The sequence below is a fragment of the Streptomyces luteosporeus genome (assembly GCF_039532865.1).
Lineage (GTDB): Bacteria > Actinomycetota > Actinomycetes > Streptomycetales > Streptomycetaceae > Streptomyces > Streptomyces luteosporeus.
Map to the genome: position 1 here is coordinate 55,688 of NZ_BAAASL010000023.1, position 57,671 is coordinate 113,358.

42 protein-coding genes and 1 pseudogene (2 of these 43 running past the window's edge) are annotated in these 57,671 nt (G+C 73.7%); 13 read left to right on the forward strand and 30 right to left on the reverse strand.

Going from position 1 to position 57,671, the window contains the following annotated elements; genetic code table 11:
- The 6 genes from ABD361_RS25595 to ABD361_RS25620 form a co-directional block, all read right to left on the reverse strand.
- Nucleotides 1-78, reverse strand: partial view of an ATP-binding protein gene (locus ABD361_RS25595; RefSeq protein ID WP_344438422.1) — the 5' end (the start) only. The gene continues 363 nt to the left of window position 1, outside the view; the window shows 78 of its 441 coding nt (coding positions 1-78); the start codon lies at nucleotides 76-78; the stop codon falls past the left edge of the window.
- 260 nt (nucleotides 79-338) lie between these two features.
- Nucleotides 339-1,331 (reverse strand): porphobilinogen synthase, encoded by a 993-nt coding sequence (hemB, locus tag ABD361_RS25600; RefSeq protein WP_344438425.1) that lies wholly within the window; start codon nucleotides 1,329-1,331, stop codon nucleotides 339-341.
- On the reverse strand, nucleotides 1,328-2,977 hold the full coding sequence (locus ABD361_RS25605) for a bifunctional uroporphyrinogen-III C-methyltransferase/uroporphyrinogen-III synthase (protein WP_344438427.1): 1,650 nt from the start codon (nucleotides 2,975-2,977) through the stop codon (nucleotides 1,328-1,330). The genes hemB and ABD361_RS25605 overlap by 4 nt, the downstream gene beginning before the upstream one ends.
- Entirely contained in the window at nucleotides 2,974-3,948 is a 975-nt protein-coding gene (gene hemC, locus ABD361_RS25610; protein ID WP_344438430.1) for a hydroxymethylbilane synthase, read from the reverse strand. The genes ABD361_RS25605 and hemC overlap by 4 nt, the downstream gene beginning before the upstream one ends.
- Nucleotides 3,945-5,348: a glutamyl-tRNA reductase gene (locus ABD361_RS25615; protein WP_344438432.1), complete on the reverse strand. Its 1,404-nt coding sequence runs from the start codon at nucleotides 5,346-5,348 to the stop codon at nucleotides 3,945-3,947. Before ABD361_RS25615 ends, hemC begins: the two co-directional genes overlap by 4 nt.
- Nucleotides 5,345-6,130 carry a redox-sensing transcriptional repressor Rex gene (locus tag ABD361_RS25620; RefSeq protein ID WP_344438434.1) on the reverse strand — a complete coding sequence of 262 codons (786 nt, stop codon included), beginning with the start codon at nucleotides 6,128-6,130 and terminating at the stop codon, nucleotides 5,345-5,347. Before ABD361_RS25620 ends, ABD361_RS25615 begins: the two co-directional genes overlap by 4 nt.
- Before the next feature lie 357 nt (nucleotides 6,131-6,487).
- Here ABD361_RS25620 and ABD361_RS25625 point away from each other — a divergent pair, with 357 nt between their 5' ends.
- The 4 genes from ABD361_RS25625 (at nucleotide 6,488) to ABD361_RS25640 (ending at nucleotide 10,516) form a co-directional block, all read left to right on the forward strand.
- On the forward strand, nucleotides 6,488-6,766 hold the full coding sequence (locus ABD361_RS25625) for a glutaredoxin family protein (protein WP_344438436.1): 279 nt from the start codon (nucleotides 6,488-6,490) through the stop codon (nucleotides 6,764-6,766).
- 107 nt (nucleotides 6,767-6,873) lie between these two features.
- Entirely contained in the window at nucleotides 6,874-7,821 is a 948-nt protein-coding gene (locus tag ABD361_RS25630) for an HAD family hydrolase (protein ID WP_344438438.1), read from the forward strand.
- 453 nt (nucleotides 7,822-8,274) lie between these two features.
- Entirely contained in the window at nucleotides 8,275-9,069 is a 795-nt protein-coding gene (locus ABD361_RS25635) for an ECF subfamily RNA polymerase sigma factor, BldN family (RefSeq protein WP_344438440.1), read from the forward strand.
- A 271-nt stretch (nucleotides 9,070-9,340) separates the two neighbouring features.
- The gene (locus ABD361_RS25640; protein ID WP_344438442.1) at nucleotides 9,341-10,516 is read left to right on the forward strand and encodes a DUF5667 domain-containing protein; all 1,176 of its coding nucleotides are present in this window, start codon (nucleotides 9,341-9,343) and stop codon (nucleotides 10,514-10,516) included.
- 72 nt (nucleotides 10,517-10,588) lie between these two features.
- On the opposite strand, the gene ABD361_RS25645 is transcribed toward ABD361_RS25640, so the two are convergent.
- The 10 genes and pseudogenes from ABD361_RS25645 to ABD361_RS25690 form a co-directional block, all read right to left on the reverse strand.
- Nucleotides 10,589-11,680, reverse strand: coding sequence for a lysophospholipid acyltransferase family protein (locus ABD361_RS25645; RefSeq protein ID WP_344438444.1), 1,092 nt, complete (start codon nucleotides 11,678-11,680; stop codon nucleotides 10,589-10,591).
- A gap of 14 nt (nucleotides 11,681-11,694) precedes the next feature.
- Nucleotides 11,695-12,741, reverse strand: coding sequence for an NAD-dependent epimerase/dehydratase family protein (locus ABD361_RS25650; RefSeq protein ID WP_344438445.1), 1,047 nt, complete (start codon nucleotides 12,739-12,741; stop codon nucleotides 11,695-11,697).
- A 270-nt stretch (nucleotides 12,742-13,011) separates the two neighbouring features.
- Nucleotides 13,012-13,110 (reverse strand): 30S ribosomal protein bS22, encoded by a 99-nt coding sequence (locus tag ABD361_RS25655; RefSeq protein WP_003948845.1) that lies wholly within the window; start codon nucleotides 13,108-13,110, stop codon nucleotides 13,012-13,014.
- Between the two features lie 110 nt (nucleotides 13,111-13,220).
- On the reverse strand, nucleotides 13,221-13,430 hold the full coding sequence (locus ABD361_RS25660; protein WP_154080489.1) for a helix-turn-helix domain-containing protein: 210 nt from the start codon (nucleotides 13,428-13,430) through the stop codon (nucleotides 13,221-13,223).
- Nucleotides 13,431-13,558: 128 nt separating this feature from the next.
- Nucleotides 13,559-14,377: a phosphatase gene (locus tag ABD361_RS25665; RefSeq protein WP_344438447.1), complete on the reverse strand. Its 819-nt coding sequence runs from the start codon at nucleotides 14,375-14,377 to the stop codon at nucleotides 13,559-13,561.
- 319 nt (nucleotides 14,378-14,696) lie between these two features.
- Nucleotides 14,697-15,925, reverse strand: a pseudogene (locus tag ABD361_RS25670) (acetoin utilization protein AcuC).
- 62 nt (nucleotides 15,926-15,987) lie between these two features.
- Entirely contained in the window at nucleotides 15,988-16,980 is a 993-nt protein-coding gene (locus ABD361_RS25675) for a hypothetical protein (RefSeq protein ID WP_344438449.1), read from the reverse strand.
- A 244-nt stretch (nucleotides 16,981-17,224) separates the two neighbouring features.
- Complete coding sequence (gene prfB, locus ABD361_RS25680) at nucleotides 17,225-18,343, reverse strand: peptide chain release factor 2 (RefSeq protein WP_344438451.1); 1,119 nt, start codon at nucleotides 18,341-18,343, stop codon at nucleotides 17,225-17,227.
- 102 nt (nucleotides 18,344-18,445) lie between these two features.
- Nucleotides 18,446-19,792, reverse strand: a complete 1,347-nt coding sequence (locus tag ABD361_RS25685; protein WP_344438453.1) for a serine/threonine-protein kinase — start codon at nucleotides 19,790-19,792, stop codon at nucleotides 18,446-18,448.
- 200 nt (nucleotides 19,793-19,992) lie between these two features.
- Nucleotides 19,993-21,789 (reverse strand): serine/threonine-protein kinase, encoded by a 1,797-nt coding sequence (locus tag ABD361_RS25690; RefSeq protein ID WP_344438455.1) that lies wholly within the window; start codon nucleotides 21,787-21,789, stop codon nucleotides 19,993-19,995.
- Nucleotides 21,790-22,274: 485 nt separating this feature from the next.
- Here ABD361_RS25690 and ABD361_RS25695 point away from each other — a divergent pair, with 485 nt between their 5' ends.
- The 4 genes from ABD361_RS25695 to ABD361_RS25710 all read left to right on the forward strand — a co-directional run bounded on the left by ABD361_RS25695 (nucleotide 22,275) and on the right by ABD361_RS25710 (nucleotide 29,822).
- Complete coding sequence (locus tag ABD361_RS25695) at nucleotides 22,275-25,616, forward strand: FtsK/SpoIIIE domain-containing protein (protein WP_344438514.1); 3,342 nt, start codon at nucleotides 22,275-22,277, stop codon at nucleotides 25,614-25,616.
- 464 nt (nucleotides 25,617-26,080) lie between these two features.
- Entirely contained in the window at nucleotides 26,081-27,550 is a 1,470-nt protein-coding gene (locus ABD361_RS25700) for an ABC transporter substrate-binding protein (protein ID WP_344438457.1), read from the forward strand.
- Nucleotides 27,551-27,564: 14 nt separating this feature from the next.
- Nucleotides 27,565-28,941, forward strand: a complete 1,377-nt coding sequence (locus ABD361_RS25705; protein WP_344438459.1) for an ABC transporter permease — start codon at nucleotides 27,565-27,567, stop codon at nucleotides 28,939-28,941.
- Nucleotides 28,938-29,822: a carbohydrate ABC transporter permease gene (locus ABD361_RS25710; RefSeq protein ID WP_344438460.1), complete on the forward strand. Its 885-nt coding sequence runs from the start codon at nucleotides 28,938-28,940 to the stop codon at nucleotides 29,820-29,822. The genes ABD361_RS25705 and ABD361_RS25710 overlap by 4 nt, the downstream gene beginning before the upstream one ends.
- Here the strand turns inward: ABD361_RS25710 and ABD361_RS25715 are convergent.
- Nucleotides 29,815-31,365: a glycosyltransferase family 39 protein gene (locus ABD361_RS25715; RefSeq protein ID WP_344438461.1), complete on the reverse strand. Its 1,551-nt coding sequence runs from the start codon at nucleotides 31,363-31,365 to the stop codon at nucleotides 29,815-29,817. The genes ABD361_RS25710 and ABD361_RS25715 overlap by 8 nt on opposite strands.
- Nucleotides 31,366-31,450: 85 nt before the next feature.
- Between ABD361_RS25715 and ABD361_RS25720 the strand changes: the two genes are divergently transcribed.
- Nucleotides 31,451-33,214 (forward strand): glycosyltransferase, encoded by a 1,764-nt coding sequence (locus ABD361_RS25720; protein WP_344438462.1) that lies wholly within the window; start codon nucleotides 31,451-31,453, stop codon nucleotides 33,212-33,214.
- A 27-nt stretch (nucleotides 33,215-33,241) separates the two neighbouring features.
- Here the strand turns inward: ABD361_RS25720 and ABD361_RS25725 are convergent, their stop codons facing one another.
- Genes ABD361_RS25725 through manB form a run of 6 tightly spaced genes read right to left on the reverse strand, consistent with a single transcriptional unit; the run spans nucleotide 33,242 to nucleotide 42,003 of the window.
- Nucleotides 33,242-34,429 (reverse strand): glycosyltransferase, encoded by a 1,188-nt coding sequence (locus ABD361_RS25725; protein ID WP_344438464.1) that lies wholly within the window; start codon nucleotides 34,427-34,429, stop codon nucleotides 33,242-33,244.
- Nucleotides 34,426-37,239, reverse strand: coding sequence for a bifunctional glycosyltransferase/CDP-glycerol:glycerophosphate glycerophosphotransferase (locus tag ABD361_RS25730; RefSeq protein WP_344438465.1), 2,814 nt, complete (start codon nucleotides 37,237-37,239; stop codon nucleotides 34,426-34,428). Before ABD361_RS25730 ends, ABD361_RS25725 begins: the two co-directional genes overlap by 4 nt.
- An 8-nt stretch (nucleotides 37,240-37,247) precedes the next feature.
- Complete coding sequence (locus tag ABD361_RS25735) at nucleotides 37,248-38,531, reverse strand: glycosyltransferase family 87 protein (RefSeq protein WP_344438467.1); 1,284 nt, start codon at nucleotides 38,529-38,531, stop codon at nucleotides 37,248-37,250.
- Nucleotides 38,528-40,054 (reverse strand): hypothetical protein, encoded by a 1,527-nt coding sequence (locus ABD361_RS25740; RefSeq protein ID WP_344438468.1) that lies wholly within the window; start codon nucleotides 40,052-40,054, stop codon nucleotides 38,528-38,530. The genes ABD361_RS25735 and ABD361_RS25740 overlap by 4 nt, the downstream gene beginning before the upstream one ends.
- Nucleotides 40,055-40,065: 11 nt before the next feature.
- Nucleotides 40,066-40,881 carry a polyprenol monophosphomannose synthase gene (locus ABD361_RS25745; protein ID WP_344438469.1) on the reverse strand — a complete coding sequence of 272 codons (816 nt, stop codon included), beginning with the start codon at nucleotides 40,879-40,881 and terminating at the stop codon, nucleotides 40,066-40,068.
- 42 nt (nucleotides 40,882-40,923) lie between these two features.
- Nucleotides 40,924-42,003, reverse strand: coding sequence for a mannose-1-phosphate guanylyltransferase (gene manB, locus ABD361_RS25750; RefSeq protein WP_344438471.1), 1,080 nt, complete (start codon nucleotides 42,001-42,003; stop codon nucleotides 40,924-40,926).
- A gap of 123 nt (nucleotides 42,004-42,126) precedes the next feature.
- On the opposite strand from manB, the gene ABD361_RS25755 reads away from it, so the two are divergent.
- Entirely contained in the window at nucleotides 42,127-42,669 is a 543-nt protein-coding gene (locus tag ABD361_RS25755; protein ID WP_344438473.1) for a GtrA family protein, read from the forward strand.
- Here the strand turns inward: ABD361_RS25755 and ABD361_RS25760 are convergent.
- From ABD361_RS25760 to ABD361_RS25775, 4 genes are all read right to left on the reverse strand, one after another.
- Nucleotides 42,597-43,757 (reverse strand): hypothetical protein, encoded by a 1,161-nt coding sequence (locus ABD361_RS25760; RefSeq protein ID WP_344438475.1) that lies wholly within the window; start codon nucleotides 43,755-43,757, stop codon nucleotides 42,597-42,599. The two genes, ABD361_RS25755 and ABD361_RS25760, sit on opposite strands and share 73 nt — an antisense overlap.
- Before the next feature lie 117 nt (nucleotides 43,758-43,874).
- Nucleotides 43,875-48,860, reverse strand: coding sequence for an NAD-glutamate dehydrogenase (locus ABD361_RS25765; RefSeq protein ID WP_344438477.1), 4,986 nt, complete (start codon nucleotides 48,858-48,860; stop codon nucleotides 43,875-43,877).
- Nucleotides 48,861-49,205: 345 nt separating this feature from the next.
- Nucleotides 49,206-49,889 carry an HAD family hydrolase gene (locus tag ABD361_RS25770; RefSeq protein ID WP_425583323.1) on the reverse strand — a complete coding sequence of 228 codons (684 nt, stop codon included), beginning with the start codon at nucleotides 49,887-49,889 and terminating at the stop codon, nucleotides 49,206-49,208.
- Between the two features lie 51 nt (nucleotides 49,890-49,940).
- Nucleotides 49,941-50,444, reverse strand: a complete 504-nt coding sequence (locus ABD361_RS25775; protein ID WP_344438479.1) for a DUF6912 family protein — start codon at nucleotides 50,442-50,444, stop codon at nucleotides 49,941-49,943.
- 294 nt (nucleotides 50,445-50,738) lie between these two features.
- On the opposite strand from ABD361_RS25775, the gene ABD361_RS25780 reads away from it, so the two are divergent.
- Entirely contained in the window at nucleotides 50,739-51,191 is a 453-nt protein-coding gene (locus ABD361_RS25780) for an Rv3235 family protein (RefSeq protein WP_344438481.1), read from the forward strand.
- Nucleotides 51,192-51,260: 69 nt separating this feature from the next.
- Here the strand turns inward: ABD361_RS25780 and secA are convergent, their stop codons facing one another.
- Nucleotides 51,261-54,071: a preprotein translocase subunit SecA gene (gene secA / locus ABD361_RS25785; protein ID WP_344438482.1), complete on the reverse strand. Its 2,811-nt coding sequence runs from the start codon at nucleotides 54,069-54,071 to the stop codon at nucleotides 51,261-51,263.
- 228 nt (nucleotides 54,072-54,299) lie between these two features.
- On the opposite strand from secA, the gene ABD361_RS25790 reads away from it, so the two are divergent.
- On the forward strand, nucleotides 54,300-54,893 hold the full coding sequence (locus tag ABD361_RS25790; RefSeq protein ID WP_344438483.1) for a GNAT family N-acetyltransferase: 594 nt from the start codon (nucleotides 54,300-54,302) through the stop codon (nucleotides 54,891-54,893).
- 53 nt (nucleotides 54,894-54,946) lie between these two features.
- Nucleotides 54,947-56,176, forward strand: coding sequence for a winged helix-turn-helix domain-containing protein (locus ABD361_RS25795; protein WP_344438485.1), 1,230 nt, complete (start codon nucleotides 54,947-54,949; stop codon nucleotides 56,174-56,176).
- Between the two features lie 42 nt (nucleotides 56,177-56,218).
- Here ABD361_RS25795 and ABD361_RS25800 read toward each other — a convergent pair whose 3' ends face one another.
- Together ABD361_RS25800 and hpf are read right to left on the reverse strand one after the other, a co-directional pair.
- Nucleotides 56,219-56,959 (reverse strand): response regulator, encoded by a 741-nt coding sequence (locus ABD361_RS25800; RefSeq protein ID WP_344438486.1) that lies wholly within the window; start codon nucleotides 56,957-56,959, stop codon nucleotides 56,219-56,221.
- Between the two features lie 189 nt (nucleotides 56,960-57,148).
- On the reverse strand, nucleotides 57,149-57,671 hold the 3' portion of the coding sequence (gene hpf / locus ABD361_RS25805) for a ribosome hibernation-promoting factor, HPF/YfiA family (protein WP_425583322.1). 161 nt of this gene lie beyond the right edge of the window; only the last 523 of its 684 coding nucleotides appear in the window; its start codon lies beyond the right edge, outside the window; it ends in the stop codon at nucleotides 57,149-57,151.

The window sequence follows — 57,671 nt, forward strand, 5'->3', positions numbered from 1 at the left end:
GATGCACGGCGCCATGGGGTCCGAGGGGACCTGGAGGGTGTACTCCCAGTCGTCCGTGGGTTCGGGGTCATGGCTCATGCACGCCTCCGTGGAGTAAGCGACCTGACACACACGGTAGTCATGGTCGGAGCACATACCCCGCCCCTCGGGGTTTTCAGCAAGAGACGACCTGTGTGGGTGACGATCGTGAACTATGCGCCCACTCTCGCGTGAGCTGCGCAAACGCGATGGGTTCGCACGGGGCGGAATGCGCGCGGCGGCGCCGTGCGGTCCCGGAGGCCGGGATTCCCGCAGGACGCCGCCATTGCGCTGCGTGACGAGGAGGCGGGGAGCGGCGGCTACAGCTGCCGCGCGACCTCCGTCGCCCAGTACGTGAGAATCATGTTCGCCCCGGCGCGCTTGATGCCGGTGAGCGTCTCCATGATGGCCCGGTCGCGGTCGATCCAGCCATTGGCGGCGGCCGCCTCGACCATCGCGTACTCGCCGGAGATCTGGTACGCGGCGACGGGCACGTCGACGGTGTCGGCGATCTTCGCGAGGACGTCGAGGTAGGGCAGGGCCGGCTTGACCATGACCATGTCGGCGCCCTCGTTGAGGTCGAGGGCGAGCTCGCGCAGGGACTCGCGCAGGTTGGCCGGGTCCTGCTGGTAGGTCTTGCGGTCGCCGGTCAGCGAGGAGCCGACGGCCTCCCGGAAGGGGCCGTAGAACGCCGAGGCGTACTTGGCGGTGTAGGCGAGGATCGCCACGTCCTCGTGGCCGGTCTGGTCGAGGGCGTCGCGGATGACGCCGACCTGGCCGTCCATCATGCCGCTGGGGCCCACGATGTGGACGCCGGCGTCGGCCTGCACCTGGGCCATCTCGGCGTAGCGCTCGAGGGTGGCGTCGTTGTCGACGCGGCCGGCGGCGTCGAGGACGCCGCAGTGGCCGTGGTCGGTGAACTCGTCCAGGCACAGGTCGGACATGATCAGCAGCTCGTCGCCGACCTCGGCCTTCACGTCGCGGATGGCGACCTGCAGGATGCCGTCGGGGTCGGTGCCGGCGGTGCCGAGCGCGTCCTTCTTGGCGTCCTCGGGGACGCCGAAGAGCATGATCCCGGCGACGCCCGCCTCCAGGGCCTCGACGGCGGCCTTGCGCAGGGTGTCACGGGTGTGCTGGACGACGCCGGGCATCGCCGAGATCGGCACCGGCTCGCCGATGCCCTCCCGCACGAAGGCGGGAAGGATCAGGTCGGCCGGGTGCAGCCGGTGTTCGGCGACCATGCGGCGCATGGCGGGGGTGGTCCTCAGCCGGCGGGGCCGCGACCCCGGGAAGCTGCCGTACGTGGTGCTCAACTGCGTGCCCTCCTACGTGATCCGGGCCGCCGCTCGCTCGGGCGGGTGACCGCTTCGCCGGCCTCCAGGGCGGCGTCGCGGCGGGCCGCGCCGAAGTCGGCGAGCGCCTCGGCCAGCTTGTGCACCGAGGGCTCGGGCGACAGCACGTCCACCCGCAGGCCGTGCTCCTCCGCGGTCTTCGCGGTGGCCGGGCCGATGCAGGCGATGACGGTGACATTGTGGGGCTTGCCGGCGATGCCGACGAGGTTGCGCACCGTGGAGGAGGAGGTGAAGAGCACGGCGTCGAAGCCGCCGCCCTTGATCGCCTCGCGGGTCTCGGCCGGCGGCGGCGAGGCCCGCACGGTGCGGTAGGCGGTGACGTCGTCGACCTCCCAGCCCAGCTCGATCAGGCCGGCGACCAGGGTCTCGGTGGCGATGTCGGCGCGCGGCAGGAAGACGCGGTCGATCGGGTCGAAGACCGGGTCGTAGGGCGGCCAGTCCTCCAGCAGGCCCGCGGCGGACTGCTCGCCGGAGGGCACGAGGTCGGGCTTGACGCCGAACTCGACCAGGGCGGCGGCGGTCTGCTCGCCGACCGCGGCGACCTTGATGCCGGCGAAGGCGCGGGCGTCGAGCCCGTACTCCTCGAACTTCTCCCGCACCGCCTTGACGGCGTTGACGGAGGTGAAGGCGATCCACTCGTAGCGGCCGGTGACCAGGCCCTTGACCGCGCGCTCCATCTGCTGGGGGGTGCGCGGGGGCTCCACGGCGATGGTGGGCACCTCGTGCGGCACCGCGCCGTAGGAGCGGAGCTGGTCGGAGAGGGAGGCGGCCTGCTCCTTGGTGCGCGGCACGAGCACGTTCCAGCCGAAGAGCGGCTTGGACTCGAACCACGACAGCTGCTCGCGCCGGTCGGCGGCACTGCGCTCGCCGACCACGGCTATGACGGGCTGGGCGCCGTCGGCCGAGGGCAGCACCTTGGCGGCCTTGAGCACCTGCTGGAGCGTGCCGAGGGTGGCGGTCCAGGTGCGCTGGCGGGTGGTGGTGCCGGCCACGGTGACGCTCAGGGGGGTGTCGGGCCCCCGCCCGGCGGCGACCAGCTGCGCGGCGGTGGCGACGACACAGTCCAGCGTGGTGGAGACGACCGCGGTCACCTCGCTGGCGCCGACCTCGGCCCAGCAGGTGGCGTCCGCGGTGCGGGCGTCGACGAAGCGGACGTCGCCGCCGTTGCCGTCGCGCAGCGGGACGCCGGCGTAGGCGGGCACGCCGACGGCGGTGGCGATGCCGGGGACGACCTCGAAGGTGATGCCCTCGGCGGCGCAGGCCAGCATCTCCTCGGCGGCGTCGCCGTCGAGCCCGGGGTCGCCGTGCACGGCACGCACGACCCGCTTGCCGGCGCGCGCGGACGCCATGACAAGATTGGCGGTGTCCCGAAGGACGGGCACGTCCGCGGCCTTTGATGCCTCGTCAGTAACCGTGTGGAGGGGCACGTCCACGGTGCTGCGGGCGTGCGTGCGCACCACGTCGAGCACCTGCGGATCGGCGATCAGGACGTCCGCTGCCGCCAGTGCCTCCACGGCACGCAGCGTCAGCAGGCCCGGGTCACCGGGGCCTGCGCCGAGGAAGGTGACGTGTCCGTGCGCGGAGTGGTTCGGGGCGGTGGGGTTCAATGTGCTCGCTCCCCCATAAGACCGGCCGCACCCTTGTCGAGCATCTCGGCGGCGAGTTCGCGGCCGAGGGCAAGGGCGTCCTGTTCGGACGCGGGTACGGGACCGGTGGTGGACAGCTGCACCAGCGTCGAGCCGTCGGTGGTGCCGACGACGCCGCGCAGGCGCATTTCGGTGACAGCCTGCTCCTCGACCAACAGGTCGGCCAACGCGCCCACGGGCGCGCTGCAGCCGGCCTCCAGGGCGGCGAGCAGGGAACGCTCGGCGGTCACGGCGGCCCGGGTCAGCGGGTCGTCGAGCACGGCGAGCGAAGCGGCGAGCGGTGCGTTGGTCGCGACGCACTCGATCGCCAGGGCCCCCTGGCCGGGGGCGGGCAGGATCCGGTCGGCCGGCAGGTACTGGGTGACCTCGTCCAGCCGGCCCAGGCGGGTCAGGCCCGCCGCGGCCAGCACCACGGCGTCCAGTTCGCCCTTGGCGACGAAGCCGAGCCGGGTGTCGACGTTGCCGCGCACGGGCACGGTCTCGATGCGCCGGCCCGCCTCGCGGGCCCAGGCGTTGAGCTGGGCCATCCGCCGGGGCGAACCGGTGCCGATGCGCGCCCCGTCGGGGAGCTGCTCGAAGGTGAGCCCGTCGCGGGCGACGAGCACGTCGCGCGGGTCCTCGCGCTTCGGGACGGCGGCCAGCAGCAGCCCGTCGGGCTGCCCGGTCGGCAGGTCCTTCAGCGAGTGGACGGCGAAGTCGATCTCGCCGGCGAGCAGCGCGTCGCGCAGCGCCGAGACGAACACGCCGGTGCCGCCGATCTGCGCCAGCGCCTCGCGCGAGACGTCGCCGTAGGTGGTGATCTCCACCAGTTCCACCGGATGTCCGGTGGCCTTGCGGACCGCCTCGGCCACCTGGCCGGACTGAGCCATCGCGAGCTTGCTGCGGCGGGTGCCCAACCGCAGGGTGCGCCGCGTCGAAGAGGTGTCGTTCATGCCGGCTCCCGTGCCGTGGTGTGCCTGTCGGCACGCGTGTCGGCCCTGCTGACGGCGGCGACCGCCTGCGGGTCGAGGTCGAAGAGTTCGCGCAGCGCGTCGGCGTAGCCGGCGCCGCCCGGGGTGGCGGCCAGCTCCTTCACGCGCACGGTGGGGGCGTGCAGGAGCTTGTCGACGACACGGCGCACGGTCTGGGTGATCTCCGCACGCTGCTTGTCGTCCAGGTCCGGCAGCCGCCCGTTGAGGCGGGACATCTCGCTCGCCACCACGTCGGCAGCCATGGTGCGCAGCGCCACCACGGTCGGCGTGATGTGCGCGGCGCGCTGGGCGGCGCCGAAGGCGGCGACCTCGTCGGAGACGATGGTGCGCACCTGGTCGACGTCGGCGGCCATGGGCGCGTCCGCGGAGGCCTCGGCGAGGGACTCGATGTCCACGAGCCGGGCGCCGGGCAGCCGGTGCACGGCGGCGTCGACGTCGCGGGGCATGGCCAGGTCCAGCAGGGCCAGGGCCGCTCCGGCGCCGCTCGTACGGCCGGCGAGGGCGGCCCGTACGGCGTCGGCGGTCAGGACGAGGCCGGTGGCGCCGGTGCAGGAGACGACGACGTCGGCGAGCGCCAGCTCGCCGGGGACGGCGTCCATGGGCACGGCCGAGGCGGTGAAGCCGCTCGCGCCGGGCCCGCCGGGCTCGGTGAGGCCCCTGTCGAATTGCTCTGCGAGCGTGTCCGCGAGCCGCTCGGCCCGCTCCAGGGTGCGGTTGGCGACGGCCACGTGGGCGACGCCGGCCCGCGCGAGGGTGGCGGCGGCCAGCGAGGACATCGAGCCCGCGCCGATGACCAGGGCCCGCCGGCCCGCCGCCCAGTCGGCGACGGGGGTGCCGGCGGCCAGCTGCTCCAGGCCGAAGGTGACCAGGGACTGGCCGGCCTTGTCGATGCCGGTCTCGCTGTGGGCGCGCTTGCCGACCCGCAGGGCCTGCTGGAACAGGTCGTTCAGCAGCCGGCCGGCGGTGTGCAGCTCCTGGCCGAGGGCGAGGGCGTCCTTGATCTGGCCGAGGATCTGGCCCTCGCCGACGACCATCGAGTCCAGGCCGCAGGCCACCGAGAACAGGTGGTGGACGGCGCGGTCCTCGTAGTGCACGTACAGGTAGGGGGTGAGCTCCTCCAGCGCCACGCCCGAGTGGCGGGCGAGCAGCGTGGAGAGCTCGGCGACGCCCGCGTGGAACTTGTCCACGTCGGCGTACACCTCGATGCGGTTGCAGGTGGCGAGCACCGCCGCCTCGGTGGCGGGCTCGGCGGCCAGCACGTCGTGCGCGAGGCGGGCCCGGCTCTCGCGGGTGAGCGCGGCCCGCTCCAGCACGCTGACCGGGGCGCTGCGGTGGCTGAGGCCGACGACGAGGAGGCTCATGCCGGCATCACGGCGGGGACGTCCCCCTCCGGTCCCTTCCTGCTGCCCGGAGCCGGACGGCCCGGGGCCTGCGGGGCGCCGGCGGCGGCGGTCACGGCCGCGGGGCCCTGGCCGGGCTCCTCGCCGGCCTTGCGCTGCTCGTGGAAGGCCAGGATCTGCAGCTCGATGGACAGGTCGACCTTGCGCACGTCGACGCCGTCGGGCACGGCGAGCACGGTCGGCGCGAAGTTCAGGATCGAGGTGACGCCGGCGGTCACGAGGCGGTCGCAGACCTGCTGGGCGGCGCCGGCGGGGGTGGCGATGACGCCGATGGACACCCCGTTGTCACGGATGATCGACTCGAGTTCGTCGGTGTGCCGCACGGGCAGGCCCGCGACCGGCCGGCCGGTCATGGCGGGGTCGGCGTCGATGAGGGCCGCGACGCGGAAGCCGCGGGAGGCGAAGCCGCCGTAGTTGGCCAGGGCGGCGCCGAGGTTGCCGATGCCGACGATGACGACGGGCCAGTCCTGGGTGAGGCCCAGCTCGCGGGAGATCTGGTACACGAGGTACTCGACGTCGTAGCCGACGCCGCGGGTGCCGTAGGAGCCCAGGTAGCTGAAGTCCTTGCGCAGCTTGGCGGAGTTCACGCCGGCCGCACTGGCCAGCTCCTCGGAGGAGACGGTGGGGACCGAGCGCTCGGAGAGCGCGGTCAGCGCGCGCAGATACAGCGGTAGCCGGGCGACGGTGGCCTCGGGGATCCCTCGGCTTCGGGTCGCCGGTCGGTGAGTTCGGCCAGTTGCCACGGTGCTCCTGCGGGTAGAGCGGGGCTGCGGGCAGCGCCTTGTCCCAGAACCGCCCTGTTGAACGCAGGCTATGCCTTTGTGAACGCGTGCACAAAGATGGTGTCCGATTTGCCCGGCCAACGTGATGGGTGTCACGCGGCGATTCGGCCCGTTCCGGGAACCGTTCGACCGGGGCCCTCGACGACCGGCCGGACACCCCGGCCGTCCACCACACCTGCCACAGGAGTACCACGCGCAGACCCACCGGGACACGGGCGCTCACTCCTTGCGGACTCGAACAAAACGCCCACGATGGTAGTCGACTCAGGCACCCAATCGGGCGTCGCGAACGGGAGCGAACGGGGCACAATGGCCGCCATGAGCCCGCTCCTGCGCCGCAGCGCCCGCAAGAACCCCGCCGACAGCGTCGTCACCCTCGTCGGCAAGCCCGGCTGCCACCTGTGCGACGACGCCGAAGCGGTGATCGCGCAGGTCTGCGCGGAGCTCGGGGCCCGCTGGGAGAAGAAGGACATCACCCAGGACGAGGAGCTGCACCGCAAGTACTGGGAGCAGATCCCGGTCGTCCTCGTCGACGGGGCGCAGCACGACTTCTGGCGGGTGAACCCCGACCGCCTGCGCAAGGCCCTGGGAGCCTGAAGGCCGGGCCGTACGGGCCCCTGAGTAACCGCACCGACGCGCAGAGTTCACGCCATCGCACCACTCGGGGCTCCGGTTACCCCGAACAAACTGGCTATGCTCGCGGCATGGCCGCACTCGGATGGCTCACCCCGCGCAGGCGCTCCGCCACGGCACGCAGCGTGCTGGCCGGCGAAGCGGCGGCGGAGGCAGCCCGCAAGTCCGCGCAGGAGAACGCCCAGGAGCAGGAGGCGTCGCCGGCGTCCGCCCAGGCGCCGGGCGAGCCGGAATTCCCGGTCGCGGGCGACGAGCGGGCGGCCGCGTTCTTCGACCTGGACAACACCGTCATGCAGGGCGCGGCCATCTTCCATTTCGGCCGCGGGCTGTACAAGCGGCACTTCTTCGGCAAGCGGGAGCTCGCGCGCTTCGCCTGGCAGCAGGCGTGGTTCCGGCTGGCCGGCATCGAGGACCCCGAGCACATGCAGGACGCCCGCGACAGCGTCCTGTCGATCGTCAAGGGCCACCGCGTCTCCGAGCTGATGACCATCGGCGAGGAGATCTACGACGAGTACATGGCCGAGCGCATCTGGCCCGGCACCCGCGCCCTGGCCCAGGCCCACCTGGACGCCGGGCAGAAGGTCTGGCTGGTCACCGCCGCCCCGGTGGAGACGGCGACGATCATCGCCCGCCGGCTGGGGCTGACCGGCGCGCTGGGCACCGTCGCCGAGTCGGTCGGCGGGGTCTACACCGGCAAGCTGGTCGGCGAGCTGCTGCACGGCCCGGCCAAGGCCGAGGCCGTACGGGCGCTGGCCGCAGCCGAGGGCCTGGACCTGGCGCGCTGCGCGGCGTACAGCGACTCCGCCAACGACATCCCGATGCTCTCGCTCGTCGGGCACCCCTACGCGATCAACCCCGACGGCCGGCTGCGCAAGCACGCGCGCGAGCACGGCTGGCGGCTGCGCGACTACCGCACGGGCCGCAAGGCCGCCAAGATCGGCATTCCCGCCGCGGCCGGCCTGGGCGCGCTCGCCGGCGGCGCCGCCGCGGGCATCGCACTGCACCGCCGCCGCCGCTGAAGGCCCCGGCCGCGGGCCCGCCCGTGGCCGTTTCCGTCGGGCGCTCACCGACCGTGCCGTCCACCGCGCCGTCCACCTGCCGTCCATCACCGGAACGGGCGACGCCGCGGCGCGCCTCCTCGCCACGCGCCGTAATCGGACTGACCGAACAGGCAATCTTTTTGTCGTACCCATCTGAGGGGTTCGACACTCCTTACGTGTCCGGATTGCCACAACACGCTGCCCAATCGGCCACACCATCGCCAATTCCTGTCAACTTCCGTTCGTAGTTCGATATTTGAACGGGCATGAACCGGGCTCAGAACGAACGGAAACGATGATTTAGGCAACTCGGTGTAGCGCTGCCTGTACGAAGGGTTATTCTCCTCAAACGCAAGCCGGTACCCGCTTGTCCCTACGACGAGTGAACGGTCCCGCGCTGCACGTGATGGAAGCTCTGCCTCTGGGAGTCCCGTGTACCCACACGTCGGGGTTGACGCCTCGGGCCTGGCTACGCTGCGCGCAGCGGTCCTCGACCGTCTGCGCGGCTTCGTCCCCACCGCGTACGCCGTCCCCGCCTTCGCCACGCCCGCCCTCGCGGGGGTGGGCGGCCCTGCCGGCCCCTGCTACGCCCTCGCCGAGAGCAGCGCGGCCGTCGGCAGACGCACCCGCCGGGCGGCCGGCGCCGCCACGACGACCCGCCGTCCGAGCGCGGACAGCGACAGCGCCCGCATGCTCGACCTCGTCGAACGCGCCCAGGCCGGCGAGGCCGAGGCCTTCGGCCGGCTCTACGACCAGTACGCCGACACCGTCTACCGCTACATCTACTACCGCGTCGGCGGCCGGGCCACGGCCGAGGACCTGACCAGTGAGACGTTCCTGCGCGCCCTGCGCCGCATCGGCACCTTCACCTGGCAGGGCCGCGACTTCGGCGCCTGGCTGGTGACCATCGCCCGCAACCTGGTGGCCGACCACTTCAAGTCGTCCCGCTTCCGGCTGGAGGTCACCACCGGCGAGATGCTCGACGCCAACGAGGTCGAGCGCAGCCCCGAGGACTCCGTCCTCGAATCCCTCTCCAACGCCGCCCTGTTGGAGGCGGTGCGCAAGCTCAACCCCCAGCAGCAGGAGTGCGTCACCCTGCGCTTCCTCCAGGGCCTGTCGGTCGCCGAGACCGCCCGCGTCATGGGGAAGAACGAGGGCGCCATCAAGACCCTGCAGTACCGGGCCGTGCGCACCCTCGCCCGGCTCCTGCCGGACGACGCCCGCTGAGCGTGCCCGGCCCCGCCCGGCCCCCGCGGCCGAGCATCCTTCCGACCCCCGAACCCCCGATTTTCGATGTGATGTCCGCAATCACTCACCGGCGGCCACCTCACCGCGGCCGCGTAACCCGACTGCCGCGCCGCTCGTTGTCCGGGGTGCAGACTTCCCGATGCCACGTCATGCCGGTATTCACTCACTCGATCGAGTGGATGCTCCCCAGGCATGCAACCCTTCATGTGCCCAGGGGAGTCGACCGTCATGACGAGAGGAGGTGCCGCCTGTGATCGCGAATGTATCGGCGCACCGGCGGGCGAACGCCTTCGCCCAGGCCCTGGACCAGGATGCCCAGGGTGCTGCGGCCGCACAGTCCGGCCCGTCGGTGGAAGACACCGAGCAGGCAAAGCTGTTGGCCCTGGCGGGCGGGCTCGGCGCACTGCCGGGCCCCGAGCTGGACCCCGAGGTCAAAACCGTGCAGCGGGCGCAGCTGATCGCCGCCATGGAGGCGCAGTTCGCCGGTGGCATTCCCGCACAGCGCCCGGGCCGCGGAGCGCACCGGGCCGGCCGGCTCTCCCGGCTGCGCCCCCGCTCCCGCTGGTCCAAGGGGCTCGCCGCCGGCGGGCTCACCGTGGGCGTGGCGGCGGGCGCGTTCGGCGGTGTGGCGGCCGCGAGTACCAATGCCCTGCCCGGCGACACGCTCTACGGCCTCAAGCGCGGCATGGAGGACCTCAAGCTCGGCATGGCGGACGGTGACGCCGCACGCGGCGGCCTGTTCCTCGACCAGGCGTCGACGCGCATGCAGGAGGCCCGCCGGCTGATGGAGCGCGGCCGGGCCGGCGCGCTGGACCACGAGTCGCTCGGCGAGATCCGCCGCACCCTCGCGGGCATGCAGCACGACGTCGCCGAGGGCCACCGGCTGCTGCACGGCGTCTACCAGCGGGACGGCTCGCTCGGCGCCATCCAGCGGCTGTCCTCGTTCGCCTCGTCCCACCGCGAGAGCTGGAGCCAGCTGCGCGAGAAGCTGCCCGTCCAGCTCACCGACGTCAGCAACGGGGTCACCTCGGTCTTCGCCGCCATAGACGAAGAGGTCGAGCCGCTGCGGTCGCTGCTGCACAACAACCAGGGCAAGCACGGCGCGCCCACGGGCGGCACCGCCTCGCACCACGGCACGCCCGGCAACGCCGGCAGCCAGTCCTCGCCGTCCGCGAAGGCCTCCTCGTCGGCCGACGGCAAGCGCTCCGGCGGCAAGCCCGCCCAGTCCTCGCCGAGCGGCCCGGAGGAGCACGAGGGGCTCCTCGGCGGTACGGGGCTGCTGCAGCCCCCGTCCGAGGGCGCCGGTGCCGAGCGGCAGGCGCACGGCAAGGACGGCAGGCCGTCCAAGCAGCCGGACGTCACCATCCCGCCGCTGCTGCCCAACATCCTCCCGGGCCTGGGCATCCACGGCGAGGACGAGAAGTAGGGCGCCCGGCGCCGGGTGGCGCCGGCCCGGCGGTCGGTGTTCGGCGGTCGGTGTTCTTCTGAAGAACGTTCGTCAGAAGAACACCGACCGCCGTTGCACGAGCAGCTTGTAGAGCGTGTGCTGGATCGTCTCGCGCACCTGGTCGGTCAGGTTGAACATCAGCATCGGGTCGTCCGCCGCCTCGGGCGAATAGCCGTCGGTCGGGATCGGCTCACCGAACTGGATCGTCCACTTCGTCGGCAGCGGCACCAGCCCCAGCGGCCCGAGCCAGGGGAACGTCGGGGTCACCGGGAAGTACGGGATGCCCAGCAGCCGCGCCACCGTCCTGGAGTTGCCGAGCATCGGATAGATCTCCTCGGCCCCCACGATCGAGCACGGCACGATCGGCGCCCCGGCACGCAGTGCCGTCTGCACGAAGCCGCCCCGCCCGAAGCGCTGCAGCTTGTACCGCTCGGAGAAGGGCTTCCCGATCCCCTTGAAGCCCTCCGGCATCACCCCCACCAGCTCCCCGCGCTCCAGCAGCATCTGTGCGTCCTCCGCACAGGCGAGGGTGTGCCCGAGCTTGCGCGACAGCTCGTTGATCAGCGGCAGCACGAAGACCAGGTCCGCCGCGAGCATCCGCACGTTGCGCCCGGCCGGGTGGTGGTCGTGCACCGCCACCTGCAGCATCAGGCCGTCCACGGGCAGCGTGCCGGAGTGGTTGGCGACGATGAGCGCCGAGCCCTTCTCCGGGATGTTCTCGATGCCCTTCACCTCGACCCGGAAGTACTTCTCCTTGAACGGCCGCAGCACCGACATGATCAGCTGATCGGTGAGCTCCTGGTCGTAGCCGAAGTCGTCGACCTCGTACTCGCCCGTGATCCGCCGGCGCAGGAAGTTCAGCCCGTGGGCCACCTTCCGCTCCCAGCCGTCCGCGCCCCGCCGCTCCCCGGCCGCAGCGGCCTCGCCGCCGTCCTTCCCGCCGTCCTTCGCCGCCTCGTCGGCGCCCGCAGCGCCGCCCACGGGGCCCCGCCCGGGCCGGGTGCCCGGGAGGGGCCCGTCGTCCTCGCGCTGGGCCGGTACGGGCGCCAGCGCGGCCCGCTCCGTACGGGCCCGGCCAGCGCGCTTGGGCCGCCGCTTGGACCGCGGCTCCTCGCCGAACGGAATCACCTTCGCATCGGCCATCGTGCGTGCGCTCCTCAGTTCTGGCCGCTGCCCGCAGGCATCAGCGCGGCGATCCGGTCGACGGTACGGGCGAGGGACTCGGGCGGCAGCAGCCCCGGGCCGCGGCTGCGGGCGAAGTCCGCGAAGGCCGCGGGCGTGGAGTAGCGGGGGTGGAATCCCAGCGTGTCGCGCAGCTGCGCGGTGTCCACGACCCGGCCGTGGGTGAGCAGCCGGATCTGCTCGGGCGAGAAGTCCAGCGCCCCGACCGAGCGCAGCGCGGAGCCGACCCAGGTCACCGTCGGCAGGAAGAAGGGGAGCGTGGGGCGCCCGAGGCGCCGCGCGGCCTGCGAGAGCAGCAGCACGCCGTCGCCCGCGACGTTGAAGGTGCCGCTGTTGAGCGTGCCGCGGACCGGCTCGCCGGCCGCGATGCGCAGCACCTCGATCGCGTCGTCCTCGTGGACGAACTGCAGCCGGGGGTCGAAGCCGAGGACGGTGGGCAGCACGGGCAGCGAGAAGTACTCGGCGAGCGGCGAGTCCGCGCAGGGCCCGAGCACGTTCGCGAAGCGCAGGACGCACACGGCCACGTCGGGCCGGCGCCGGGCGAAGCCGCGCACATAGCCCTCGGCCTCCACCACGTCCTTGGCGAAGCCCCCGCTCGGCAGCGACTTCGGCGGCGTGGACTCGGTGAAGACGGCCGGGTCGCGGGGCGCCGAACCGTACACCGTGGTGCTCGACTTGATCACGAGCCGCTTGACGGAGGGCGTCTTCTGGCAGGCGCCGAGCAGCTGCATCGTGCCGATGACGTTGGTCTCCTTGACCGTCGCCCGGCTGCCGCGCTTGCCCAGGGGCGTGCCGTTGACGTCCATGTGGACGACCGTGTCGACGGAGTGCTCCGCGAGGACCCTGCCGATCGTGGGATGGCGGATGTCCGCCCGTATGAAATCGGCCCCGCCCAGGCGGTGCTCGGGTGGCACTGCGTCCACCCCGATGACGCGGTCGACGTCGGGCTCGCGCTGGATGCGGCGGACGAAGCGGCCGCCCAGTTGCCGTGCGACTCCGGTGACGAGCACGACCTTGCCCAAGATCAGCGCCTTCCTTCCCACCGAGCTGAAGCCCTGTCGCGGCCACCGTAGCGGGTCGTTGTTGCACTGTGATGACCACCGGTGGGGTGGAGCGTCATTTCAAGCCGTAGCGACGGTTTCACTTACTGCTACGTAAGTCCGGAGGGTGCGACGGGGCGCGACGGGGACCGCCGGCGGGGTGGCGGCGAGCTGGTGGGGGTGGCGGGGAAAGCACCGCAGCCCTCCCGCCGTGTACGGCGGGAGGGCTGCGGGACGAGCACAGCGGCGTGCTTACTTCTTGTTGCGACGCTGAACGCGCGTGCGCTTGAGCAGCTTGCGGTGCTTCTTCTTGGCCATCCGCTTGCGCCGCTTCTTGATAACAGAGCCCACGACTACCCTCGCTTACATCGATTCACTCGGTGCGGGGCGTCCGAGCCCACACGACCTACATCGGGTCAGCGTACCCGCCACCGGGCGAACAGCGTAATCCGGGGTCCCCGTCAGGCCGTTTCCACCCCCACGAAGGACTCTCGGAGGTACTCGTGCACCGCTTGTTCTGGGACCCGGAACGACCTGCCCACCCGGATCGCCGGCAGATGACCGCTGTGCACCAGCCGGTACACGGTCATCTTGGAGACTCGCATCACCGCGGCGACTTCCGCCACGGTCAGGAACACGACCTCGTTGAGAGGCCTTTCGCCAGCAGCCATGACACACCTGAACCTTCCGCACATGACGCGCACCGGCTTCCCCTCCGGTGACTCCTCGTCGCTGCGCGCTCACTCCCCAGGTTAGGGGCGGGTGATGCGAGTGGGGAAGAGGAGCAGCCATCGGCCGCCTACTGTGACAGACACGCTCGATTGAGTACATAGCGAGTAAGCGGTCGGTAGTAATCAGACCGCACAGTGTCATCAAGCGGAACGGCCACGGACACCCGCCCCTCGGCCTCGCCGACGAACGGCGCGGGGTCGTCCGAGTCCGCCAGGCCGATGGCCTCAATGCCCAGCTGACCTGCTCCGCAGAGCCATCCGTGGTCCCCGACGACCAGGGCCGGCAAGGGCCCGCCACCCTCCGCCGCACCGGCCAGCGCGGCCCGAAGCGGGAGGGGCGAATGCGTATGTGCGCCCGGCTCACTCGCAGACGCTCGCGCGCCGGGTTCGCGCACCATCGCGACTCCTCCGGCGTAGTGAAGGTTGTATGTGCGTACGCCGAACCGGGTCGTCATGTCGACACTTCGACCCTGCGCCGGGGTGAGGACAGCACATCCCGCCGCCGACAGACCGGCGGCCAAACCGGCGTAGAAGCCCAGGAGACGGTGCGGGTGACCCGTTCCGATGAGCACCGGCGCCCCCGTCGCGGCCACCGCCGCGAGCCGGTCCGCGAAGGCATCGAGTGCCACCACCGTCCGGTCCGGATCAATCACATCGTGCCCGGAAGTGTCCCTGGGATCGACCGAAACACCACACCTCTGGCCCATCAGACGCAACAAATCGGCGAAGCGCCAGTCGTATTCCGGCTCCAGACCGATCAGCACCCGGGGGTCCCGCGCGGCGAACCGCCGGTACCGCGCCAGACTGCCCTCCCGGGACGTGGCGACACGGCCCGCGATCCCGGTGGCGAGCAGATGGGCGATCAGGTCGTCACGCGCGCAGGACACGGCCCGATGCTGTCCGAAGCCCGCCGGACCCGGCGACCGAACGCCGACGAATCAACCCATGTGGTGACGACCGCGAGCCGGGGCTGGGGCTGAGGGCAGCGCCCCGAAGGGGCGCGGGACAGTGGGACACGGAAGCGGCTGGGGCAGCGCCCCGTAAGGGGCGCGGGACAGTGGGACACGGAAGCGGCTGGGGCAGCGCCCCGTAAGGGGCGCGGGGAACTGCGCGATCAGCCACCGACGGCCCGCAGCCGACGCACCGCCGGCGGCACCGCGTAAGGGGCGCGGGGAACTGCGCAACGAAGACCCACCCGACAGGGGGCTACGGCAACAGCCCGTGGGACGGGAAGACCGCCCGCCGCGTCGCCAGCACCGCCTGGTCCAGCCGGTCCGCCGGGTCGTACCCCGACTCCCCGAAGTCCCGCCACGCCGGCCGCAGGCCGTCCGTCATCCGCAACGGCCCCAGCTGCTGCGTCCGCCGGAAGACTTCGCGGCGCCAGTCCTCCGGCACCGGCGACTCGGGATCCACCGGCCGCCCGGCGGCGATGCCCACCAGATGCGCCCAGGACCTCGGCACCACGTCCACCACGGCGTACCCACCACCCCCGAGCGCCACCCAGCGCCCGTCGGCGTGACGGTGGGCCAGGTCGTGGCAGGCCTCGGCCACCAGGCGCTGGGCGTCCAGCGAGACCGCCAGATGGGCCAGCGGGTCCTCGAAGTGCGTGTCGGCCCCGTGCTGCGTCACCAGCACCTGCGGCCGGAAGGCCGCCAGGAGCTCCGGTACGACGGCGTGGAAGGCCCGCAGCCACCCGGCATCCCCCGTGCCGGCCGGCAGGGCCACGTTGACCGCGGAACCCTCGGCGCCCGCGAGATCGTCAGGACGCGGGGGTCCTCCCAGAAGGCCGCCTGCACGCCGTCGCCGTGGTGGACGTCCACGTCCACGTACGCCACCCGTTCCGCCCCCAGCTCCAGCAGCCGGGCCACGGCGAGGGCGGCGTCGTTGTAGACGCAGAAACCCGACGCGGACCCCGGCATCGCATGGTGCAGCCCGCCACTGAAGTTGACCGCGTGCACGGCCTCCCCGCGCCACACGGCCTCGGCGGCGGCCACCGACTGCCCCGCGATCAGCGCGGCGGCGTCGTGCATGCCGGCGAAGGCCGGATCGTCCGGGGTACCGAGCCCGTACGCGGTGTCGGCCGACCTCGGATCGGCGGAGGCCCGCCGCACGGCCTCGATGTAGTCGGCGCGGTGCACCAGCCCGAGCGTCGACTCCCCCGCCGCCGGCGCGGCGACCACCCGGGCCGCCTTGTCCAACCCGTAGGCCTCGACCAGGCGCATGGTGAGGAAAAGCCGCACGGGGTCCATGGGATGTCCCGGCCCGAAGTCGTATCCCGTGACCGCCTCGTCCCACATCACCTGCGCCTGACCACCGCTCATGGCCGACACCGTAAACGCAGAGAAGCCCCGTTGGGAACCATGTTCCCAACGGGGCTTCTCTCCAAAGGAGGTCGGCCTCCTTGGTACCGCCGAGGTTGCCGGGGGACATGCCATGGCGTCCCGGGCCCCGGTCGTCGTGCGCCGCGCACCCTGCGCGAGCGGACGAGTGCGTACGGTCAGGCCGCGGCCGCACCCTTGTTGATCAGGCGCGGCAGCATGCGGAAGCCGATGCCGCCGGCGATCATCGTCGCGGCGCCGACCAGCAGGAAGGTGGTCTGACCGGCACCGGTCTCGGCCAGCTGGCCCGAGGCCTGGGCCTTCTCGCCGCTGCCGCTGCCCTGGCCGGCGTCGCCCACCTGGGTCAGCTGCTCCTTGGGCTTGCCCTGCTCGACCGGGCGGGAGCCCGCGCTGTCGGTGCTGGTGTTGTTGCAGTTGCCGTCGGTGTCGACGGGGCAGGTGTGGGCGTCACCGTCGGAGCCCGAGCCGCCGGTGGAGCCGGTACCGCCGGTGGAGCCGGTACCGCCGGTGGCGGAGCCGTGGTCGTGGTCCCCGGAGCCCCCGGTCGTACCGGTGCCGCCGGTGGAGCCCGTGCCGCCCGTGGAACCCGTACCGCCCGTGGAGCCGGTGCCCCCGGTCGAGCCCGTACCGCCGGTGGAGCCGGTGCCGCCGGTCGAGCCCGTACCACCGGTCGAACCGGTGCCACCCGTGGAGCCCGTGCCGCCCGTGGAACCGGTGCCACCGGTCGAGCCTGTGCCACCCGTCGAGGTGTCGGTGCCGCCGGTCGAGCCGGTGCCGCCCGTGGAGCCCGTGCCACCGGTCGAGCCGGTGCCACCGGTGGAGCCGGTGCCGCCCGTCGAGGTGTCGGTGCCGCCGGTCGAACCGGTGCCGCCCGTGGAACCCGTACCGCCGGTGGAGCCGGTGCCGCCGGTGGAGCCGGTGCCGCCGGTCGTGCCCGGGTCGCCCGTGGGCTGCGGGATGGTGGTGGGGCCGGTGGTCGGGCCCGGGTCGTCGGGACCGCCCACACCGGCGGTGGCCGTCACGCCGAAGCCGCCGATCTCGACGTCGAGTCCGGCGGCGGAGGCCGCACCCGCGGCCGTCAGGGAGGCACCCGCTGCGATGACCGCACCAGCGGCTATTCGCGCGACGCGTACACGCGTCCTTCTCGTCATTGCCTGCTACCCCCAGTAGCTGATCTCGTCATTGGAGCAGCTCTGCACGGGGCGGTGGCGCTCCGGGGGTCGGCGTGGTCCCACGGCCCGCGGACGTTTCCTTGTCACGTTCCGAGCCGGGCCGCTCGCCCCCCGCCACACACGCCCCAGTGATCGCATGCCGCACGCCACCCTTCCCAGTTTTTCGGGCAGCGTCAAGGAAGGAAAGGGTGGTGTTGCCCGGCTGTGCGGGGGGTTGTCCTACTTACTTCTCCTGCTGCTGTTCCTGCTGCTTGCGCCAGCGGATGCCCGCCTCCAGGAAGCCGTCGATCTCGCCGTCGAGCACGGCCTGCGGGTTGCCGACCTCGTGCTCGGTGCGCAGGTCCTTGACCATCTGGTACGGGTGCAGGACGTACGAACGCATCTGGTTGCCCCAGGAGTTGCCGCCGTCGCCCTTGAGCGCGTCCATCTTCGCCTGCTCCTCCTGGCGGCGCCGCTCCAGGAGCTTGGCCTGCAGGACGTTCATGGCGGTCGCCTTGTTCTGGATCTGCGAGCGCTCGTTCTGGCAGGAGACGACGATGCCGGTGGGCAGGTGGGTCAGGCGGACCGCGGAGTCCGTGGTGTTGACGCCCTGGCCGCCGGGGCCGGAGGAGCGGTAGACGTCGACGCGCAGGTCGGACTCGTCGATCTCGACGTGGTCGGTCTGCTCGACGACCGGCAGCACCTCGACGCCCGCGAAGGAGGTCTGGCGGCGGCCCTGGTTGTCGAAGGGCGAGATGCGCACCAGGCGGTGCGTGCCCTGCTCGACGGAGAGGGTGCCGTAGGCGTACGGCGCCTGGACGGTGAAGGTGGTCGACTTGATGCCGGCCTCTTCGGCGTACGAGGTCTCGTAGACCTCGGTCTTGTAGCCGTGGCGCTCCGCCCAGCGCAGGTACATGCGCTGCAGGCGCTCGGCGAAGTCGGAGGCGTCCACGCCGCCGGCCTCGGCACGGATGTTGACCAGGGCCTCACGGGCGTCGTACTCGCCGGACAGGAGGGTGCGGACCTCCATCTCGTCCAGCGCCTTGCGCACCGAGACGAGCTCCGCCTCGGCCTCCGCGAAGGTGTCGGCGTCGCCCTCGGCCTCGGCGAGCTCGAAGAGCACCGCGAGGTCGTCGATGCGGCTGCGCAGGGCCTCGGTCTTGCGCAGCTCCGCCTGCAGGTGCGACAGCTGGCTGGTGATCTTCTGCGCGGCCTCGGGGTCGTCCCACAGGGACGGGGCCGCCGCCCGCTCCTCGAGCACGGCGACGTCGGCCCTCATCCTGTCGAGGTCCAGAACGGCCTCGATCGACGCCATGGTCGAGGAGAGGGACTTCAGCTCTTCGGATACATCAACGACTGCCACGCACCCAGCCTAACGGCTGTGCCGGGTTCCCCGGTCCGTCGGTTGCCGCTCGCCGCGGCCGCACCCCCCGGAACCCCGGGGGGTGGTGCGGCCCGGGGCCGCCTACCGCAGGGGCGCCACCGAGGGGTCCGCCGGTGGGACCTGGCGGTGGATTCCCGGGGAGTGCTTGCCGCCCGGCTTCGCGTCCCCCGCGTCCGACCCGCCGCCCGTGGCGAACCAGCCGCCCACGCCCGCGACCGCCGCCAGGGCCACCGCCGCCGCACCCAGCCGGATGCGGCGCCTGCGCACCTCCTCCGCGTGCGTGCGGTGGCGGGCCGAGCCGGCCCGGCGCTGCCCCGGCATCCGGGGCGCCCGGGCCGTGCCGTGGGCGCCGCCGGCGAGCTCCTCGGGGCCGGGCACGCGCATGCTGGTGTGGGTGTCGCGGTTGGAGTCGGGCCTGCCGCCCGGGACGAGCGGCACGGCCCCGCGCCGGCGCGGTTCGGGCACGCCCGCGACCGGGCGGGCGGGAGTGCCCTCCGGGCCGGCGGGACCGGCGCCCGCGGGGGCGTCCTCCGGTTCGTCGATGTCCAGCGGCGGGATGCCCGCCAGCCCGGGCAGCAGCTCGCGCAGCCGGGCGGCGAGCTCGGAGGCCCGCAGCCGGGACGCCGGGGCCTTGGCCAGGCACTGGACGATCAGCTGCCACAGCTCGTCGGGGATGCCGGGCAGGGGCGCCACGGTCTCCGTGACGTGCCGGCGCAGCACCGCGCCGGGGTGGCCGCCGCCGAAGGGCGTGAAGCCGGCCAGCAGCTCGTACAGCACGGTGGCCAGGGCGTAGACGTCGACGGAGGCGCGCGGCGGCAGGCCCTCGATGATCTCGGGGGCGAGGTAGTCGGGCGTGCCGATGACGCTGCGCTGGGCGGGGACGCGGGCGCCGTCCGCGGTGGCGGCGCGCTCGCGGGCCGGCGCCGGGCGCGGCGCGTCGACGAGGCGGGCGATGCCGAAGTCCGTGAGCAGGGCGGGGTGGGCGCCGCCGGGGCCGAGGGGGCCCTGCATGTCGAGGAGGACGTTCTCCGGCTTGACGTCGCGGTGGATGATTCCGGCGGCGTGCGCGGCGGCGAGGCCGTCGGCGACGTCGGCGACGACCGCGACGGCGGCCTCGGGTGCCAGGCGCCGCTCGCGGTCGAGACGGGTGCGCAGGTCGGTGCCGCGGACGAGGTCCATGACCAGGGCGAGGTCGGCGCCGTCGACGACGAGGTCGCGCACGCCGACCACGTGGGGGTGGTCGAGACCGAGGAGGGCGGCGCGCTCCTGGACGAAGCGGCCGACGAGCTCCTGGTCGGAGGCGAGGTCCTCGCGCAGGAGCTTGATGGCGACGGGGCCCTCGGGGCCCTCGCCGAGCCAGACCGTTCCGGCGCTGCCGCGCCCGAGGACCTGGTGGGCGGTGTACCGGCTGCCGATCTTCCGTGCCAAGACTGTTCCCCGACTCCTCCGCCATTCGACGACAGTGCCTCGGCGTGCGGCCGGCAGTGGCCGACCGCGCCGGCGACCAAGCTACGCGGCCGGAGGGGAGTTGGGGACTCCGATTCGGCGCCAACCGTCACTTCTGCGGCAGAAAACACCCTTCGGGTGTCGACATATCGACAGATTCGGGCCGCCGGGGGCCCGGGCGGCTACGGAACGACGCTCTCCGAGCCGCCGGAGCTGCCCGAGCCGCTGGAGACGAGGTCGCCGATCCAGTCCTTGACGCTGGTCACCCAGTCCCACGTGGCGTCCCAGAAGCTCTTGCCGTCCGCGACCCAGTCCTTGAGCGGGGTGAACTCCCACACGAGCCAGGAGCCGACCACCAGCAGGACGATCATGAACAGGCAGCCCTTGAGGCAGCCGAGGCCCGGGATGTGCATGGGGTTGGCGCTGCGCTGCCGCGGCGGGCGCGGCTCCCGGCGCGGCGGCGCGGCGGCCGGCTCGGGCGCCCGCGGGGCGGCGTACGGCTGGGGCGCGTACGCCTGCGGGGGCTGCGGCGTCTGGTACCGCGGCGCGCGCGAGGGCGTGTACGACTGCTGCGGCTGGGGCTGAGGCGGCTGCGGGGCCCGGCGGGGCGGCTGCTGGCCGTACTGCTGCTGCCCGTACTGCTGCTGGTGGCCGTATTGCTGCTGCTGGCCGTACTGCTGCTGCGGGGGCTGCGGCGGCTGGGGCGCCTGACGACGGGTGGGACGGCGGCGCAGCGGGTCCTCGCCGGGGTCGAGGTACTGCGTCTGCTCGTTGCGGTCGCGGGCCGCGCGCAGCTGGGTCTGCCAGGGGTGCGGGTCCTCGCCCGGCTGCTGCGGGGGGCCGGGCGGCACGGGCGGCATGGCGCGCGTGGGGTCGGCGGAGCCCCGCGGACCGGAGCCGGCGGGCAGCACCTGGGTGGGGTCGGCACCGGGGCCGGCCGACGTGCTGGGCAGCACGCTGGTCGCTGCGTCGGGGTCGTACCCGGCGGGCGCGCCGGAGCCGGCGGGCAGCACCTGGGTGGCCTGGGCGTCGGCGGCGGCCGCTCCCGTGCCGGGCACCTCGGTGGGCTGCGGGTCGGGGGCGAGCAGCCCGGCGACGCCGAGGGCGGCCTCGGCCTGGGCCGGGGAGGCGTGCACACCGATGCCGGCGGCGACCACGCGCAGGGCGCGGGCGAGGTTCTCGGCGCTCGGGCGCTCCTCGGGGCGCTTGCGCAGGCAGCGCTCGATGACCGTCCACAGCGGTTCGGGGACGGTCGAGGGGCGGCGCGCCTCGGCGCTCAGGTGCTGGTGGAGCACCTCCAGCGCGGTCGCGCCGGCGAACGGCGGGTGGCCGGTGACCAGCTCGTACAGCAGGATGCCGGCGCCGTAGACGTCGACGGCGGAGGTCTGCGGGCGCCCCTCGGCGGACTCCGGGGCGACGTAGGCGGGGGTGCCGACGAACTCGTGGGTGCGGGTCAGGCCCGGGGAGTCGGCCAGGCGCGCGATGCCGAAGTCGGTCAGCATCGGGTGCATCTGCCCGCCGTCGTTGCGCAGCAGCACGTTGGCGGGCTTCAGGTCGCGGTGGACGATGCCGTCGGCGTGGCTGACGGCCAGGGCGTCGGCGATCTGTGCGGTGAGCAGCGCCGCGGCGACGGGGGTGAAGGGGCCGTTCTCGCGGAGGTAGCGGTGCAGGTCGGGGCCGTCGACGAGGTCCATGACGAGGGCCAGCAGGTCGCCCTCGACGACCAGGTCGCGGGTGCGCACGATGTTGGGGTGCGTCAGGCGCAGCAGGACCGAGCGCTCGCGCAGGAAGCGCATCACGACGTCGGCGTCGTTGGCCAGCTCCTCCTTGAGCACCTTGATGGCGACGGTCTCGCCCGGCTGGCCGGCCACGGCCGCCTCGGCCCCGGCCGTCTCCCTCTGGCGGGCCCGCCACACGGTTCCCGTGGCTCCGCGTCCGAGCGGCTCCTCGAGCAGGTATTTGCTGCCTACCGGCCGCACGTCATGCGCTCCCTGGTCGTCATCGGACTGGTCTCGGCGGCTTTCGCCTTCCGCCCACTGTAGTGCTGCCGCACCGACCGTCGGCCGGACGAATCCGGTGGGGCTCCGGTGGGGCTTTGGGGAAAGACGCGACCCGGCGGCCGAAGGTTGCCGCGCCCGGCCCGCCGCTGTCGGCGACAGCACCAACAACCGCAGGAAAACGATCCCGACCAGACTTTCTTCAAAAGAAACAGGCCAGGTGCCGGCCATGGTCGAAAGGACCGACGCGCCCGTCCGGTCGTTCAAGATCACGAATCGACGCTCGCCGGGCGCGTCGCCGCGTGCAGGTGCGAGGATGCATGCCAGCACGCGCGCCGCCGAAGGGGAGCGGGAGCCCCCCGGGCGACGCGCTGACCTGTACGAGCCGACGCGCCCGTGCCGGGTGCGGGGAGGGGCCTTGCCTTCTGCCCGCCCCGCCCGCCGGGCAGAAGGGACCGTTGACGGCGATGCAGATCCGGCTGACCGTCCTCGGGCCGCTCAGCGGCCACGCCACGTGCGCCTGCGACGTGCTCGTGACCGCCCCCGCCGGCACCGCCCTGGCCGCCGTCACCAGCGGCCTGGCCGCGGCCGTGGCGGCGGCCGGCTCGGACCTCGGCGGCGGCACCGTCGCGGTGCACGCCGGCAGCGAGCGCCTCGACCCCCAGCGCTGCGCCCTGGGCGAGCCGCCGCTGATCGACGGGGCGGTGCTGGCCCTGGGCGCCCCGGCCGGGCCGGAGCACCCGCCCGTCGCCGGCGCGGCCGACGCCCGCCTGCACGTCGTCTCGGGCCCCGACGCGGGCGGTGTGCACCTGCTGCACGGCGGCGAAGTGCGCATCGGCCGGTCGAGCGCCGCCGACATCCCCCTGGACGACCCCGACGTCTCCCGGCTGCACTGCGCCGTGACCGTCGCCGACGACGGCGCGGTCACCCTGTGCGACCTGGGCTCGACCAACGGCACCCGGCTGGACGGCGAGGGCGTCGGCACCGCGCCCGTCCCGCTCGTGCCCGGCGCGCTGGTGCACGTGGGCGAGTCCACGCTGACCCTGGGCGGGACCGGTGCCGGCAGCGCGCCGCCGGTCCTGCCGGCCGCGCCCGACGGCGAGGGGCACCTGCGGGTGCCGCTGCCCGGCGCCGGCGCCCACCCCGCCGGCAGCACCGCCGCGCACGCCGGCTACGCCCACCTGCCCGCGGCGGGCGCCGCACGCGTCCCGGGCCCCCGCGACGGGCAGGCCCGCACCGGGCGTACGGGCGTCCCCGGCCCCCGGCCGGACGACGACACGCGCACCCCGCCCAGCGGCGTGCCCCGGGGCGGGGAGCACGGGCCCGACGCCCGGGCCGCGCGCACGCCGTCCTGGGCGGTGCCCGAGCAGGGCCCGGCCGCGCCCGCCGGGCGCCCGGTGCGGCACACCGGCAGCATCGGCACCCCCGGGCCGGACGCCCCGCCGCCCGGCCCCGGCGGCGTCGGCCGCACCGCCGGCTTCGCCCACCTCGCCGGGGCCGTGCCGGACGGCGACGCGGACCGTGCACCGGAGCCCGCCGAGGGCCGGCGCCGGGCGCGCGGCATAGGGGCCTGGGCCCGCCGCCGGGCGGGCGGCCGCGGCGCCGGGCAGCGCCCGGAGCCCGGGCGGGACGGCGAGGGCGCCCCCGCCGAGGACGGCGCACCGCAGGGCGCCCCCTCCGCCGCGGCCGTGCTGCGCGAGCGGTGGCCGGACCCGGCCGCCGTCCTGCTCACGGCGCTCGGCCCCGGCCCGCGGCTGTGGGAGCGCGGCCCGGACCACCCCGACCTGCTGACCGTGCGCCTGGGCACCGCCGACCGCTACGCGGCCGACGGCGGCGGGCCGCTGCCGTCCGTACCGGTGACCGCGGACCTGCGACGCGCGGGCGCCCTGGGACTGGCGGGCCCGCAGGAGCGGCTGGCGGGGCTGGCCCGGTCCGTCCTGGCCCAGCTGGCCGCGCTGCACGCGCCCGGCGCCCTGGAAGTCGTCCTGATCAGCGCCGACCGGGCGCGCCCCGCCGAGGAACGGGTGGCGCAGTGGTCGTGGCTGGGCTGGCTGCCGCACGTCCGCCCCGTGCACGGGCAGGACTGCCGGCTGCTGCTCGCCTACGACCGCGAGCAGGCCGAGGCCCGCGTGGCCGAGCTCGTGCGGCGGCTGGACGACGGCCCGCTGGGCACCGGCTGGGCCGGCGCCCCGGCCGAGGCGGTGGCCGCCGCCGCCGAGCGGCACCGCGGGCCGTACACCGTGGTGGTCGTCGACGGCGACCCCGGAACGGCCGCGCTGCGCGAGTCCGTCGCGCGGCTGGCGGCCTGCGGCCCCGCCGTGGGCGTCCACCTGCTGTGCCTGGCGCAGGCGCCGGCGGCCACGCCGTCCTCGCCCGTGACGGCCACGCTCGCCACGGCGGCAGCGGTCTCCCCCGCCTTCGACCGGTGCGGCACGGTCGCCCTGCTCAGCGGCGAGGTGGCCACCGTGGTGCAGGTCATCGACCGCACGGGAGCCGAGCCGGGCACGGGCACGACGGCCGTCGCGGGCGTCGCCGCCGTCTCCGCCGCCTGGGCCGAGCGCTTCGCCCGGGCCCTGGCCCCCCTGCGCGTGGCCGAGAACTCCGGCGACCCCGCGCACGCCTCCCCCGTCGCGGTGGCGCTCCCGCGCTCGGCGCGCCTGCTGGACGAGCTGGGCCTGGCCCGGGCCACCCCCGCCTCGCTGACGGCGCGCTGGGCGGCCGCCGCCGACCGGGCCACCCGGCCCGGCGGGCGGGCGGTGGCGGTGCTGGGCGCGGGCCCGCACGGGCCGCTGTGCGTGGACGTCGCGGCGGACGGGCCGCACCTGGTCGTCGAGGGCGGCCCCGGCAGCGGGAAGACGGAGCTGCTGCGCTCGCTCGCCGCCTCGCTGGCGGCCGGCGACCGACCCGACCGGCTCTCGCTGGTCCTGGTCGACGGCGCCGCCGCCGAACGCGGCGAGGGCCTGCGCGTGTGCACCGACCTGCCGCACGTCTCGACGTACCTGGCCGCCGCGGACCCGGTGCGGATGCGCGAGTTCGCCCAGGCGCTCGGCTCGGAGCTCAAGCGCCGCGCCGAGCTGCTGGGCACCCTCGACTTCGCCGGCTGGCACGAGCGCAATCCCGCCCCCGACCCGGGCGTCGGCGCGCCGCGCCGCCCGGCGGACGCCGCCGGCGAGGACCTGGAGACCGCGTCCAGCGGCACGCTCAAGCTGCGCACGCAGCGCGGGGGGCCGGTGCGCACCGCGCAGACGGCGCTGCCGCGGCTCGTCGTCCTCGTCGACGACTACGACGCGCTGGTCGCGCCGGCGCTGGGCAGTACGGGCCGGCCGGCCGCCGGTTCGGTGGTACGGGCGCTGGAGGCGGTGGCCCGCGACGGCGAACGGCTGGGCATCCACCTGATCGCCGCGTCCGGCCGTCCCGAGCGCACCGCCGACACCGCCGCCGTCGAACGGGCCGGCCTGCGGGTGACGCTGGAGATCGCACCGCCCTCGGCGGACGCGCCCGGCGGCGCGGCGGCGGGCCCGGACGGCGCCACCGCCGGCGAACCCGCCCCGGGCCGCGGCCGGCTGCAGCGGCCCGACGACGACGCGACGACGCCGTTCCAGGCGGGGCGCGTGACCGGCCGCATCCCGCGGACGGCGACCCTGCGCCCGACCGTGGTGACGCTGGACTGGGAGCGCATGGGCGACCCGCCCACCCGCCGCCCGGTGCGCGAGCTCGGCAACGGACCGACCGACCTCGCCCTGCTGGCGAGCGCGCTGCAACGCGCGGCGCAGTCCGCGGGCGCGGAGGCGGCACCGGCACTGCTGTAGCGCCCCGTAGGGGCGCGAGGCAGTGCCGATCTGCGGCTCTGCCGGGCGAGCACGGCACCTTGTCTGCGGGCGCGTCGTGGCTTGTCGCGCAGTTCCCCGCGCCCCTTACGGGGCGCTGCGTCGCGGCACCACGGCGCCCCGCAAGGGGCGCGGGGAACTGCGCGATCAGCCACCGACGGCCCGCAGTTGATGTTCCGCCCCGGTGGGGCCGGGCCCCAGCGCGGCAGCACCGCCCCGCGGTGGCGGGTGTGCCGCACGGCGCGGGTGTGAAGCGGCTGCGCCGCAGGTGCCCGGCGCGTGCCGATTCCGCGTCACATCACGGTCACGATGGCCCGGTTGACACCGGAGACGGTATTGCGGCGGCCTGGCCCCGGGCGTAGGACTGTCGCACGGGAGTGCGGCCGCTCACCGGGACGACGGACGGCGCGGCCGCCTGCGGGGAACCGGGCACGGGAGGTACGGCCATGCGCACGGCAACACGCACACCGCTCCGCGCGATACGCGCGGTGCTCGCCGCCCACGGCGCGGGTGCCGGGCGCGGGGCACCGGGCGGGCGCAGAACGCGGGCCGGCCGGCGCGCCCGGGCCGTGGCCGTGGTGGGAGCGCTGGCCCTGGCGGCCGCCGGGTGCAGCGACAGCGGCGACGACAAGGACGCCGGGGCGGCGAAGAGCTCCGCCCCGGCGCCGGGCGCCTCCGACGTCGTACCCCACACCGTGCAACTGCCCAAGCTCGACGGGCAGAAGCTGAAGGTGACCGCCGTGTGGACGGGCGCCGAGCAGAAGAGCTTCACCAAGGTGCTGACCGAGTTCTCCCGGCGCACCGGGGCCCAGGTCGCGTACGTGCCCAGTGGCGACGACATGTCGGCGTTCATCGGTTCGAAGGTGGCCGGCGGCGACCCGCCGGACGTGGCCCTGCTGCAACAGCCGGGGGCGCTGCGGGAGTTCGCCAAGAAGGGGTGGCTCAAGCCGCTGGGGCCCGATGCCGTCGCGCAGCTCAAGAAGAACTTCGCCCAGGGCTGGCAGGACCTCGGCTCGGCCGACGGCAAGCAGTACGGGGTGTACTTCAAGGCCACCAACAAGTCCCTCGTCTGGTACAACACCAAGATCTTCGAGGCGGCGGGGGTCAAGGCGCCGGCGACGTGGGCGGACTTCCTGCGCACGGCCCAGGCCGTCGCCGACTACGGAGTCTCCCCCGTCTCGGTGGGCGGCGCGGACGGCTGGACGCTGACGGACTGGTTCGAGAACGTCTACCTCTCCCAGGCCGGCCGCGAGAAGTACGACCAGCTGGCCCAGCACAAGATCAAGTGGACCGACCCGTCGGTCAAGGACGCCCTGACCACGCTCGCCCAGCTCTTCGGCAAGAGGGAACTGCTGGCAGGCGGCAACGACGGGGCGCTGCAGGTCCAGTTCCCGACGTCGGTGACGCAGACCTTCAGCGGCGGCGAGAAGGCCAAGGCCGCCATGGTCTTCGAGGGCGACTTCGCGGCGGCCAACATCATCGGGGCGAAGGCGAGGATCGGCTCGGACGCCAAGGTCTTCCCCTTCCCGGCGGTCGGCGGCCGCTCCCCGGTGGTCACCGGCGGCGACGTGGGCACCATCCTCAAGGACGGCCCGGCCGCGCAGGCCCTGCTGACCTTCCTGGCCTCCCCGGACGCGGCGGCCGTCTGGGCGAAGGACGGCGGCTTCGTCTCCGCCAACAAGAACCTCGACCCCGCCACCTACCCGGACGACGTGCTGCGCTCGATCGCCAAGGCCGTGGTCGCAGCCGGCGACGACTTCCGCTTCGACATGTCCGACCAGGCACCCGCCGCCTTCGGCGGCAAGCCCGGACAGGGCGAGTGGAAGCAGCTGCAGGACTTCCTGCGCAACCCCTCGGACGTGGCGGGCACCCAGCAGCGGCTGGAGGCCGACGCGGCCAAGGCCTTCGGCAACTGACGGGAGCGGCACGGATGACCACCGCGACCGCGCCTCCGTCCGCACCGCCGCCCCCGAAGGCCGCACCGCCCGTCCCCGCCCCGGGGCCGGGCCGGCGCGGCGGCGTTCGGGGCACCCGCGGCTGGGTGGCGGCCTGCTTCCTGCTGCCCGCCCTGGCCCTGCTGGGCGCACTCGTCCTCTATCCCATCGGCTACTCGGTCTACCGCAGCCTCTTCGACGCCTCCGGCACCTCCTTCGCGGGTGCGGACAACTACCAGGAGGTCTTCACCGACGCCCGCATCCGCACGGCCCTGCGCAACAACATCGTGTGGGTCGTCGTCGCACCGACGGTGGCCACCGCGCTGGGCCTGGTCTTCGCGGTGCTCACCGAACGGGTGCGCTGGGGCACGGCGTTCAAGCTGGTCGTCTTCATGCCGATGGCGATCTCCATGCTCGCCGCGGGCATCATCTTCCGGCTGGTGTACGAGCAGGACCCGGACCGCGGCGTGGCCAACGCCGTCTGGGTCGGCATCCACGACACCTTCGCCGCGCCGGCCCCCTACCCCGGGGCCCGGCCCCGGCCGAACACCGGGCTGAAGGAGGCCGGCGGCGGCGCGTACACGACGTGGGCGGCGGTACGGGCCGGCTCGCCGGTGCTGATGCCGCTGGTGGCCGTCAAGCCGGAGGACGTCGCCGGGGCGAAGGACGCCGCCCCGGCCCGGCCGGCGGCCGGGAAGATCACCGGCACGGTGTGGCTGGACTTCACCCGGGGCGGCGGCGGTGCGCCGGGCGCCATCGACCGGGGCGAGAAGGGGCTCGCCGGCGTGACGGTGGAGGCGGTCCGGGACGGCCGCACGGTCGCCTCGGCCACCACCGCGTCGGACGGCACCTTCACGCTGCCGCCGGCGGCCGACGGGGCCCTGCTGCGGCTGCCCGCCGCGAACTTCGCCACCGCCTACAACGGCGTCGACTGGCTCGGCCCGGCGCTGGTGACGCCGTCCATCATCGGCGCGTACATCTGGATGTGGGCGGGCTTCGCGATGGTCCTCATCGCGGCGGGCCTGGCCGGGGTGCCGCGCGAACTGCTGGAGGCGGCACGGGTCGACGGCGCGAACGAATGGCAGGTCTTCCGCCGGGTGACCGTGCCGCTGCTGGCGCCGGTGCTGGCGGTCGTCGTCGTCACGCTGATGATCAACGTGCTGAAGATCTTCGACCTCGTCTACATCATCGCCCCCGGCTCCAGCCTGGACAACGCCAACGTCCTGGCCCTGCAGCTGTACCAGTCGTCCTTCGGCACCAACGTCAACCAGGGCGTGGGCAGTGCGATCGCCGTCCTCCTGCTGCTGCTCGTCACCCCGGTGATGGTCATGAACCTGCGCCGGATCCGCCGGGAACGGAAGGAGCGGCGATGACCACCACCGCCGGCACGGTCGTACGGGGCAGGCGCTCCCTGGCGGCCCGGATCACCGCCCGGCTCGGCGGGGGCGCCGTGCGGGTCTTCCTCGTCGTGGTCGGCCTGGTGTGGCTGACACCGGCGGTGGGGCTGCTGCTGTCCTCCCTGCGCGACAAGTCCGACATCGCGGCGTCGGGGTGGTGGCAGGTCCTCGCCCACCCGGGGCAGCTGACGACGGCCAGCTACCGCTCGCTGTTCGGCAACGAGCACGTGATGCACTCCCTCCTGACCACCGCGCTGATCACCGTGCCGGCGACGGTGCTGGTCATCGTGATCGGCGCGCTGGCCGGCTACGCCTTCGCCTGGCTGGACTTCCCCGGGCGCGACTGGTGGTTCCTGCTGGTGGTCGGGCTGCTGGTGGTGCCGGTGCAGATCGCGCTGATCCCGGTGGCCAAGCTCTTCAACACCCTGGGGATCTTCGAGACGACCGTGGGCGTGGTGCTCTTCCACACCGCCTTCGGGCTGCCCTTCGCGGTGTTCCTGCTGCGCAACTTCTTCGCGGAGATACCGCGCGAGCTGCTGGAGGCGGCGCGCCTGGACGGAGCGGGCGAACTGCGCCTGTTCACGCGGGTGGTGCTGCCGCTGGGCGGGCCCGCGATCGCCTCGCTGGGCATCTTCCAGTTCCTGTGGGTGTGGAACGACATGCTCGTCGCGCTGATCTTCGCGGACAGCGGCAATCCGCCGATCACGGTGGCGCTGCAGCAGCAGGTGCGGCAGTTCGGGGACAACGTCGACGTCCTGGCATCGGGGGCCTTCCTGTCGATGGTCGTGCCACTGGCCGTCTTCTTCGCCTTCCAGCGGCAGTTCGTCAGCGGGGTGATGGCGGGCGCGGTCAAGTGAGGGGGACGCGGGTGCACAGGGAGACCGCCCCGCCGCGCACGAAGACCGTGGACTCCTCCCGGTACAGCGCGTCGAGCACCGCACGCTTCGCCGTCTCGGCGCGCTGGGCCCGGAACCACGGCGTGCCGACCGTGGTCGTGTCCCACACCACCCACAGCCGCTGCCGGGGCGGGAGCTGCTGCAGGCGGTCCCGCAGCCGTGGGGCGCTCGTCTCCTGCCCGTAGAGGGTGCCGGAGGCGGCGGGCGAGCGGGCGAGCGCGACGTCGCGCAGCCCGGTGAAGGCGCCGGGGTAGGCCAGGGATATGCGCCGCTCGTGCAGCGGGAGGAAGAGGACCGCGTCGCCCGGCCGGGCCTGCTTGCCGACCACCGCGGCGACCCGGGCCAGCTCGTCGCCCCGGCTCGCGGGCAGGCGCTCGCGCTCCTGCTGCGGCAGCTGGACGACGAAGGCCACCGCCACCGCCGCGACCCCGGCCACCGCGGCGAGGCGCCGCCACGGCAGCAGGCCGAGGATGCGCTCGGCGCCCGCCGCCGCGAGCAGCGGGATGCCGGCCAGGCAGAAGAGCAGGTAGCGGTCCAGGAACAGCGGCTGCCAATGGGATGCGGCGTACAACAGCACCGGCGGCACCACGGCCAGCGGCAGGGCGACCTGGGTCGCACCGAGCCGGCCAGTGCGCGGCAGCGGCAGGACGCAGGCGAGGCCGGCCAGCAGCACGGTGACGGTGACGACCGCAGCCTGCGGGCCGGCGAAGGCGTCGAGCAGTGCCCCGGCCTGCTCCGGGCCGGGGGTGCGCAGCCAGGAAACCTGCTCGCTCTGCCCCTGCGAGACGACCACCAGGGGGACGAGGAGCGTGCACGCGGCGGCCGCCGCGCAGCCCCAGCCGCGCCACACCCGCCACGGCACGCGCGAGAGCAGCAGGGTGGCGCCGTGCGCGGCGAGCAGCAGGATCGCGAACTCGTGCAGCAGCGCGGTGACCGCCACCACCGCCGCATAGGCCGCCCAGGGCCCGTACCGGCCCGGCTCCTGGCGCTCCACCGCTTCCAGCAGCAGCCAGGTGGCCAGCGCGGCTCCGGCGGCGACCAGGGCGTACGAGCGACCCTCCTGGGCGTAGTGGCTGACGAACGGCGTCGCCGCGTAGAGCAGGCCGGCCCACAGGCCCGCCCGGGGGCCGGCCAGCCGGCTGCCGATCGCCCCGACGAGCCCGGCGGTGACCGCCGCGGCCACGACGGAGGGCAGGCGCAGCACGGTCTCGTCGGCCCGCAGGGCCAGGAGAGGGTGCATCAGGAGGTAGTACAGGCCATGGACGGCGTCCACGTGGCCCAGCGTCCGCCAGATCTCCGGCAGGCTGCGGCGCGCGATCTGGAAGGTGGCCGCCTCGTCGCGCCACATGGTGCCCCGGTCCAGCCCCCACAGCCCCAGGAAGAGCATCACGGCGGCGGGGACGACCACCGCGACCGGCACCGCGAAGGGCCGGCCCCGGGGCGCCGGCCCCGGCGTGGCGCGTGACGCGCCCCGCGGGGCGGTCAGCTCCGCCACATGTTCCATTTCCGTACCCCTCCCCCTGCGACCGGGCCACACGCGGTCCCAGAATGCCCCGATTAGGCATACTTATTGGATACAACTGAGTGCTATGGCAGTGAACGGGAGCGGAATCCCCGGAGCACAGGTCAGCGTGATCGTCATCGGCTACGACGACGCCGCGCACATCGCCGATGCCGTGCGCTCCGCCCTCGGCCAGGGCCCGGCGGTCGCCGAGGTCATCGCGGTGGACGACGCCTCCACCGATCGGACCGGCCCGCTCCTGGACCGTCTGGCCGCGGGCGAACCGCGCCTGAGGGTCGTTCACCGCCCGGTCAACAGCGGCGGCTGCGGCACCCCGCGCAACGACGGCGTCCGGGCGGCCACCGCGCCGTACGTGATGTTCCTCGACAGCGACGACGTACTCCCCCACGGGGCCGTGCCGGCCCTGCTGGCAGCAGCCCTCGCACACGAGGTGCCGGTCGCTGCGGGGCTGTGCGTGCGCCGCGAGCTCCCCCTCGGCCGCGACACCCCCTGGCAGCCGCAGCTGTACCGGCGGGCCGTCGTCCACGACTCCCCTGAGGACCAACCGGCCCTGGTGCGGGACACCCTGTGCGTCAACAAGCTCTACGCACGCGCCTTCCTCACCCGGCACGGCATCGTCTTCCCCGACGGCCGCTTCCCCTACGAGGATTTCGTCTTCGGCGCACGGCTGCTGGCCGCAGGCCCCCGGCTGGCCCTGGTGCCCGACACCGTCTACATCTGGCACGTGCGGCGCAACGCCGCCCGCGCCTCCCTGTCCCTGGACCGCCGGCGCGTGGAGAACTGGCAGGCGCGCCTGCGGGCGCACCGGCAGGGCGTCGCGGTGCTCGAGGAGGCCGGCAAGGAACCGCTCGCACACGCCGCCCGGGTGAAGTTCCTCGACCACGACCTGCGCATGTACGTCCGGGAGCTGCCCGGGCACGGCCCGGCCTACCGCCGCGCCTGGTGGCGGGTGACCCGCGACTGGCTGGCCGGCTGCGAGGAGGCCGACCTGCGGGCCGCCCGCGCGCCCGCCCGCTGGATCGCCCGGGTGGTCCTCGCCTCCCCCGCCCCGCGCGACCTCGACCGCCTCGCCCAGCTCGCGGCCCGGCCCGCCCGGCTGCTGCCGCCCTACGCCGAGGCCGCGGGCGAACCGGTGTGGGCTGCCGACCTGCCGCAGGCCGCCCTGGACGGGCTCACCGGCCCGGGCGCCAAGCCGGCCCGCCGGCTGCCGGTCACCGTGGACGCCACGCTGCTGCCCGGCCCCGGCCTGCGCGCCAGGCTGCGGCTGCACATCCACGAGATCTACGGCCGGCTGGCCGCCGCGGACCCGCACACCGTGGACGTCGACCTGCGGCTGCGGGACGGTGCGGCCGTCGTCGAGCACTCCGCCCCCCTCACGCGGGACGGCGCCTGCTGGCGGGCCGCCCTCGACCTGGACCTGGCGCAGCTGGCCGTCCGCGGCCACCGCGACGGCCCGGGGCTGCCGCAGGCGTGGGACGTCCGGGTGCGCATCCACTGCACCCACGGCGGGGTGCTGCGCACCGCCACCCGGGCCGTCGCCGTCCGCACGCGCCCGTGCGTCCGCTTCGGGCTGCGCTGCGGCGTGCTGCTGGCCCGGCCCTGCACGACCGGCGCCGGCTCGCTCGCCCTGCGGCTGGCGCCCGGGGTGCGCTGCGCGGCCGGGGTCGTCCTGCGCCGGGTGCGCAGGATGCTCATGCACCGGCTGCCCGCGCGACGGCCTGCCGCTCCGGGGCCGCGCCCGGCCGGGCGGCCCGTGCCGGTCAGGCTCCCCCTGGCCGGACTGCTGCCGGCCGTGCTGCGCACGCCCCGGTCCCGGCACGACGACGCCTAGCGTTGCCATCTCTTGCCCCCCGGTTCCTCATCGGTCGATTTCTTCGAACAGCGCTTCCCAGCGGTCCAGCACTGCCGGCAGGGCCAGGGGCGCGACGTGGGCGCGGGCCGCCCTGCCGTACCGCTCCCGCAACGCACCGTCCGCCATCAGCTCCCCCAGCGCGGCGGCGAACGCCTCGGTGTCGCCGTGCGGCACGAGGGTGCCCGTCCGTCCGTCGGCGACCAGCTCCCGGACCCCGCCCGACAGGTCGAAGCTCACGCACGGCACTCCGGCCGCGGACGCCTCGGCCAGGGCCATCGGCCGGCCCTCCCGTTCGCTGGTCAGGGCGAGCACGGACAGCTCCCGGTAGGCGGCGGCCATGTCGCGCACGCTGCCGCGGAAGCGGACCCGGTCGGCGATGCCCAGGCGGGCGGCCAGGGCGCGCAGCTGCGGCTCCTGCGGGCCGTCGCCGAACAGGTGCAGCTCCCAGCCGGGCCGTACGGCGCTCGCCGTGGCGAAGGCGTCGAGCAGCCGGTCCAGCCGTTTGACCTCCTCCAGCCGGCCGACCGCGCCGATGCGGCGGGTGTCCGGCGCGGACGGCCCGGGCAGGGGATCGAACGGCAGCGGGTTGGGCATCACCGCGGCGTTGGGCAGACGCCGGCGCCGGAACTCGGCGGCGTCGGCCTCGCTGAGGAAGAGCGCCTTCTCCAGTGCCGGGTAGTGCTGCAGGATCAGCTGCAGGTTGGCCGTGGCCCGCGCCTGCAGGAACGACTCGTGGTACTGCCCGACGACCGTGATGCGCCGGTCGCGGGGCACCGACTGCAGCCACACCACCGCCCACGGCGAGCCGGCGATCACGTGGGCGCGCACCCCGTGCGGCACCGCGGCCAGGCGCCGGGCCAGCAGAGCGCGGGCCCGGGCGCGCTCGGCCCGCTCGGCACGGGCCGCGCGCAGGTGCGCGGGGCCGAGCCGTTCGGCGAGGGAGGCGGCCCGCCGGGCCGGTGGGGCGGGGGCGCGGTAGAGCGTGGTGCGCCGGTAGGCGGGGTCGGCGACGAAGGGGTGCGGTTCGGGGCTGGGCCGGATGCCGACGAGGTCGACGGTGTGCCCGCGCCCGGCGAAGCCCTGGGCGAGGGTGTGCAGCACGCGTTGGGAGCCGCCGAGGGAGTCCACGTCGATGCCCACCAGGAACAGGTGCCGGGCCGCTCCCCGCGCCACCTTCGTCTGCGGCTCTGTCATCGCTGTGCCTCTTCGAAGAATGGCCCGAAGAACAGGTCGACCACGGCCTTGCTCGACCGGCCGGTCTCGTGGGGGTTGAACCTCGCCCGGAACTTCGCGTAGGCCCCGGCCCACTGATCGGCCACCGCCGGCAGGTCGCGCAGCACGGCGGCCAGGTCGCCGGTGTCGGTGAGCACGGGCCCCGGGGCGATCTCGGCCAGGTCGTAGTAGGCCCCGCGGGTGGCGCTGCGGTAGTCCTCGTAGTCGTCGGCGTACAGCAGGATGGGGCGCCCGAGGTTGGCGTAGTCGAACATCACCGACGAGTAGTCCGTGAGCAGGGCGTCCGAGGCGAGCATCAGGTCGTTCGGGTCGGTGAACTCCCGGCCGTCGCGCACCGCGTGCCCCAGCTCCCGGGGCACGGTGAAGTGCTCGTAGTAGTGGGGGCGGACCACCACCGTCCACTCCTCGCCGACCCCGCCCGGGCCCGTCAGCAGCCGGGCGAGGTCGACGCGCACGGACTCGCCGCTGCCGCGGGCCCCGTCGCGGAAGGTGGGGGCGTACAGCAGCACCTTCCGGTCCTCAGGGATCTGCAGGCGTTCGCGGGCGGCCAGGGCGCGGTCGCGCTGCTCGGGCTCGTCCTTGCGGACGAGGACGTCGTTGCGGGGCAGCCCGGTGTGCAGCAGCTCGCCGGGGTAGGCGTTGGCGCGCACGAAGGTGCGCTCGAAGTCCTCGCTGGGACAGACGAGGGCGTCCCACCGGGCGACGGCCTCGCGATGCCGCCGCCGCTGCTCGGGGCCCGCCAGGCGCAGTTCGGGGATGTCGAAGCCCATGTGCTTGAAGGCCTGCCCGTGCCAGGTCTGCAGGTAGCGGGTCTGCGGCCGCTTGGCGAGGAGGGCGGGGAAGCCGTGCGAGTCCACCCAGTAGCGGGCCCGGGCGAGCAGGCGGACGTACTCCCAGCTGCCGCGCCGGACCAGCTCCGCGTCCGCCGGGAAGGAGGCGGTGCTCCCGGCGTGGGACCACACGCAGCGCAGCGGCAGCCCGCGGCGGCGCACCTCCTCGTGGATGTAGCGGGGGCTGTCGGCGTAGCCCCGGCCCTCCAGGGCCTCGAAGACGACCAGTTCGCCGTCGACGGGCAGCCGCTGCAGCTCCCGGTGAACCAGGGCCTTGGCCTGCGGGCCCGTCAGTCTTCGGTGCAGCCGGTCCGCCCCGGCGGCGAGGGGCCCGAGGTGCGCCGCCGCGGCCTCGGCGCCGCCGAGGAGGCCGGTGCGCTCCCAGTGCAGCTCCAGCCGTCCGACGCCACGCCCCTCGCACCGGATGCGCACCCGGTGCCCGGCGGTGCGCGCCGAGTGCGGCGGCAGGGCGTGGGGGGCCAGCAGGGGGTCTGCGCGGCCGAGCCCGAGGCGTTCGAGGACGACGACGGGGTGCCGGCTGCCGTGGAACCCCTTGGGACCGAGCGGGACGCGACGCAGGTCGACGTCGAAGTCGGCGGTGTGCTCCCGTGCGCCGGGCCGGGCCGGCGCGTAGGAGAAGGGCACGGTGAGCCCGTCCCCGCCGGCGGCCACGCGCAGTGCGGCCGTGACGGGGACGGCGCCGCCGAGCAGCCGGGCCGGGTCGTAGGTGCGCAGGGTGATCCGCAGCCGGGTTCCGGTGACCCGCAGGCCGGTGATCTCGTGCCGCAGGGGTCCGGTGGCGAAGGGCTGCTCGTCCAGGCGCCAGGAGCCGATGTCCAGTGCCCGGGCGGCCTGTTCGTCGCCGGGAGGGATCCGGCCCCAGTAGGTGCGCCCGGCGGCGTCCCGTACGACGTGCCGCGGAGCGATGCGCGGGCGGTCGAGGGTGCGGGCGCACTCGGTGGCTTCCGCGAGCCGTCCGGTCTGCAGCAAGTACTGGCAGATCTGCTGTTCGCGCGGCATGGCGGCGACGGCTTCGGGGGCGATGCCGGCGAGGTAGGGCGTGACCGTGGCGGCGAACTCCTTCGTCCATCCCGGATCGCGGAAGGGCAGGTCACCGAGGTACAGGCGCAGGTCGTGCCGGAGGAACTTGGTGTCCTTGGCGACTTGGAGGCCGCCGTTGCCGGATTTTGCGAGGAAGTCGTCGATGAGCCGGGCGACGGCGATGCGGTCGGCGACGTTGCCGATCTTGTGCCGGCTCGACGAGATGGACGGCCCGGTGGCCGGATCGGCGGCCAGCCGCCAGGTGTAGACGGGCCAGGGGACGACGGCGAAGGAGTGGGCGAGCACGAAGGCCCGGGCGGAGAAGAGCTGGTCCTCGTAGTGGAGGTCTTCGGGGAAGCGCAGGCCGTGGGCGGCGAGGAAGCCGGCGCGGTAGAGCTTGTTGGTGGACAGGTGGTCCAGGAAGTACTCCGGAGCGGAGGCCAGGCCGGTCACCAGGCGTTCCTCGGCGAAGAGTTCGGGGTACCACAGGGCGGTGGTGCCGCTTTCCTCGAACAGGCGGGTGACCTCGCCGGTGACGAAGTCGGCTCCGGTCCGTTCGGCGGTCAGCAGCAGGGATTTGCAGGCGTGGTAAGGGAGTTCGTCGTCACTGTCGAGGAACATCACATAGGGGGCGCGGGCCGCGTCGATGCCCGCGTTGCGCGGGGCCCCGCATCCGCCGCTGTTCACCGGCAGCCCCAGCACCCTGACCCGCGGGTCGGCGGCGGCCAGCTGCCGGGCCACGTGCGCAGTGGCGTCCGTGGAGCAGTCGTCGACCACGATCAGCTCAAGGTTGTGCAGCGACTGCGCCAGGACCGAGCGGGCGGCGCGCGGCAGGCGCCCGGCGTCGTTGTAGACAATGAGGACGACACTGACGTCGGGGACGGCGGGGACGGCGGACATGGCTCACCTCACTCCGGGGTCGCTCCGGGCTCGACTTCCCTACACAGAGAGTAGTCGCCGTTACGGAGAGTGACAAGTCCTTTCCCCGGTTCCTTCGCACCGGACCGCCCCGCCCGCCGCCCCGCCCGCCGCCGCGCCGCCAGCGCGAGCACCGCCGCCAGCCCGCCGTACATCACCGCGTCCCGGAAGGCGTGCCGCTGTGCGGTGTCGAGGCCGGGCCACGGCACTCCGCCCACCTGCGGCACCAGCGGCATCCAGAACCACACCGAGCGGGCCGCGGCGCCCCGTTCCACCACCGAGGCGGCCAGCGACGGCACCACGACCAGCGCGTAGTTGAGGAAGGCGGGCCGCGAGACGACGAAGGCCGCCAGCATCAGCAACGCAGCGCACTCCACCAGCCGCAGCGCCTCCTCGCCCCCGGCGCGCCAGCGCAGCCGGGCGAAGGAGAGCACCGTCGCCCCGGCCGCCACGGCCAGCACGAGGGCCAGGGTGTGCGGCACTCCGAGCCGGGGCAGCACGCTCGGCCAGGCCGAGTCGTAGGGGCGGGCGTAGGAGTCCTGCCCGTGCAGCAGGAAGGGCAGGGTGCGGGTGAAGAACAGCCCGGGCCGGGGCATGGCCCAGGCCGCCGCCAGGGAGAGCGCGGCCGGCAGGCCGACGGCCCAGCCCAGCGCCCGCCACCGCCGGGCGAGGACGAACAGCAGCAGCACGGGCACCAGCATGGGTTTGAGCGCCACCGCGGCCCCGATCACCATTCCCGCCCCCGACCAGCGGCCGCGCCGCGCGAGCAGCAGGGCGGCCGGGAGGGCCACCACCGACGCCGCCGTCCAGTTGCCCAGGAAGACCAGGCTCTGGAAGGGCACGAACAGCGCCGTCCCCACGAGCGCCGCCACTGCCAGCCGGCTGTCCGCGCGCACGTCGAAGATCCGCAGGGCCAGCATCACCCCCAGCGCCACCAGGGCGCCGGTCACCGGCGGGACGGCGTAGAACAGCACGCGGCGCGGGAGCGGCGTCTGCGGCAGTGCGGCGAAGACCGCGCCCGGCAGATAGAGGAACCGCTTGTCCGCGTACGGGGAGCCGCCCTCCAGCAGCGTGTGCGCGGCCCGCACCACGACGGCGTTGTCGATGCCGGTGCGGTCCTTGGCGTACGCCCGTACCGAACTGAGCGTGTACAGCAGCACCGCCGCCGTCAGCGCGGGCCACGAGGCGCGCTCGCGCAGCCGGTGCACGACGACGTCCTCCCACCCGGGCGTCCGCTCGTGCGGGGGCTCGTGCCCCGCCGTGCTCGCGCTCACCGGGCCACGACCTCCATCAGGGTCAGGCCGCGGGGCCCCTGTGCCACCGGCCGGAGGGCGGGGTCGCCGGGGGCCGGCCCCGTTCCGTCGTTCTTCTGCAGGACCCAGCGCACGCCGTACTCCTTGAGGATGCCGAGCCGCTCGGCCCGGGAGGTCGTGGGGGCGAAGTAGCGCCGGACGGCCCGGTGGCGCCGCTCCTCGTCGGGGAGGAAGAGGTCGGGGTAGGCGGGGGCGACGGTGTACGGGCCGTAGGCCGGCAGCGACCGCAGCGCGTAGTAGTCGGCGGTCAGCACCGTGGCGCCCCGGGGCACCCGGCGCGCCGCCCAGCCGAAGTCCGGCCACAGCGCGATGACCCGCGCGTGCCGCAGCCCCGGGGGGATCGCCTGCCGGTGCAGGACGTACGTCAGTGCGCCCGCCTGGCCCCAGGCCCCTGCCGCCAGCGCGACGGCCGTCACCACGGGCACGGCCCGCCGCAGCCGCGCGCCCGCCGTCGTCCGGGGCTCCTCCAGTGCCCCTGCCGCCTCGGCGGCCAGGGCGATCTGCGGGGGGATCAGGACGGCCGGCAGCACCCGCCCCCACGCGTAGTGCCCGCCGAGCCCGCCCGCCGCGAACACCGCGCTCCCCAGGACGAACATGAGCACCAGGGGGTCGCGGTGATCGCGGCGCCAGCGCATCCCCAGGGCCACCGCTCCCACCGCCAGCAGCCCGAACCGCGTCGGCAGGCCCGCGTACAGATGCCGGTGGACGGCGTTCAGCCGGCCGCCGTCGAGCAGCGCGAGGAACGAGTAGTAAGGCCAGCACAGCGGCAGGACCAGCGCCGCTCCCGCGCCCGCCGCGAGGCGCCTGCGCACCGTGCGGTCCGGCCACGGCCGGGACCCCAGCAGCAGCGCCACCGCGCCCAGCACCGCGACCGCCCCGGTGAACTGATGCACCAGCAGCACCAGCCCCAGCAGCGCCCCCAGGCCCAGGAACCGCCCCAGCCCCCAGCCGTCGCGCACCGCGCGGCGCAGCAGCGCCCACAGGTGCAGCGTGAGCCCCAGGGCCAGCGTGCTGGGGTAGGCGAGCGTCAGGCTCAGCGAGGTCAGCCCCGGCACCCCGCTCCAGGCGAACGGCACGGTGCCGTACAGCAGCAGGAAGCACAGCAGCGCCAGCGGCACGGCCGTACGGGCGCGGGTGAACGTACGGACGAAGGCGGCGATCCCCGTACCCAGCACGGCCAGCCCGGCCAGGCCCGCCAGCCGCAGCACGCCGAACGTCCCCCGGCCCGTCGCGTCGGCGACCAGGGCCAGGGCGACGGTCCACGGCGAGTAGTAGGGGCTGGCGGTGTCGGCGTCGACGAGGGGGTTGCCCGGGTGGATCAGGTCGGTGCGCAGCCGTTCGAGGACGGCCGCGTGCATCCCGAGGTCGCCGGACCACGGCAGCCGCACCACCATGAGCAGCAGCAGGACGGTGAGCAGGACGGCGGCGGCCACGGCCGTCCGGTGCGGCAGGCGGGCCCCGGGGCCGTGTCCGCGCACGCGCACCACGGCCGCCCTCAGCGGGCGCGCCTGCCGCCGCGCGCGGGGTGCCCGAGCGCTCTGGAGCGCAGCCGCCAGGGCATCGCCACCGACTCCAGTTGGACGGCGAGGTCCATCTTGGAGACCCCGGCGGTGCGGTCCTCGAAGTGGATCGGCACCTCCATGACGGTGAAGCCGGCCCGCAGCGCGCGGTATTTGGTCTCGACCTGGAAGCTGTAGCCGGCGCTGTCGACGGTGTCGAGCCGGACGGCGCGCAGCGCGGGCGCGCTCCAGAGGTTGAAGCCGCTGGTGATGTCGCGCACGCGGGTGCCCAGGATGCCGCTGGCGTAGGCGTTGGCCCAGCGGGAGAGCAGCTTGCGGTGGGGCTTCCAGGCGTCGGAGAGGGTGCCGCCGGGCACGTAGCGGCTGCCGACGACGAGGTCCGCGCCGGTGGCCAGGGCGACGCCGAGCATTTCGGCGATCTTGTCGGTGGGGTGGCTGCCGTCGGCGTCCATCTGCAGGACGTAGGCGGCGCCCTCCTCGACCGCCCGGGTCATGCCGGCCGCGTAGGCGCGGCCGAGGCCGTCCTTGGCGGTGCGGTGCAGCACACCCATGCGGGTGCGCCCGGGCTCGTTGTACTTCTCGGAGAGCTGGTCGGCGATGGTGCCGGTGCCGTCGGGGCTGTTGTCGTCGACCACCAGCAGCCGCAGGCCCTCCAGGGGCAGGGCCATGAGGGCCTCGGCCATGGTGGGCAGGTTCTGCGCCTCGTTGTAGGTGGGCATGACCACGGTCAGCGGCGTGCGGCCCCACTCGGCGGGGAGCGGGGCGGCGGCGGGGGTACGGGGAGCGCTCATGGCAGGTTCCTCGATCGATGGCGCGGGGTGCGCGGGGCCGGCTCAGACGGCGGAGAAGCGGATGGCCGCGTCGGGGATGGCGGTGCCGCACCAGATCCGTGCGCCGTCGCGCAGCTCGTTGTCGGCGCCGATCAGCGAGTGGTCGCCGATGACGACCCCGTCGAGCACGGTCCTGGGGCCGACCCGGGCGCCGGTGCCCACCATCGAGGCGTGCACCCGCGCGTCGGCCTCGATGCGGGCGCCGTCCAGGACGACGGAGCCGGCGACCTCGGCGCCCGCGGCGACGTGCGCCCCGGCGCCGACGACCGTACCGCCGGACAGGCGGGCCCCGGCGTCGACGTGCGCGCCGGGCAGGACGAGGAACTCGCCGGGCTCGCCCGGCACGGCCGGCGAGTGGACGATGCCGCGCACCAGGTCGGCGGAGGCCTGGACGAAGGAGGCGGGGCGGCCCAGGTCGAGCCAGTACGAGGAGTCGACCACGCCGTGCAGCACCGCCCGCTCGGCCAGGAGCTGCGGAAAGGTCTCCCGCTCGACGGAGACGGGGCGGTCGGCGGGGATGCCGTCGATGACCTCGCGCCGGAAGACGTAGCCGCCGGCGTTGATCTGGTCGGTGACGATCTCCTCGGGGCGGCTCGGCTTCTCGGTGAAGGCGAGCACGCGGCCGTCGGCGTCGGTGGGCACGAGGCCGAACGCCCGCGGGTCGGCGACGCGGGTCAGGTGCAGGGTGACGTGGGCTTGTGCCCGTTCGTGGCGCTCCAGCAGGGCCCTGATGTCGAGGCCGGTGAGGATGTCGCCGTTGAAGACGAGGACGGGGTCGCCGGGCCCGGCGGTGAGCGCCCGGGCGGCGTGCCGGATGGCGCCGCCGGTGCCCAGCGGTTCCTCCTCATGGACGTATGTCAGCCGCAGGCCGTGTGCGGATCCGTCGCCGAAGTAGGGCTCGAAGACCTCGGCGAGGTAGGAGGTGGCCAGCACGACGTGCTCGACGCCGGCGGCCCGGGCGCGGGCCAGCTGGTGGGCGAGGAAGGGCACCCCGGCGGCCGGGACCATGGGTTTCGGCGTGTTGATGGTCAGCGGCCGCAGCCGCGTGCCCTTTCCTCCGACGAGCAGTACCGCCTCTGTCATGCCAGATCCTCGCCCATTGTGGTCGCACTGTCGCACTACGTCAGTTTTTGCGGCAATTTACACTACAATCGGTTGTCTACGTGAGATGTCCGCTACGCGTGGCGACCGTATCTGGAGAGGCCCTTGCGACCGACGCAATCGAGGGGGAAGCGCAGGGCCGGCGGAGCCGGCCTGCTGGCGCTGGGCAGGGAGTTCGCGAAGTTCGGCACGGTGGGCGGGTTGGGGATCTTCGTCAACCTGGGCGTCTTCAACGTCTGCCGGGGCGCCACCGGTCTGCCCGTGGTGCGCTGCAGCGTGATCGCGACCATGGTCGCGATCACCTTCAACTACCTGGGGCTGCGGTACTACGCCTACCGCGACCGGGACCGCCGGCACCGCAGCAGGGAGGTCGCCCTCTTCGCGGCCTTCAGCATCGTCGGACTGGTGATCGAGAACGGTGTCCTGTACGTGGCGACCTACGGCTTCGGCTGGCGCGGACCGCTGCTGGGCAACCTCTTCAAGTTCCTGGGCATCGCCGCGGCCACCCTCTTCCGCTTCTGGTCCTACCGCGCCTGGGTCTTCCGGGCGCTGCCCGGCCACCTCGCGCCCTCGCGTCACGGCGAGCCCTCGAACAGCACGAGCAATCCGGCCGCGTACCAACCCGAGACCACCGCACCTCCACCGTAGAGACACACCCGCACCCCCAGCGGAACACGGGCGAGCGGCCGGGCCGCCAACAGCAGCAGAACCGGCAGGAACGGCAGCATGAAACGCGGCTTGGAGAAGGGCGAGCCGGGCGTGCCCACCATCAGCACCCAGGCCCCGGCGACCACCACGACCAGCGGCCAGGGCACCCGCCGGTCCAGTGCGAGGGCCAGCACCCCGACGGCCGTCAGCAGCACCACGGCCACCACCGCCGCACGGCGTACGTCGTCCGCCAGATGGAGGTCCCGGTAGAGCAGGATGTGGCGCAGCACCCCGGCCGTGCCCACCCCGAAGTCGAACGACTGGCCCCAGGCCCGCTCCGCCTCGAACCAGCCGTCCCACCGGCCCACCCGGCTGCCCAGGAACAGCCAGCTGACCAGCAGCCCCAGCGGGGCGAGCGCGAGCGCGACCCAGGGCCCCCGGCCGTCGCGGCGGCGCACCGCGGCCCACCCGGCGGCCAGCACCACGCCCGCGACCAGGACGCTCGCGGTGGGGCGCACCGTCCCGGCCAGGGCGCACAGGGCTCCCGCGGCCACCCAGCTGCCACGCACCAGGAACACCAGCGACCACACCAGCAGCGCGCTGAAGAGGGCTTCGGAGTACGGCACCCACAGCGCGAAGGCGTACGGGCAGCAGGCCCACAGCGCCACGCAGGCGTACCCGGCGCCGGCGCTGCCGCCCACCGCGCGCACGAGCCGGTGCACGCCGACGGCCGCGACGGCGGCGGCGCACCACGACAGCAGCACCCCGGCGTACATGTAGGGCAGGCCGGTGACCAGGTGCAGGGCGCGGATGAGGGCGGGGACGAGGGGGAAGAAGGCGAGCCGGTTGTAGTCGGGGGTGCCGTCCGGGCGGTACGGCAGGGAGCGCGGGTAGCCGCGCTCGGCGACGTGCAGGTAGTTGCCGCTGTCCCAGCGGTACAGCAGCCAGCGCACGTCGTGCCCGAGGCGGTGGTTGATCACCAGCAGGACGGTGAAGCCGACGACGGCGACCGACAGCAGGAGGGCCGCCGCGAGGACCGCCTCCCGGCGGGCCGGCCGGGGCGGCGCGAGCCGCGAAACGACTGTCATCCGTCTCTCTTTGCCGTGCGACGAGTGCCGTGCGAAAGGGGCGGGCCCCGGGGGGTTTTCCCCGGGGCCCGCCCCTTTCATGCGGGCACGACGGCGCGGATCACACGACGGCGCGGATCAGCCGTGCGAGCGCAGCAGCGTACGCATCGTCCGCATCGCCACCGAGAGGTTGGCGAGGTCGAAGGCGTCCGAGCCGCGGATCTCGTCGAGCGTGGTGCGCGCCCGGCCGAGGATCGCCGCGTTGTTCTCCTCCCACTCGCGGAAGCGCTGCTCCGGGGTGGAGGCACCGTTGCCCACGGAGAGGACCTCGGCGGTGAGCGCCGCGTGGGCCGCGTAGAGGTCCTCGCGGATGGAGGCGCGGGCCATGGACTGCCAGCGGTCGGTGCGCGGCAGCTCGATGATCCGGTCCATCAGCTGGCTGATGTGCAGACGGTCGGCCAGGTCGTAGTAGACCTCGGCGACGTCGAGGGGCTCCTTGCCGATGCGCTCGGCGGTGGCCACGATGTCCAGCGCCGGGAAGACCGAGGAGAACCCGGCGACCTTCACGGCCAGCTCGTCCGGCACCTCCGCGGCCACGAGCTCGTCGTGGATCGACTGCCACCACTCGATGTCCGCGCCGCGCAGCAGCTTGGGCAGGTCGGCCCAGACCGCGTCCACGCCGTCGCGGAAGAAGTCGATGGTCTCGGCCAGCTGCAGCGGCTGCGGGCGGTTGTTGAGCAGCCAGCGGGTGCCGCGCTCGACCAGCCGGCGCGAGTGCAGCCGGATGCGGGTCTGCACGTCGGCGGCGACCATGTTGTCCAGCGACTCGACGGCGTCCCAGACGGCGTTCAGGCCGAAGATCTCGCGGGCCGCGGTCTGCGCCCGGACGATCTCCTCCAGCGAGGCGCCGGTCTCCTCCCGCAGGCGGTGCAGGAAGGTCGAGCCGCCGGAGTTGACGGTGTCGTTGACCAGGACGGTGGTGACGATCTCGCGGCTCAGGGCGTGGCTGTCGATCTGCTCGCCGAAGTTCTCGCGCAGCGCCGTGGGGAAGTACGCGTACAGCAGGCGCTGCAGGTACGCGTCGTCGGGCAGCTCGGTGGCGAGCAGCTCCTCCGCCGCCGTGATCTTGATGTAGGCGAGGAGGACGGCCAGCTCCGGCTGGGTGAGCCCGCGGCCGGCCGACAGCCGCTCGCGGATCTGCCGGTCGCTCGGCAGGAACTCCAGCGCGCGGTCGAGGTGGCCGTCGCGGGTCAGGCGGCGCATGATCCGCTGGTGGGCGTGGAGCAGGCTGGGGGCCTGGGCCACGGCGTTGGCCAGGGCCACGTTCTGCGCGTAGTTGTTGCGCAGCACCAGCTCGCCGACCTCGTCGGTCATCTCCGCCAGCAGCTTGTTGCGCTGCTTGACGGTCATGTCACCCTCGGTGACCAGGCCGTTGAGCAGGATCTTGATGTTCACCTCGTGGTCGGAGGTGTCCACGCCGGCGCTGTTGTCGATGGCGTCGGTGTTGACCCTGCCGCCGCCCATGGCGAACTCGATGCGGCCGAGCTGGGTCAGGCCCAGGTTGCCGCCCTCGCCGACGACCTTGACCCGCAGGTCCTTGCCGTCGACGCGGATGGCGTCGTTGGCCTTGTCGCCGACGTCTGCGTGCGACTCGGTGGACGCCTTGACGTACGTGCCGATGCCGCCGTTCCACAGCAGGTCCACGGGGGAGCTGAGGATGGCCTTCATCAGCTCGGCGGGGGTCATCTTGGTGATGCCCGGCGCGATGCCGAGGGCCTCGCGCACGTGCGCGTTGACCGGGATCGACTTGGCCGAACGGGGGTGGATGCCACCGCCCGCGGAGAGCAGAGCGGTGTCGTAGTCGGCCCAGGAGGAGCGCGGCAGCTCGAACAGCCGGCGGCGCTCGGCGTAGGAGACGGCCGCGTCCGGGTTGGGGTCGAGGAAGATGTGGCGGTGGTCGAAGGCGGCCACCAGGCGGATGTGCTCCGAGAGCAGCATGCCGTTGCCGAAGACGTCGCCGGACATGTCGCCGACGCCGACGACGGTGAAGTCCTGCGTCTGGGTGTTGTGGCCCAGCTCGCGGAAGTGGCGCTTGACCGACTCCCAGGCGCCGCGGGCGGTGATGCCCATGCCCTTGTGGTCGTAGCCGGCCGAGCCGCCGGAGGCGAAGGCGTCGCCCAGCCAGAAGCCGTAGGACTGGGCGACCTCGTTGGCGATGTCGGAGAAGGTGGCGGTGCCCTTGTCGGCCGCGACGACGAGGTAGGTGTCGTCCTCGTCGTGGCGCACGACGTCCTTGGGCGGCACGACCTCGCCGGCGACCATGTTGTCGGTGATGTCGAGCAGACCGGAGATGAAGGTCTTGTACGAGGCGATGCCCTCGGCCAGCCACGCGTCGCGGTCCACCGCCGGGTCCGGCAGGCGCTTGCCGACGAAGCCGCCCTTGGCACCCACCGGCACGATGACGGTGTTCTTGACCATCTGCGCCTTGACCAGGCCGAGGATCTCGGTGCGGAAGTCCTCGCGCCGGTCGGACCAGCGCAGACCGCCGCGGGCGACCTTGCCGAAGCGCAGGTGCACGCCCTCCACGCGCGGGGAGTAGACCCAGATCTCGAAGGCCGGGCGGGGCGCGGGCAGGTCGGGGATGGCCTGCGGGTCCAGCTTGATCGACAGGTACGGGCGGGGCCTGCCCTGCTCGTCGCGCTGGAAGTGGTTGGTGCGCAGGGTGGCCTTGATGACCGTCAGGAAGGACCGCAGGATGCGGTCCTCGTCCAGGCTCGCCACCTGGTCCAGGGCGCCGTCCAGCTCCTCCAGCAGGCCGTCGATCAGCTCGTTGCCGGCGCGCTGCAGCGCGGGCGACATCCGGGCCTCGAACAGGTTGACCAGCAGGCGGGTGGTGTGGACGTTGTTGCTGAGGGTGTCCTCCATGTAGGCCTGGCTGAAGGTGGAGCCGGCCTGCCGCAAGTACTTGGCGTAGGCCCGCAGCACCATGGCCTGGCGCCAGTCGAGCCCGGCCTTGAGCACCAGCATGTTGAAGTTGTCGTTCTCGGCCTCGCCCGTCCACACGGCCGCGAAGGCCTCCTGGAAGCGGGTGCGGGCGTCGTCGCCCTCGACGCGCTCGGGCACGCGCAGACCGAAGTCGTAGATCCAGGCGGTCGTGCGGTCCGCGCAGCGCAGCTCGTACGGACGCTCGTCGACGACCTCGACGCCGAGCCGCTGCAGCACCGGCAGGACGGCCGACAGCGAGACCGGCTCGCCCTGGCGGTAGATCTTGAAGCGGCGCTCGCCGGGGGCGGCGCCGACCGGCTCGTACAGGCTCAGCTCGAAGTTGTGCTCGCTCGCCGCGAGCCGCTCCAGGTGGCCGAGGTCGGAGACGGCGCTGCGGGGGCTGTGGTCGGCCTTGTAGCCCTCGGAGAACGCCTGGCCGTAGCGGCGCAGCAGCTCGGCGGCGCGCTCCTCGCCCACCTCGGCGGTGAGCGTCTCGGCGAAGCCGTCGGCCCAGGAGCGGGCGGCCTCCACCAGACGGGCCTCGATGCGCTCGACGTCGGCGTCGCTGAGGTCGGGCAGGACCGAGCCGGGCTCGACGCGGACGACGAAGTGCAGACGGGAGAGGACCGACTCGGTGTTCCAGGCGGTGAAGTCGACGCTGTCGCCGCCGAGCTCCTCCTTGAGGATGTCGATCAGGCGCAGCCGCACCGCGGTGGTGTAGCGGTCGCGCGGCAGGTAGACCAGCGCGGAGAAGTAGCGGCCGTACTCGTCACGGCGCAGGTACAGCCGCAGGCGGCGGCGCTCCTGCAGGTAGAGCACGCTGGTGGCGATGGCGCGCAGCTCGTCGGCCGGGATCTGGAAGAGCTCGTCGCGCGGGTAGGTCTCCAGGATCTGCAGCAGGTCGCGCCCGTCGTGGCTGTCGGGGCTGAAGCCGGCGTCGTCCAGGACCTGGGCGACCTTGCGGCGGATGACCGGCACGCGGCGCACGGACTCGGTGTACGCGGCGGAGGAGAACAGGCCCAGGAAGCGGCGCTCGCCGGTCACGTTGCCGTCGGCGTCGAACTTCTTGACCCCGACGTAGTCGAGGTAGGAGGGGCGGTGCACCGTGGCGCGGCTGTTGGCCTTGGTCAGGACCAGCAGCTTGTGCTCGCGGGCCTTGGCGCGGGCGTCGGCGGGCAGCCGGCTGAACGACGCGGAGGACGGGCGCGACAGCGGCGCGTGGTGGCCGTCGTGGTGGCCGCCGGCGGTGTGCGTGGGGTCGGAGCGCAGGATGCCCAGGCCGGTGCCGGGCACGGCGGTCAGGACGTCCTCCTCGCCGTCGTCCGTGCGCACGGTGGTGAGGTCGTACTCGCGGTAGCCGAGGAAGGTGAAGTGGTCCGCGGAGAGCCAGCGCAGCAGCTCGCGGGCCTCGTCGAGCTCGGTGGCCGAGACGTCGGCGGTCGGCTCGTCGGCCAGGCCGTCGGCGATGCGCAGGGCCGCGTCGCGCATCTTCGACCAGTCCTCGACGGCCTCGCGCACGTCGGACAGCACCCGGCGCAGGTCGTCGGCGATCTGCTTGAGGTCGTCGCGGTCGGTCTCGCGGTCGATCTCGACGTGGATCCAGGACTCGACGAGCGCGTCGTGCGCCAGCTCGGCGTCCCTGCCGGTGCCGTGCGCGTCGCAGGCGGAGCCGAGGACCTCCAGCAGCCGGCCGGTGACGTCACGGCGGACGACGACCTGCGGGTGGATCACCACGTGGATGCCGCGGTTCTGGCGGGAGAGCTCGTTGGTGACGGAGTCGACCAGGAAGGGCATGTCGTCGGTGACGACCTCGACGACGGAGTGGCTGGAGGTCCAGCCGTTCTCCTCCACGGTCGGGGTGTGGACGCGGACGTTGGCCGTGCCCTGGGGGCGCTCCTCGGCCAGCCGGTAGTGCGACAGCGCCGCGCCGTAGACGTCGACCGGGTCGCGGCCGGTGAGGTCTTCGGGAGCGGTGTGCAGGTAGTAACGCTGGAGGTAGGCGGTCAGGGCGCCCCGGTCGAGGCCGCCGCCGTCACCCTGGGGACCGGCCGCCTGCGCGCCCTGCGCCGGGCCCCCTTCAGCGACGCTTACTGCCCGCGCGAGCAGCTCGGCTTTTGCTTCGTCCAGCTTGGTCTGCATGTCCTCTGGCTCCTGTCGCGCGCCGTTGCGTGACATAGGTGGTGATGGCATCACGTCGCGACTCGGGATGTCCTGTCGTATCCGACGGTATGCCGGGATGAGGGGCGACCGGAGCGTTCCGCGAAAACTCGGCGGGCGTGCCGGGGCACACCTGGAACGACCGGTTCCGACGATCGGCGGCGACCCGGGCGCGGTGGCGGCCCGGGGGCAGGTCAGAGGCGCCGTCGCCCCTGCCGGATATCGCGCTGATCACCTGGTAAGGCTATCGCTCTTTCCCTGGCTGACGTCACGAGCTGCTTTCGTACAAATCCCGCCACCGAACTTTGACGCTGTGGACAGCGCGCCTCAGCCCACGAGCCGTTCCGCCTCGGCCACGGCCTGCTCCAGGCTGTCGACCACCGGCACCCCGGCGGCCGCCAGGCTCTCGCGGCTGTGCGAACCACCCGTGTAGAGCACGGCACGCGCACCCACGCGGGCCGCGGCGACCGCGTCGTCGACGGCGTCGCCGATGACCACCGTGCGCCCGGCCCCGACGCCGTCCAGCCCGGCGAGGTGGCGCACCATGTGCTCCGCCTTGCTGCCGCCGGAGGGACCGGTACGACCCTCCACCCGGACGAAGCGGCGCTCGATGCCGAAGCCCCGCACCAGCGGCACCAGGTCGTCGTGCTGGTACATCGACATGATCGACTGGGTGCGGCCGGCCTCCTGCCACCCGGCCAGCAGCGCCTCGGCGCCGTCGGCCAGGCCGCAGCGTATGTGGTGGTCGACGTAGTGGCGGTGGAAGACGCTGTCCATGTGGTCCCACTCGGCCTGGGAGGGCAGCCGGCCCAGCAACCGCTCGTAGAAGCGGGGGATCGGCACGCAGTACAGCTCGCGGTAGCGCGCCAGGGTGATCGGGGCCAGGCCGATCTCGGCGAACGCCGCGTTGGTGGCCGATATGACCGCGTCGATGTCGTGGAAGAGCGTCCCGTTCCAGTCCCAGACGATGTGCGGGGCCCCTTCGGCCGACCGCCGCCCTGTGCTGTGCATCCCCATGCCCCCAGACCGTACCCGGGGGGTACGACAACGCGCCCGCCGGGCTCAGACCAGGTTGGGGATCTCCTGCACGCCGAACCACATCAGGTCGTGGTCCTCGGCGCCGTCGACCGTGAACTGCGCGTCCTCGTCGCCCTTCTCGGCCGCGTCCAGGGCGGCGGCCGCGGCGGCCACGTCCTCCTCGGCGTCGGAGGCGTCGACGTGCACGGAGGCCGCCTTGCGCAGCGGGATCGTCTGCGCCAGCCGCACCTCGCCCAGGGCCGGCTGCTCCGGGCCCCGGTCCGCGACGGCCGTCACGGCCGCGTCGGCCACGTCGACCGCGACGACGACGCGGCGGCGGGGAGCCGCGGGGTCGGCGGCCAGCTGCCGCAGCGAGGCCAGGCACGCGCGGCCGAGCGCGGCGTACTCCAGCTCCTCCATGTCGTCCGAGACGTACCACTCGCGCAGGGCGGGGGTGACGGCGTAGGCGGTGAGCGGGGCCGGGCCCAGGTGACCCGCCTCGTGCGCCTCGGCGAGGGAGGGGAGGGTCAGGGGGACGTAGACGCGCATGACCGCCGCTTTCGTGGTTCCGGAGGACTTACGGACAGTGCTGCCAGCATACGGGCGTGGAGTCCCCCTTCGAGCTGCCGGTGGGTCTGTGGGCGAAGGCGCCGCTCTGCGCGCCGAGCGGCCCGCGGCCCGCCCGCGGGGCCGCCGCTCGCCCGGATAGGTGAACCCCCACGGGGTGCGGCCGGCCCCGGGCACCTCCTTGCCCGTCCGGGAAAACCGCCGGTAGAAGATCCGTCGACCGACGCTACCGCCCGGTATCCGACGCCGGGCCCGGCCACGACGGGGGAGATTCGCGTGCACAGGAGTCAGCCGAACCAGCCGGCGGCAGGCCGGCCGCCGCGCCCGCAGACCCGCCGCACGGACTCCCGGCGCCCCGGCGCGGGCCTCGCCGCCCGGTACCGGCAGCCCGCCGCGCGGCACCCGCGCTTCTGGTTCGCCGAGCGGCTGCTGCTCACCCTCAGCGGGCAGCGGCCGGTGCACTGGATGCTCGGCCACGCCCTGCCCCGGGCGTACGACCAGCTGGCGGAGCTGGCCCCCGCCGCGCCCCTGCGGCCGGTCCCACCGCACCGGGCGGCCCCCTACGTCCGCCACTGCGACGAGTTCCAGCCACGGCCGGGCGTCATCGAGGCGTTCGCCCGCATCGCCACGGGCGACCGGCTGCAGGCGCTGGCCTTCCGGCTGGAGCGGTGCCCCGACGAGCGCTGGCGGTGCGCCGCGGTGGAGCTGGGCGGCGTCCGTGCCCGGTGACGCCCGCGGGGCGGGACACCTGCCGGTGTCCCGCCCCGCGGAAAAGCGTGCCGCTCCTGCTGTGTGCCGCTACTTCTTGCGGCGGCGGCCGCCGCCGCTGCGCTGGGCCTTGCGGCGCTCGGCGCGCGTGAGGCCGTCGGCCTCGGAGCGGTACTCCGGCATCTCCTCGTCGCGCTCGTCCAGGCCGCCCTCGCCGTCGACCGTGGGGGCGGAGAAGTGCAGCCGGTCGGGCCGCTGCGGGGCGTCCAGGCCCTTGGCGCGGATCTCCGGGCGGGCGGCCGGCACGGTGTCCTGGACCTTCTGCAGGGACGGCCCGGCGGCCTCCTCGACGGGGACCTCCTCCAGCTGCTGGTCGACCTGGACCTCCAGGTTGAACAGGTAGCCGACCGACTCCTCCTTGATCCCGTCCATCATGGCGGTGAACATGTCGAAGCCCTCGCGCTGGTACTCCACCAGCGGGTCCTTCTGGGCCATGGCCCGCAGGCCGATGCCCTCCTGGAGGTAGTCCATCTCGTAGAGGTGCTCGCGCCACTTGCGGTCCAGGACGGACAGCACGACGCGGCGCTCCAGCTCACGCATGATCTCGGAGCCGAGCTGCTCCTCGCGGGCCGCGTACTGCTCGCGGATGTCGTCCTTGATGGACTCGGCGATGAACTCGGCGGTGATCCCGGCGCGGTCGCCGGCCGCCTCCTCCAGCTCCTCGATGGTCACCCGGCAGGGGTAGAGCTGCTTGAAGGCGCCCCACAGGCGCTCCAGGTCCCACTCCTCGGCGAAGCCCTCGACGGTCTCGGCCTGGACGTAGGCGTCGATCGTGTCGTCCATGAAGTGCTGGACCTGCTCGTGCAGGTCCTCGCCCTCCAGGACGCGGCGCCGCTCGCCGTAGATGACCTCGCGCTGGCGGTTGAGCACCTCGTCGTACTTCAGGACGTTCTTGCGGGTCTCGAAGTTCTGCTGCTCGACCTGGGACTGGGCGGAGGCGATGGCGCGGGTGACCATCTTGTTCTCGATCGGCACGTCGTCGGGGACGTTGGCCATGGCCATCACGCGCTCGACCATCTGGGCCTTGAACAGGCGCATCAGGTCGTCGCCCAGCGACAGGTAGAAGCGGGACTCGCCCGGGTCGCCCTGGCGGCCGGAACGGCCGCGCAGCTGGTTGTCGATGCGGCGGGACTCGTGGCGCTCGGTGCCCAGGACGTACAGGCCGCCGAGCGCCTTGACCTCTTCGTTCTCGGCCTTGACCGCGGCCTCGGCCTTCTCCAGGGCGGCGGGCAGCGCGGCGGCCCACTCCTCGATGTGCTCCTCGGGGTCGAGGCCGCGCTGGCGCAGCTCCGCCTCGGCGAGGTCCTCGGGGTTGCCGCCGAGCTTGATGTCGGTACCGCGGCCGGCCATGTTGGTGGCGACGGTGACGGCGCCCTTGCGGCCGGCCTGGGCGACGATCTGGGCCTCGCGCTCGTGGTGCTTGGCGTTGAGCACCTCGTGCGGGATCCCGCGCTTGGCGAGCTGCTGGGAGAGGTACTCGGACTTCTCCACGGAGGTGGTGCCGACCAGGATCGGCTGGCCCAGGGCGTGCTTCTCGGCGATGTCCTCGACGACCGCGTCGAACTTGGCGACCTCGGTGCGGTAGATCAGGTCGGACTGGTCCTTGCGGACCATCGGGCGGTTCGTCGGGATGGGCACGACGCCGAGCTTGTAGATCTGGTGGAACTCGGCGGCCTCGGTCATGGCCGTACCGGTCATGCCGGAGAGCTTGTTGTAGAGGCGGAAGAAGTTCTGCAGGGTGATGGTGGCGAGGGTCTGGTTCTCGTCCTTGATGTCCACCCCTTCCTTCGCCTCGATCGCCTGGTGCATGCCCTCGTTGTAGCGGCGGCCGGCGAGGATGCGGCCGGTGTGCTCGTCGACGATCATGACCTCGCCGTCGATGACGACGTAGTCCTTGTCGCGCTTGAAGAGCTCCTTGGCCTTGATGGCGTTGTTGAGGTAGCCGACGAGGGGGGTGTTCACCGACTCGTAGAGGTTGTCGATGCCCAGCCAGTCCTCGACCTTGGCCACGCCGGCCTCGTGGATGGCGACCGTGCGCTTCTTCTCGTCGACGTCGTAGTCGCCGGTCTCCTCGACGCCCTTCTGCGGGTTGGCCGGCTCGCCCTTGGTCAGGCGGGTGGCCAGCTTGGCGAAGTCGCCGTACCACTTGGTGGCCTGGTCCGCCGGGCCGGAGATGATCAGCGGCGTACGGGCCTCGTCGACGAGGATGGAGTCGACCTCGTCGACGATGGCGAAGTTGTGCCCGCGCTGCACCAGCTCGTCCTTCGACCACGCCATGTTGTCGCGCAGGTAGTCGAATCCGAACTCGTTGTTCGTGCCGTACGTGATGTCGCAGTTGTACTGTTCGCGACGCTCCGCCGGGGTCATGTTGGCGAGGATGCAGCCCACCGACAGGCCCAGGAAGCGGTGCACCCGGCCCATCAACTCCGAGTCGCGCTCGGCGAGGTAGTCGTTGACCGTGATCAGGTGGACGCCGTCGCCGGACAGGGCGTTCAGGTACGCCGGGAGGGTGCCGACGAGGGTCTTGCCCTCACCGGTCTTCATCTCCGCCACGTAGCCCAGGTGCAGGGCGGCGCCGCCCATGAGCTGCACGTCGTAGTGCCGCTGGCCGAGGACGCGCTTGGCCGCCTCGCGGACGGTCGCGAAGGCCTCGGGCAGCAGGTCGTCCAGGCTCTCGCCGTCGGCGTAGCGCTGCTTGTACTCCTCGGTGAGGGCACGCAGCTCGGCGTCGGAGAGGTTCAGGAAGTCCTCTTCGATGGAATTGACCTGGTCCGCGATGCGGTGCAGCTTGCGCAGGATCTTGCCTTCTCCTGCACGCATGATCTTGCCGAAGACGGACACGTAGGCTGGCTCCTTGCCGGTCGGGCCTGGGCACGGTGGGGTGCGCGGGCACGACGGGGCAGTCCCCGCCGCAACGGCCATCGTAAGCGAGGACCCCGCCGGGCCGGGAGGTCCGTCACCACCCAGGCCGGGTGTCACCCGCTGTGAGAACGAACGGCGGTCCCCCAAGGTGCCGGGCATCCGTTTTATTCGCGGCGGCCGGGCGCGGCGCGCTCCTAGACTCCGTTCATGGAGCCCATACGCCTGAGCACCACTCGCCTGCTGCTGCGGCCCTTGACCTCCGCCGACGTGCCCGCGGTGCACGCCGCCTGCCAGGACCCGGAGATCCCGCGCTGGACCCGCGTGCCGTCCCCCTACACGGAGGAGGACGCGCGCACGTTCGTCGAGCGCATCGCCGCGGACGGCTGGCGCAATGACACCGCGTACAACTTCGGCGTCTTCACCCGGGACGGCGGCCACCTGGTCGGGGCGATGGGATTGATGCGGCTCGCCCTGCTGAACACTCCCGAGCGCGAGGCCGAGCTCGGCTACTGGACGGCGAAGGAGCAGCGCGGCCGCGGCTACACCGTGGAGGCCGCGCGCGAGGTGTGCCGCTGGGCCTTCGAGGACCTGGGCGTCGAACGGCTGGAATGGCTCGCCGAGGCCGGGAACGAGGGCTCGCGCGCCGTCGCGCTGAAGGCGGGCTTCCGGATGGAGGGGATGCTGCGCTCGCGCCTGCTGGCGGGCGGGACCCGCCGGGACGCCTGGGTCGGCTCCCTGCTGCCCTCCGACCTGGGCATTCCCAGCGCCACCGCCTATCTGCCCTACCCGGGCGACCGCTGAGGGCGAGGCGGGATCCACCGGCGTTGTCAGTGGTCCCCTCTAGGGTGGCCGGCATGACAACTGCCGCCCGCCCGAAGGCCCGTACGACCGCCGGACGCACCGCCGAGCACGGCGCCCGGGCCGAGGTCCGGCTCTCCGCCGGCCAGGCGAGGCGCCTGGCCCTGCGGGCCCAGGGCCTGCTCGGCGCCCCCGACCGGCGGGCGGGCACGCGCGGGGTGCTGCGGCGCCTCGGCGCGGTGCAGCTGGACACGATCTCGGTGCTGGCGCGCTCGCACGAGCTGGTGCCGTACGCGCGGCTGGGCGCGGTGGGCCGCGAGGCGGTGGAGGCGGCGTACTGGAGCGGGGACGGGGAGGCAGCGGCCTTCGAGTACTGGTCGCACGCGGCGTGCATCCTGCCGATCGAGGAGTGGCCGCTGTTCGCCTTCCGCCGCCGGGCCATCCGCCGGCGCGGCCACCGCTGGCACGTCATGGCGGACGCGGAGGGCTCCTGCGCGACGGTGCGCGAGCGGCTGAAGGCCGAGGGGCCGCTGACGGCCTCGGAGCTGGGCGGCGCCAAGAACGGCGGGGAGTGGTACGACTGGTCCGAGACGAAGATCGCGGTCGAGTGGCTGCTGGACACCGGTGAGGTGGTGTGCACCCGGCGGCGCGGCTGGAAGCGGGTGTACGACCTGGCGGAACGGGCGGTCCCGCAGGAGCTGTTCCACGACGACCTCGACGACGCCGCGTGCATACGGCGCCTGGTGGCGCAGGCGGGTGCGGCGATGGGCGTGGCCACGCGGGCCGACCTGGCGGACTACCACCGGCTCAAGGCCGAGCAGGTGGACGCGGTGATCGGGGAGACGGGTCTGGTGCCGGTGGAGGTCGAGGGCTGGGGCAGGCCGGCCTGGGCGGACCCGGCCGCGCTGGCCGAGGAGCCGCGCGGGCGGCACCGTACGACGCTGCTCTCGCCGTTCGACTCGCTGGTCTGGGACCGGCCGCGCACGGAGCGGATCTTCGGCTTCACGCACCGGCTGGAGGCGTACGTGCCCAAGGCCCGGCGGGTGCACGGCTACTTCGCGATGCCGCTGCTGACGGGCGGCGCTCTGGTGGGCCGGGTGGACCCGGCGCGCGAGGGCCGCACGCTGGTGGCCCGGCAGGTGTCCATGGAGAGCCCGAAAGCGGTCGAGCCCATGGCCCGGGCCCTGTGGGAGGCGGCCGGCTGGGTGGGCTGCGACGCCGTGCGCGTCGAGCGCTGCGACGACGCCCGGCTGGCGGCGGCGCTGGTGGCGGCCCTGGAGGGCTGAGGGCGGCCGGGGGCGGCCGCCGGTCCGCCGGCAAGCCGGGCGTCAGCGGATCTCCAGGATCTTCTCCCGCATCGCGTAGACCACCGCCTCCATCCGGGAGTGCAGCTGGAGCTTCTCCAGGATGTTGCGCACGTGGTTCTTGACGGTGTTCTCGCTGATGAACAACTCCTTGGCGATGTCGCGGTTGTTCATCCCGGTGGCGACGAGCTTGAGCACCTCCAGCTCCCGGTCGGTCAGCCGGGGCGCGGGCACCAGCCGGCGCTCGTCCGTGCGCTGGATCATCGACTTGAACTCGGTGAGCAGCTTGGACGCCATCGACGGGCTGATCTGGGACTGGCCGTCGGCGACCGCCCGGATCGCCGTCGCCACCTCGTCGGTGGAGATCTCCTTGAGGAGGTAGCCCGTCGCACCGGCCTTGATGGCGTCGTAGAGGTCGGCCTCCTCGTCGCTGATCGTCAGCATGATGATCTTCGCGCTGGGGGCCACCTCCTTGATGGAGGTGCACGCCTCGATGCCTCCGCGCCGGGGCATCCGCACGTCCATCAGCACGATGTCGGGCAGCAGGTCGGCGGCCTTGTCCACCGCCTCGGCGCCGTCCCCGGCCTCCCCCACGACCTGGATGTCCTCCTCCTGGGCGAGGACGATCTCCAGTCCCCGGCGGAAGAGCGCGTGGTCGTCGACGACCAGGACCCGGATCGGCTCCTCGCGTGCGGCGTCCCGGCCGGCGCGGGCACCCTCGTCGTCCTCGCCGGGCCCGGCCACGGGTCCGAACCTGTCCGCCATCGTTCCTCCCCCTGAAGGCCATGGCCCTTCGCGGTTGCACGGTCTGCGCCGTTCCCACCGGTTCCGGCGCACCCGCGGTTGGACGCGACCATGATTTCATGCCGCGCCGCCGCCCCGTGCTTTCCCGGCCGACCTCGCACGGGCGATGCCCCGGGAGCCGTGCTCCCAGGGCATCGTCACGAAGCCGCGTCAGCCGCCGAGTTCACCGCCGGCCCCACCGGGCTCTCCGGTGTAGAAGGGGTCGCTGTTGAGGTGGATGACGCCGTAGTCGTACGCGTGCCGCCGGTAGACGACACTGGGCATCTTGGTCTCGGAGTCGACGAACAGATAGAAGTCGTGGCCGACCAACTCCATTTCGTACAGCGCCTGGTCGAGCGACATCGGCGGCGCGGAGTGGGTCTTCTCGCGGACCACCAGCGGGCCTTCGCCCCGGATCTCCAGCGGTCCCATGTGGGTGACGGGCACCTCGCCCTCACCCTCCGTCGTCAGCTCACCCCTGTCATTGAGCTCCGCGGCCCCGTTCACCAGCGCGCCGACGCCGCCTGCCGGAATCCGGCCGTTGCGGCGGGTGATGCGCTTGTCGTGCTGCTTGCGCAGGCGCGCCTCGAGCTTGCTGGTGGCAAGGTCGAGCGCGACGTAGGGATCGGTCGCCGCGGCCTCCGCCCGGATCACCGGTCCTCGCGAACGCACGGTGATCTCCACACGGTCGGAG

Bases quoted from the DNA above. Each gene is read 5' to 3' on its own strand.
- ABD361_RS25720 (WP_344438462.1), top strand. From the start codon at position 31,451: ATGGCAGTGAACGGGAGCGGAATCCCCGGAGCACAGGTCAGCGTGATC.
- ABD361_RS25770 (WP_425583323.1), bottom strand. From the start codon at position 49,889: ATGCACAGCACAGGGCGGCGGTCGGCCGAAGGGGCCCCGCACATCGTC.
- hemC (WP_344438430.1), bottom strand. From the start codon at position 3,948: ATGAACGACACCTCTTCGACGCGGCGCACCCTGCGGTTGGGCACCCGC.
- ABD361_RS25700 (WP_344438457.1), top strand. From the start codon at position 26,081: ATGCGCACGGCAACACGCACACCGCTCCGCGCGATACGCGCGGTGCTC.
- ABD361_RS25800 (WP_344438486.1), bottom strand. From the start codon at position 56,959: ATGGCGGACAGGTTCGGACCCGTGGCCGGGCCCGGCGAGGACGACGAG.
- ABD361_RS25765 (WP_344438477.1), bottom strand. From the start codon at position 48,860: ATGCAGACCAAGCTGGACGAAGCAAAAGCCGAGCTGCTCGCGCGGGCA.
- ABD361_RS25730 (WP_344438465.1), bottom strand. From the start codon at position 37,239: ATGTCCGCCGTCCCCGCCGTCCCCGACGTCAGTGTCGTCCTCATTGTC.
- ABD361_RS25695 (WP_344438514.1), top strand. From the start codon at position 22,275: ATGCAGATCCGGCTGACCGTCCTCGGGCCGCTCAGCGGCCACGCCACG.
- ABD361_RS25630 (WP_344438438.1), top strand. From the start codon at position 6,874: ATGGCCGCACTCGGATGGCTCACCCCGCGCAGGCGCTCCGCCACGGCA.
- ABD361_RS25625 (WP_344438436.1), top strand. From the start codon at position 6,488: ATGAGCCCGCTCCTGCGCCGCAGCGCCCGCAAGAACCCCGCCGACAGC.
- ABD361_RS25790 (WP_344438483.1), top strand. From the start codon at position 54,300: ATGGAGCCCATACGCCTGAGCACCACTCGCCTGCTGCTGCGGCCCTTG.
- ABD361_RS25675 (WP_344438449.1), bottom strand. From the start codon at position 16,980: ATGACGAGAAGGACGCGTGTACGCGTCGCGCGAATAGCCGCTGGTGCG.
- ABD361_RS25745 (WP_344438469.1), bottom strand. From the start codon at position 40,881: ATGAGCGCTCCCCGTACCCCCGCCGCCGCCCCGCTCCCCGCCGAGTGG.
- manB (WP_344438471.1), bottom strand. From the start codon at position 42,003: ATGACAGAGGCGGTACTGCTCGTCGGAGGAAAGGGCACGCGGCTGCGG.
- ABD361_RS25705 (WP_344438459.1), top strand. From the start codon at position 27,565: ATGACCACCGCGACCGCGCCTCCGTCCGCACCGCCGCCCCCGAAGGCC.
- ABD361_RS25775 (WP_344438479.1), bottom strand. From the start codon at position 50,444: ATGCGCGTCTACGTCCCCCTGACCCTCCCCTCCCTCGCCGAGGCGCAC.
- ABD361_RS25725 (WP_344438464.1), bottom strand. From the start codon at position 34,429: ATGACAGAGCCGCAGACGAAGGTGGCGCGGGGAGCGGCCCGGCACCTG.
- ABD361_RS25660 (WP_154080489.1), bottom strand. From the start codon at position 13,430: ATGGCTGCTGGCGAAAGGCCTCTCAACGAGGTCGTGTTCCTGACCGTG.
- ABD361_RS25710 (WP_344438460.1), top strand. From the start codon at position 28,938: ATGACCACCACCGCCGGCACGGTCGTACGGGGCAGGCGCTCCCTGGCG.
- ABD361_RS25760 (WP_344438475.1), bottom strand. From the start codon at position 43,757: ATGACAGTCGTTTCGCGGCTCGCGCCGCCCCGGCCGGCCCGCCGGGAG.
- ABD361_RS25645 (WP_344438444.1), bottom strand. From the start codon at position 11,680: ATGGCCGATGCGAAGGTGATTCCGTTCGGCGAGGAGCCGCGGTCCAAG.
- ABD361_RS25715 (WP_344438461.1), bottom strand. From the start codon at position 31,365: ATGGAACATGTGGCGGAGCTGACCGCCCCGCGGGGCGCGTCACGCGCC.
- ABD361_RS25795 (WP_344438485.1), top strand. From the start codon at position 54,947: ATGACAACTGCCGCCCGCCCGAAGGCCCGTACGACCGCCGGACGCACC.
- ABD361_RS25615 (WP_344438432.1), bottom strand. From the start codon at position 5,348: ATGAGCCTCCTCGTCGTCGGCCTCAGCCACCGCAGCGCCCCGGTCAGC.